This window comes from Streptomyces sp. NBC_00328 (genome assembly GCF_036139655.1).
Classification (GTDB): domain Bacteria; phylum Actinomycetota; class Actinomycetes; order Streptomycetales; family Streptomycetaceae; genus Streptomyces.
This window is the reverse complement of sequence record NZ_CP108013.1, coordinates 2,645,837-2,703,507: the sequence shown is the minus strand read 5'-3', so window position 1 is coordinate 2,703,507 and position 57,671 is coordinate 2,645,837. Positions and strand designations below refer to the sequence as shown.

48 protein-coding genes, 2 rRNA genes and 2 pseudogenes (2 of these 52 running past the window's edge) are annotated in these 57,671 nt (G+C 72.0%); 36 read left to right on the top strand and 16 right to left on the bottom strand.

The genetic code is table 11. From position 1 onward, the window contains the following. From OG485_RS11825 to OG485_RS11810, 4 genes and pseudogenes are all read left to right on the top strand, one after another. Window positions 1-1,228, top strand: a 23S ribosomal RNA gene (locus tag OG485_RS11825) (it extends 1,895 nt beyond the left edge of the window). Window positions 1,229-1,365: 137 nt separating this feature from the next. Beyond that, window positions 1,366-1,482 (top strand): 5S ribosomal RNA (gene rrf, locus OG485_RS11820). A 125-nt stretch (window positions 1,483-1,607) separates the two neighbouring features. Then, window positions 1,608-2,870 (top strand): annotated as a pseudogene (locus OG485_RS11815) (hypothetical protein); the annotation flags it as partial. A 537-nt stretch (window positions 2,871-3,407) separates the two neighbouring features. Further along, entirely contained in the window at window positions 3,408-4,280 is an 873-nt protein-coding gene (locus tag OG485_RS11810) for a hypothetical protein (protein WP_328674329.1), read from the top strand. An 87-nt stretch (window positions 4,281-4,367) separates the two neighbouring features. Here the strand turns inward: OG485_RS11810 and OG485_RS11805 are convergent, their stop codons facing one another. Next, window positions 4,368-5,660: a DUF1015 domain-containing protein gene (locus OG485_RS11805; RefSeq protein ID WP_328668061.1), complete on the bottom strand. Its 1,293-nt coding sequence runs from the start codon at window positions 5,658-5,660 to the stop codon at window positions 4,368-4,370. A gap of 72 nt (window positions 5,661-5,732) precedes the next feature. Between OG485_RS11805 and OG485_RS11800 the strand changes: the two genes are divergently transcribed. The 4 genes from OG485_RS11800 (at window position 5,733) to OG485_RS11785 (ending at window position 10,104) form a co-directional block, all read left to right on the top strand. Continuing rightward, a complete protein-coding gene (locus OG485_RS11800) occupies window positions 5,733-6,761 on the top strand; it encodes an HAD hydrolase-like protein (protein ID WP_328668060.1) in 1,029 nt (342 codons plus the stop codon). Between the two features lie 255 nt (window positions 6,762-7,016). Continuing rightward, window positions 7,017-8,060, top strand: coding sequence for a FecCD family ABC transporter permease (locus OG485_RS11795; RefSeq protein ID WP_328668059.1), 1,044 nt, complete (start codon window positions 7,017-7,019; stop codon window positions 8,058-8,060). Between the two features lie 14 nt (window positions 8,061-8,074). Further along, window positions 8,075-9,151 carry a FecCD family ABC transporter permease gene (locus tag OG485_RS11790; protein WP_328674327.1) on the top strand — a complete coding sequence of 359 codons (1,077 nt, stop codon included), beginning with the start codon at window positions 8,075-8,077 and terminating at the stop codon, window positions 9,149-9,151. Next, window positions 9,148-10,104: an ABC transporter ATP-binding protein gene (locus OG485_RS11785; protein WP_328668058.1), complete on the top strand. Its 957-nt coding sequence runs from the start codon at window positions 9,148-9,150 to the stop codon at window positions 10,102-10,104. The genes OG485_RS11790 and OG485_RS11785 overlap by 4 nt, the downstream gene beginning before the upstream one ends. Here OG485_RS11785 and OG485_RS11780 read toward each other — a convergent pair. Continuing rightward, on the bottom strand, window positions 10,088-10,435 hold the full coding sequence (locus OG485_RS11780; protein ID WP_328668057.1) for an SCP2 sterol-binding domain-containing protein: 348 nt from the start codon (window positions 10,433-10,435) through the stop codon (window positions 10,088-10,090). The genes OG485_RS11785 and OG485_RS11780 overlap by 17 nt on opposite strands. 42 nt (window positions 10,436-10,477) lie before the next feature. Between OG485_RS11780 and OG485_RS11775 the strand changes: the two genes are divergently transcribed. From OG485_RS11775 to OG485_RS11755, 5 genes are all read left to right on the top strand, one after another. Further along, window positions 10,478-10,795: a hypothetical protein gene (locus OG485_RS11775; RefSeq protein ID WP_328668056.1), complete on the top strand. Its 318-nt coding sequence runs from the start codon at window positions 10,478-10,480 to the stop codon at window positions 10,793-10,795. 75 nt (window positions 10,796-10,870) lie between these two features. Beyond that, window positions 10,871-11,686: a TlyA family RNA methyltransferase gene (locus tag OG485_RS11770; protein ID WP_328668055.1), complete on the top strand. Its 816-nt coding sequence runs from the start codon at window positions 10,871-10,873 to the stop codon at window positions 11,684-11,686. Further along, on the top strand, window positions 11,683-12,588 hold the full coding sequence (locus OG485_RS11765; protein WP_326788629.1) for an NAD kinase: 906 nt from the start codon (window positions 11,683-11,685) through the stop codon (window positions 12,586-12,588). The genes OG485_RS11770 and OG485_RS11765 overlap by 4 nt, the downstream gene beginning before the upstream one ends. Window positions 12,589-12,731: 143 nt before the next feature. After that, window positions 12,732-14,474 carry a DNA repair protein RecN gene (recN, locus tag OG485_RS11760; RefSeq protein ID WP_328668054.1) on the top strand — a complete coding sequence of 581 codons (1,743 nt, stop codon included), beginning with the start codon at window positions 12,732-12,734 and terminating at the stop codon, window positions 14,472-14,474. Window positions 14,475-15,104: 630 nt separating this feature from the next. Beyond that, window positions 15,105-16,241 (top strand): glycosyltransferase family 4 protein, encoded by a 1,137-nt coding sequence (locus OG485_RS11755; protein WP_328668053.1) that lies wholly within the window; start codon window positions 15,105-15,107, stop codon window positions 16,239-16,241. A gap of 34 nt (window positions 16,242-16,275) precedes the next feature. On the opposite strand, the gene OG485_RS11750 is transcribed toward OG485_RS11755, so the two are convergent. The 3 genes from OG485_RS11750 to OG485_RS11740 all read right to left on the bottom strand — a co-directional run bounded on the left by OG485_RS11750 (window position 16,276) and on the right by OG485_RS11740 (window position 21,307). Then, a complete protein-coding gene (locus tag OG485_RS11750) occupies window positions 16,276-17,904 on the bottom strand; it encodes a PucR family transcriptional regulator (RefSeq protein WP_328668052.1) in 1,629 nt (542 codons plus the stop codon). A 99-nt stretch (window positions 17,905-18,003) separates the two neighbouring features. Next, window positions 18,004-19,398, bottom strand: coding sequence for an FAD-binding oxidoreductase (locus tag OG485_RS11745; RefSeq protein WP_328668051.1), 1,395 nt, complete (start codon window positions 19,396-19,398; stop codon window positions 18,004-18,006). 106 nt (window positions 19,399-19,504) lie between these two features. Next, entirely contained in the window at window positions 19,505-21,307 is a 1,803-nt protein-coding gene (locus OG485_RS11740; RefSeq protein ID WP_328674326.1) for a glycoside hydrolase family 15 protein, read from the bottom strand. 548 nt (window positions 21,308-21,855) lie between these two features. On the opposite strand from OG485_RS11740, the gene OG485_RS11735 reads away from it, so the two are divergent. The 12 genes from OG485_RS11735 to OG485_RS11680 all read left to right on the top strand — a co-directional run bounded on the left by OG485_RS11735 (window position 21,856) and on the right by OG485_RS11680 (window position 36,294). After that, window positions 21,856-23,523: a CTP synthase gene (locus OG485_RS11735; protein WP_328556349.1), complete on the top strand. Its 1,668-nt coding sequence runs from the start codon at window positions 21,856-21,858 to the stop codon at window positions 23,521-23,523. 117 nt (window positions 23,524-23,640) lie between these two features. Next, window positions 23,641-24,267 carry an NUDIX hydrolase gene (locus OG485_RS11730; protein ID WP_328668048.1) on the top strand — a complete coding sequence of 209 codons (627 nt, stop codon included), beginning with the start codon at window positions 23,641-23,643 and terminating at the stop codon, window positions 24,265-24,267. Window positions 24,268-24,485: 218 nt separating this feature from the next. Then, window positions 24,486-26,567, top strand: a complete 2,082-nt coding sequence (locus OG485_RS11725; RefSeq protein WP_328668046.1) for a tetratricopeptide repeat protein — start codon at window positions 24,486-24,488, stop codon at window positions 26,565-26,567. Between the two features lie 162 nt (window positions 26,568-26,729). Further along, window positions 26,730-27,854, top strand: coding sequence for an alanine dehydrogenase (gene ald, locus OG485_RS11720; RefSeq protein ID WP_328668044.1), 1,125 nt, complete (start codon window positions 26,730-26,732; stop codon window positions 27,852-27,854). Window positions 27,855-28,291: 437 nt separating this feature from the next. Continuing rightward, window positions 28,292-29,419: a ParA family protein gene (locus tag OG485_RS11715; protein ID WP_328668042.1), complete on the top strand. Its 1,128-nt coding sequence runs from the start codon at window positions 28,292-28,294 to the stop codon at window positions 29,417-29,419. After that, window positions 29,404-29,982, top strand: coding sequence for a hypothetical protein (locus OG485_RS11710; RefSeq protein ID WP_328556354.1), 579 nt, complete (start codon window positions 29,404-29,406; stop codon window positions 29,980-29,982). Before OG485_RS11715 ends, OG485_RS11710 begins: the two co-directional genes overlap by 16 nt. An 18-nt stretch (window positions 29,983-30,000) precedes the next feature. After that, window positions 30,001-31,281 carry a segregation and condensation protein A gene (locus OG485_RS11705; RefSeq protein WP_328668036.1) on the top strand — a complete coding sequence of 427 codons (1,281 nt, stop codon included), beginning with the start codon at window positions 30,001-30,003 and terminating at the stop codon, window positions 31,279-31,281. After that, window positions 31,278-31,934 carry an SMC-Scp complex subunit ScpB gene (gene scpB, locus OG485_RS11700; RefSeq protein WP_326788640.1) on the top strand — a complete coding sequence of 219 codons (657 nt, stop codon included), beginning with the start codon at window positions 31,278-31,280 and terminating at the stop codon, window positions 31,932-31,934. Before OG485_RS11705 ends, scpB begins: the two co-directional genes overlap by 4 nt. After that, complete coding sequence (locus tag OG485_RS11695; RefSeq protein ID WP_328668034.1) at window positions 31,934-33,172, top strand: pseudouridine synthase; 1,239 nt, start codon at window positions 31,934-31,936, stop codon at window positions 33,170-33,172. The genes scpB and OG485_RS11695 overlap by 1 nt, the downstream gene beginning before the upstream one ends. Window positions 33,173-33,694: 522 nt before the next feature. Further along, window positions 33,695-34,438 (top strand): NUDIX hydrolase, encoded by a 744-nt coding sequence (locus OG485_RS11690; protein WP_328668032.1) that lies wholly within the window; start codon window positions 33,695-33,697, stop codon window positions 34,436-34,438. Between the two features lie 11 nt (window positions 34,439-34,449). Continuing rightward, window positions 34,450-35,472, top strand: coding sequence for an ADP-ribosylglycohydrolase family protein (locus tag OG485_RS11685; RefSeq protein WP_328668030.1), 1,023 nt, complete (start codon window positions 34,450-34,452; stop codon window positions 35,470-35,472). A 3-nt stretch (window positions 35,473-35,475) separates the two neighbouring features. Then, entirely contained in the window at window positions 35,476-36,294 is an 819-nt protein-coding gene (locus OG485_RS11680) for a nucleotidyltransferase domain-containing protein (protein ID WP_328668029.1), read from the top strand. Here the strand turns inward: OG485_RS11680 and OG485_RS11675 are convergent. From OG485_RS11675 to OG485_RS11660, 4 genes are all read right to left on the bottom strand, one after another. Next, window positions 36,262-36,915: a nucleotidyltransferase domain-containing protein gene (locus OG485_RS11675; RefSeq protein ID WP_443048910.1), complete on the bottom strand. Its 654-nt coding sequence runs from the start codon at window positions 36,913-36,915 to the stop codon at window positions 36,262-36,264. The genes OG485_RS11680 and OG485_RS11675 overlap by 33 nt on opposite strands. Before the next feature lie 183 nt (window positions 36,916-37,098). Beyond that, window positions 37,099-37,509, bottom strand: a complete 411-nt coding sequence (locus OG485_RS11670; protein WP_328668027.1) for a Rieske (2Fe-2S) protein — start codon at window positions 37,507-37,509, stop codon at window positions 37,099-37,101. After that, window positions 37,506-38,090 carry a DUF6529 family protein gene (locus tag OG485_RS11665; RefSeq protein ID WP_326788647.1) on the bottom strand — a complete coding sequence of 195 codons (585 nt, stop codon included), beginning with the start codon at window positions 38,088-38,090 and terminating at the stop codon, window positions 37,506-37,508. The genes OG485_RS11670 and OG485_RS11665 overlap by 4 nt, the downstream gene beginning before the upstream one ends. 26 nt (window positions 38,091-38,116) lie before the next feature. After that, on the bottom strand, window positions 38,117-38,794 hold the full coding sequence (locus OG485_RS11660) for a hypothetical protein (protein ID WP_328668025.1): 678 nt from the start codon (window positions 38,792-38,794) through the stop codon (window positions 38,117-38,119). A gap of 252 nt (window positions 38,795-39,046) precedes the next feature. Here OG485_RS11660 and aroH point away from each other — a divergent pair, with 252 nt between their 5' ends. From aroH to der, 5 genes are all read left to right on the top strand, one after another. Beyond that, window positions 39,047-39,409, top strand: coding sequence for a chorismate mutase (gene aroH, locus OG485_RS11655; protein WP_328454065.1), 363 nt, complete (start codon window positions 39,047-39,049; stop codon window positions 39,407-39,409). Then, entirely contained in the window at window positions 39,406-40,491 is a 1,086-nt protein-coding gene (locus tag OG485_RS11650) for a prephenate dehydrogenase (protein WP_328668022.1), read from the top strand. The genes aroH and OG485_RS11650 overlap by 4 nt, the downstream gene beginning before the upstream one ends. 138 nt (window positions 40,492-40,629) lie before the next feature. After that, window positions 40,630-41,325, top strand: a complete 696-nt coding sequence (gene cmk / locus OG485_RS11645) for a (d)CMP kinase (RefSeq protein ID WP_328668020.1) — start codon at window positions 40,630-40,632, stop codon at window positions 41,323-41,325. A gap of 53 nt (window positions 41,326-41,378) precedes the next feature. Continuing rightward, a complete protein-coding gene (locus OG485_RS11640) occupies window positions 41,379-41,996 on the top strand; it encodes a lysophospholipid acyltransferase family protein (RefSeq protein ID WP_328674324.1) in 618 nt (205 codons plus the stop codon). 77 nt (window positions 41,997-42,073) lie between these two features. Then, window positions 42,074-43,552 carry a ribosome biogenesis GTPase Der gene (der, locus tag OG485_RS11635; protein ID WP_326788652.1) on the top strand — a complete coding sequence of 493 codons (1,479 nt, stop codon included), beginning with the start codon at window positions 42,074-42,076 and terminating at the stop codon, window positions 43,550-43,552. 78 nt (window positions 43,553-43,630) lie between these two features. On the opposite strand, the gene OG485_RS11630 is transcribed toward der, so the two are convergent. Continuing rightward, the gene (locus OG485_RS11630) at window positions 43,631-43,975 is read right to left on the bottom strand and encodes a hypothetical protein (RefSeq protein WP_328668017.1); all 345 of its coding nucleotides are present in this window, start codon (window positions 43,973-43,975) and stop codon (window positions 43,631-43,633) included. A gap of 275 nt (window positions 43,976-44,250) precedes the next feature. Next, the gene (locus OG485_RS11625) at window positions 44,251-45,030 is read right to left on the bottom strand and encodes a hypothetical protein (protein ID WP_328668015.1); all 780 of its coding nucleotides are present in this window, start codon (window positions 45,028-45,030) and stop codon (window positions 44,251-44,253) included. A 534-nt stretch (window positions 45,031-45,564) separates the two neighbouring features. Here OG485_RS11625 and OG485_RS11620 point away from each other — a divergent pair. Beyond that, window positions 45,565-46,269: a transglycosylase family protein gene (locus OG485_RS11620; RefSeq protein WP_328668013.1), complete on the top strand. Its 705-nt coding sequence runs from the start codon at window positions 45,565-45,567 to the stop codon at window positions 46,267-46,269. A gap of 201 nt (window positions 46,270-46,470) precedes the next feature. Next, entirely contained in the window at window positions 46,471-47,169 is a 699-nt protein-coding gene (locus tag OG485_RS11615) for a LysM peptidoglycan-binding domain-containing protein (RefSeq protein ID WP_328668011.1), read from the top strand. Here OG485_RS11615 and OG485_RS11610 read toward each other — a convergent pair. The 3 genes and pseudogenes from OG485_RS11610 to OG485_RS11600 all read right to left on the bottom strand — a co-directional run. Continuing rightward, entirely contained in the window at window positions 47,057-47,785 is a 729-nt protein-coding gene (locus OG485_RS11610) for an ATP-binding cassette domain-containing protein (protein ID WP_328668009.1), read from the bottom strand. The two genes, OG485_RS11615 and OG485_RS11610, sit on opposite strands and share 113 nt — an antisense overlap. Then, on the bottom strand, window positions 47,782-50,751 hold the full coding sequence (locus tag OG485_RS11605; RefSeq protein ID WP_328668006.1) for an ABC transporter permease subunit: 2,970 nt from the start codon (window positions 50,749-50,751) through the stop codon (window positions 47,782-47,784). The genes OG485_RS11610 and OG485_RS11605 overlap by 4 nt, the downstream gene beginning before the upstream one ends. A gap of 146 nt (window positions 50,752-50,897) precedes the next feature. Beyond that, window positions 50,898-51,371 (bottom strand): annotated as a pseudogene (locus tag OG485_RS11600) (hypothetical protein); the annotation flags it as partial. Window positions 51,372-51,493: 122 nt separating this feature from the next. Here OG485_RS11600 and OG485_RS11595 point away from each other — a divergent pair. The 4 genes from OG485_RS11595 to OG485_RS11580 all read left to right on the top strand — a co-directional run bounded on the left by OG485_RS11595 (window position 51,494) and on the right by OG485_RS11580 (window position 55,072). Then, complete coding sequence (locus tag OG485_RS11595) at window positions 51,494-52,033, top strand: hypothetical protein (RefSeq protein WP_328668005.1); 540 nt, start codon at window positions 51,494-51,496, stop codon at window positions 52,031-52,033. A gap of 6 nt (window positions 52,034-52,039) precedes the next feature. Then, entirely contained in the window at window positions 52,040-53,320 is a 1,281-nt protein-coding gene (locus OG485_RS11590) for an ABC transporter substrate-binding protein (protein WP_328668004.1), read from the top strand. A gap of 75 nt (window positions 53,321-53,395) precedes the next feature. Further along, window positions 53,396-54,412, top strand: coding sequence for a helix-turn-helix transcriptional regulator (locus OG485_RS11585; RefSeq protein ID WP_443048684.1), 1,017 nt, complete (start codon window positions 53,396-53,398; stop codon window positions 54,410-54,412). Window positions 54,413-54,856: 444 nt separating this feature from the next. Then, window positions 54,857-55,072: a proteinase inhibitor I78 gene (locus tag OG485_RS11580; RefSeq protein WP_328454085.1), complete on the top strand. Its 216-nt coding sequence runs from the start codon at window positions 54,857-54,859 to the stop codon at window positions 55,070-55,072. Window positions 55,073-55,246: 174 nt separating this feature from the next. On the opposite strand, the gene OG485_RS11575 is transcribed toward OG485_RS11580, so the two are convergent. Further along, window positions 55,247-56,293: a phosphatase PAP2 family protein gene (locus tag OG485_RS11575; RefSeq protein ID WP_328668001.1), complete on the bottom strand. Its 1,047-nt coding sequence runs from the start codon at window positions 56,291-56,293 to the stop codon at window positions 55,247-55,249. Window positions 56,294-56,544: 251 nt separating this feature from the next. Beyond that, a protein-coding gene (locus OG485_RS11570) for a mannosyltransferase family protein (protein ID WP_328674322.1) crosses the window boundary here: on the bottom strand, window positions 56,545-57,671 show its 3' portion. The gene runs 25 nt beyond the window's last position; the window shows 1,127 of its 1,152 coding nt (coding positions 26-1,152); its start codon lies off the right edge, out of view; the stop codon is at window positions 56,545-56,547.

Genomic DNA, 57,671 nt, shown 5'->3' with positions numbered 1-57,671 from the left:
TGCCCCCGTAACTTCGGGAGAAGGGGGGCCATCACTGGTGATCCGATTTACTCGGTGAGCTGGGGGTGGCCGCAGAGACCAGCGAGAAGCGACTGTTTACTAAAAACACAGGTCCGTGCGAAGCCGTAAGGCGATGTATACGGACTGACGCCTGCCCGGTGCTGGAACGTTAAGGGGACCGGTTAGTCACTCTTCGGGGTGGCGAAGCTGAGAACTTAAGCGCCAGTAAACGGCGGTGGTAACTATAACCATCCTAAGGTAGCGAAATTCCTTGTCGGGTAAGTTCCGACCTGCACGAATGGCGTAACGACTTCTCGACTGTCTCAACCATAGGCCCGGTGAAATTGCACTACGAGTAAAGATGCTCGTTTCGCGCAGCAGGACGGAAAGACCCCGGGACCTTTACTACAGTTTGATATTGGTGTTCGGTTCGGCTTGTGTAGGATAGCTGGGAGACTGTGAAGCTTGGACGCCAGTTCAGGTGGAGTCGTCGTTGAAATACCAGTCTGGTCGTGCTGGATGTCTAACCTGGGTCCGTGATCCGGATCAGGGACAGTGTCTGATGGGTAGTTTAACTGGGGCGGTTGCCTCCTAAAGAGTAACGGAGGCGCCCAAAGGTTCCCTCAGCCTGGTTGGCAATCAGGTGTTGAGTGTAAGTGCACAAGGGAGCTTGACTGTGAGACCGACGGGTCGAGCAGGGACGAAAGTCGGGACTAGTGATCCGGCGGTGGCTTGTGGAAGCGCCGTCGCTCAACGGATAAAAGGTACCCCGGGGATAACAGGCTGATCTTCCCCAAGAGTCCATATCGACGGGATGGTTTGGCACCTCGATGTCGGCTCGTCGCATCCTGGGGCTGGAGTCGGTCCCAAGGGTTGGGCTGTTCGCCCATTAAAGCGGTACGCGAGCTGGGTTTAGAACGTCGTGAGACAGTTCGGTCCCTATCCGCTGTGCGCGTAGGAATATTGAGAAGGGCTGTCCCTAGTACGAGAGGACCGGGACGGACGAACCTCTGGTGTGCCAGTTGTCCTGCCAAGGGCATGGCTGGTTGGCTACGTTCGGGAGGGATAACCGCTGAAAGCATCTAAGCGGGAAGCCTGCTTCGAGATGAGTATTCCCACCCCCTTGAGGGGTTAAGGCTCCCAGTAGACGACTGGGTTGATAGGCCAGATCTGGAAGCCCGGCAACGGGTGGAGGTGACTGGTACTAATAGGCCGAGGGCTTGTCCTCAGTTGCTCGCGTCCACTGTGTAGTTCCCAGACAACGAACGGTTGTGCTGGCTGAACAGTTCCACTTAATCAATTTAAAAGTGTGCTTGTTCGCTGCCCGTTCGAGGCCTCGTTTCATCACGAGGCGTCTGACAGGGTTTCGGTGGTCATAGCGTGAGGGAAACGCCCGGTTACATTCCGAACCCGGAAGCTAAGCCTCACAGCGCCGATGGTACTGCAGGGGGGACCCTGTGGGAGAGTAGGACGCCGCCGAACTAAAATTAGAGGACCCTTGGTCCCAGCGACTCGCTGGGACCAAGGGTCTTTTTTTGTTTTGCCGAAGCGCGCCGGGTACCTGGCTGCGCGAGAATGACTTGCGGTACCGATGACAGGAGTCACCCATGTCCACCAACTCTCCCGACGAGCGACCGGAGCGCGACCAGCGCCGTCGTGACAGTGGTGACCGCGGTGACTACCGCGGCGGCCCGCGCCGAGACAACGACCGTGGCGGCTCCGGCCGGCGTGACGACAACCGCAGTGGCGGGGACCGTGGCGGCTTCCGTCGCGACGACAGCCGTGGCGGCAGCACCAGCGGCGGCAGTGGCAGCGGTGGCGGCGCCCCCCGTGGCCGTGACGACCGCCGTGAGGGCGATCGGGGCGGCCGGCCGCCGTTCCGTCGTGACGACCGCGGTGGCAGCGGCGGCGGTTTCCGTCGGGACGACAGCCGTCCGGCCTTCAACCGCGACGATCGGCCCAGCAGCCCGCGCCGTGACGACGACCGCGGCGGTTTCCGTCGCGACGACCGTGGCGGCAGTGGTGGCGGTGACCGTGGCGGCTTCCGCCGTGACGACAACCGCGGTGGCGGCGGGGACCGTGGAGGTTTCCGTCGTGACGATCGTGGCGGCAGTGCCGGCGGTGACCGTCCTCCCTTCCGTCGTGACGACAACCGTGGCGGCGGCAGTGGTGGCGGTTTCCGCCGTGACGACCGTGGCGGCAGTGGTGGTGGTGACCGTCTGCCCTTCCGTCGTGACGACAACCGCGGTGGCAGCAGTGGTGGTGGCTTCCGTCGCGACGACCGTGGTGGCAGCGGCGGTGACCGTGGTGGCTTCCGTCGTGACGAGCGCCCCAGTAGCCCGCGTCGTGATGACGACCGCGGTGGCTTCCGCCGTGACGACAACCGCGGTGGCAGCAGTGGTGGCGGCTTCCGCCGTGACGACCGCGGCGGCAGTGCCGGCGGCGACCGTCCTCCCTTCCGTCGTGACGACAACCGCGGTGGCAGCAGTGGTGGCGGTTTCCGTCGCGACGACCGTGGCGGCAGTGCCGGCGGCGACCGTCCTCCCTTCCGTCGTGACGACAACCGCGGTGGCAGCAGTGGTGGCGGTTTCCGTCGCGACGACCGCGGCGGCAGTGCCGGCGGCGACCGTCCTCCCTTCCGTCGTGACGACAACCGCGGTGGCAGCAGTGGTGGCGGCTTCCGTCGCGACGACCGCGGCGGCAGTGCCGGCGGTGACCGTGGTGGCTTCCGTCGTGACGACAACCGCGGTGGCGGCAGTGCCGGCGGCGACCGTCCTCCCTTCCGTCGCGACGACAACCGCGGTGGCAGCGGCGGTGACCGTGGTGGCTTCCGTCGTGACGAGCGCTCCAGTAGCCCGCGTCGTGATGACGACCGCGGTGGCTTCCGTCGTGACGACAACCGCGGTGGCGGCAGTAGTGGCGGCTTCCGCCGTGACGACCGTGGCGGCAGCGGTGGCGGCGACCGTCCTCCCTTCCGCCGCGACGACAACCGCGGTGGCGGCAGCGGTGGCGGCGACCGTCCGCCCTTCCGCCGTGACGACCGGGATGCTCGTGGAGACTTCCGTCGTGACGAGCGCCCCAGTAGCCCGCGCCGTGACGACGACCGCGGTGGCTTCCGCCGCGACGAGCGCCCCAGCAGCCCGCGTCGTGATGACGACCGTGGTGGCTTCCGCCGTGACGACAACCGCGGCGGTGGCTTCCGTGACCGTGACGACCGGGGCCGTGGCGGACCCCGCCAGGACGACCGGGGCGGGCGCCCCGGTGGCTTCCGCGGCCGCGACGACCGCGGCGGCGGCGACGACCGGCGCGGTGGCGGCCGTTACCGCGACGAGCGGGAGCGGGACCGTGAGCCGATCAAGCGGCTGCCCATCCCGGACGACGTCACGGGCGAGGAGATCGACAAGGACGTGCGTCAAGAGCTCCTGAGCCTGCCCAAGGGGCTCGCCGAGGACGTCGCCCGCAACCTGGTGATGGTCGCCCGGCTCATCGACGAGGACCCCGAGAGCGCCTACGAATACTCGAGGATCGCCCTGCGGCTGGCCTCGCGTGTGGCCGCCGTGCGCGAGGCGGCCGGTTTCGCCGCGTACGCGAACCAGAAGTTCAGCGAGGCGCTCGCGGAGTTCCGCGCCGCGCGCCGGATGACCGGCAGCGTGGAGCTGTGGCCCGTCATGGCGGACTGCGAGCGTGGCCTCGGCCGGCCCGAGAAGGCGCTGGAGATGGCCGGGGCGCCCGAGGTGCAGAAGCTGGACAAGGCTAGCCAGGTCGAGATGCGGCTCGTGGCCGCCGGTGCCCGGCGTGACATGGGTCAGCTCGACGCGGCCATCGTCACCCTGCAGAGTCCGGAGCTCGCCTCGAACTCCGTCCAGCCCTGGACCGCGCGACTGCGGTACGCCTACGCCGACGCGCTGCTCGCCGCCGGACGTGAGGGCGAGGCGCGCGAGTGGTTCGCCAAGACCGTCGAGTCCGACAAGGACGGCAGCACGGACGCCTCCGACCGCCTCGCCGAGCTGGACGGCGTGGAGTTCGTCGACGTCCTCGTCGAGGACGACGAGGAAGCCGGGAACGGTGACACCACCGAGACCGCGACGGAGAGCCGCGTCGAGGCCGAGGCCGAGCACCAGGACACGGACGACGAAGGCGAAGACGACGAGGACGAAGACGAGGACGAGGACGACGAGATCGAGTCCGTGACCACGGACGAGATCACGGACGACGTCGACGACCTCGACGAGGACGAGGACGCCGACGAGGACGACGCTCCTCACCGTCCGCAGAGCTGACGCCGGACACCACGGCGCAAACACGTGGGCGGCGGGACACCGGAAGGTGTGCCGCCGCCCACGTGGCGTTTTGGGGACCGCGCCCTTTCAGGGAGCGAGCGCCCGCAGGACCAGCCCGGACGCCGGCTTCGGCCCGAACGAGGTCGACTTGCGCGGCATCGTGACCCCCTGGCGCGCCAGATCGCGTACGACGTCCTCGCGGACCGGGTGCATCAGGACGGCCGTGCCTCCGTCGCGTTCCGCCTTCTCGACCGTGGCGGTCGTGTCGTGGATGTACGCGATGTGTGCGGGAGAGTCCTCCGGGATGCCCCACACATGGTCCAGGAGCGTGGCGTGCAGGACCGTGGCGTCCAGTGAGCGCCAGGCCTCCGGGTGCTCGGCCGGGATGGTACGGGCCAGGAGGTCCGGCGACGGGCGGTCGACGAGGTGGAAGGAGCCGTCGCCGGCGAGGAGGAACGCGTTCCCCGCGGAGGCGGCCGAGGAGAGGGCCTCCAGCGCCTCGGCGAGGGGCACGTCGAGGTGGCGTACGCGGAAGGAGTCACCGAGGGCGGCCAGCGCCTCGGTGACCGGCAGGCCGTGCAGCAGGCGGTGGATGGCCCGGACGCGCAGCGGGTAGCGGGCGGTGTCCACCAGGAGCACCAGACCGTAGTCCCAGGGGCTCGGGGAAGGATGCTCCGCGCGTAGACGCAGATACGTAGCCCAGCGGTGATGCCCGTCGGCGATCAGGGCCTGGTGGCGGCCGAGGTCCGTGCGGATCTCCGAGAGTTCCGCCGGGTCCGTGACCGCCCACAGACGATGGCTGATGCCGTCCTCCGTGGTGGTGGACAGCAGCGGGGGCAGGGCCGCGGTGCGTTCGATGACGGCGGCGGTGCCGTACCCGGAACCGTTGCCGCGATAGGTCAGCAGCAGGGGTTCGAGGTTGGCGGACGTGGCGCGCATCAGGGCCGCGCGGTCCGCGATGACGTGGGGCATCACGTCCTCGTGCGGGAGCACGACACCGTCGGCCGGATCGGACAGGCGCAGATTGCCGATCACGCCCCGTTGCAGCAGGTCCCCGTCGCGCTGCTCGTACACGTACAGGCCCGGCTCGGGATCGGCGGCCAGGACGCCCTCCGACAGCCAGCGGCGCAGCGTTTCGGCGGCCTGCCGGTTGCGGGCGGCGGGGGTGCCGTCCTGCGGCAGGATCAGCCGGACGATGTTGTACGGGTCGGCCGACTCGAGTTCGAGCAGTCCGTCGGGCCGGACGATCACGTCGTACGGCGGGGACGTCACGGCGGCCAGGCTGCCGACCCGGTCGGGGTCGTAGCGCACGCCTCGGAACGGGGTGAGTTCGAGGCCGCTCCCTGCCGGTGTTTCCTCCTCGGGACCTGCATAGTTCATTGGGGCATCGTAAGTGTGTCAGTGGCATGCGCGATGATCGGGGCAACGGGATCGAACGAGGAGCGATGCGCAATGAGCCAGACCGTCAGGACGCGGCCCGAGGGCAGTGGGCAGGCCCTGAGCGAGGTGTACGACACGGCGCTGCTGGACCTGGACGGGGTGGTGTACGCGGGCGGTGACGCCATCGCCCACGCCGTCGATTCGCTGGCGACGGCGCGCGCGGGCGGTATGCACCTCGCGTACGTCACCAACAACGCGCTGCGCACCCCCGACGCGGTCGCCGGGCATCTCACGGAGCTGGGCATACCGACGGTGGCCTCGGACGTCATCACCTCGGCGCAGGCCGTGGCCCGGCTCATCAGCGAGCAGGTGCCGGCGGGGGCGCGGGTGCTCGTCATCGGCGGAGAGGGACTGCGGGTCGCCCTTCGCGAGCGCGGGCTGGAGCCGGTCGACTCGGCGGAGGATGAGCCCGTGGCGGTCGTCCAGGGGTACGGCGGTCCCGATCTGACCTGGTCCCGCTTCGCGGAGGCGTGCTACGCCATCGCGCGCGGGGTTCCGTGGTTCGCCTCCAACACGGATCTGACGATTCCGGGCGCGCGCGGGATCGCGCCCGGGAACGGCGCGGCGGTGGAGGTCGTCCGCATCGCCACGGGTGCCGAGCCGCAGGTGGCGGGCAAGCCGCTGCCCCCGATGCACCGCGAGACGATTCTGCGGACCGGGGCCGAGCGGCCGCTGGTGGTCGGGGACCGGCTGGACACGGACATCGAGGGCGCGTTCAACGGAGAGGTGGACTCGCTGCTCGTCCTCACCGGTGTGACGGACGGGGCACAGCTCCTCGCCGCGCCTCCGCAGCACCGGCCGACGTACGTCGACGCCGATCTGCGCGGGATGCTCACCGGGCAGCCCGAGGTCGTCGAGGCGGGCGACGGGTTCCGCTGCGGCGGCTGGACGGCGACGGCGGGCGGCCAGGAACTCGAGCTGACGGGCGAGGGCGAGGCCCTCGACGGACTGCGGGCCCTGTGCGCGGCGGCGTGGACGGCCGCGGGTGAGAGCGCGTGCGAGCTGGACGGGGGGAAGGCGCTGGCCCGGCTGGGCCTCTAGGGCTAGTCCGACCGGTCCGGTCCGGTCCGGGATCGGACCTGGAGTGCGCTGGGACCGGACCTGGAGTGCACAGGGGCCGGTCCCTGTCCCGGTCTCTGTGCACTCCAGGCGCCGGGGAAGCGCATGGGGGCCGGTGCTGCCGGTGCTCGCTCGTGGGCGGGGCGGGGTCGGTGGGGTGGCTGACCTGGGCCTCGGTGCGAGGCCGGGTGTGCGGGCGCCCCCAAGCGCGACGCGAGGGTAGGCTAACCTAACCTCGTGTTGGTCGAGAGTCCTCCTGAACAGCGCGCGGAAACCGCCCCCGCGCCCCCAACCCGCCGGGCGATACGGGCTTTCGGGCTCCTCGTCTCCGTGGGCGTCCTGCTGCTGGTCGCGCTGGCGAGTATCGCGATCGGCGCGAAAGCGCTACCGCTGGACCAGGTGTGGCACGGCCTGTTCCACGACTCGGGGACGTACGCCGATGTCGTGGTCGGCGACCGGATCTCGCGCACCGTGCTCGGGCTGCTGGCCGGCGCCGCGCTCGGGCTGTCCGGTGCCGTCCTCCAGGCGCTCACCCGCAATCCGCTGGCCGACCCCGGCCTGCTCGGGATCAACGCGGGCGCGTCCGCCGCCGTCGTCACCGCGATCACCTATTTCGGCGTCACCTCGCTGAGCGGCTACGTCTGGTTCGCCTTCCTCGGCGCGGCCGCGGTCGGAGCGCTGGTCTGGTTCCTGGGCGGAAGCCGGGGCGCGACCCCGGTACGGCTCGCGCTCGCCGGAACCGCGATCAGCGCCGCGCTGTACGGCTATCTCCAGGCCGTGATGATCATGGACGACGCGGCGCTCGGCAAGATGCGCTTCTGGACCGTCGGCTCGCTCGCCTCGGCGACCGACTCGACGATCGAGCAGGTAGCCCCCTTCCTCGCCGTCGGCACGCTCATCGCGCTGGCTCTGGCCCGGCCGTTGAACGCGGTGGCCATGGGCGACGACACGGCCCGGGCGCTCGGCGCCAACCTGAACCGCACCCGCGCGCTGTCGATGGCTGCCGCGACCGTGCTCTGCGGCGCCGCCACCGCCGCCTGCGGACCGATCGTGTTCGTCGGGCTCATGGTCCCGCACGCCGTCCGCTCCTTCACCGGGCCCGACCTGCGCTGGATCCTGCCGTACGCCACCGTCCTGTCGCCCGCGCTGCTGCTCGGCGCCGATGTCCTGGGGCGGATGGTCGCCCGGCCGGCGGAGCTCCAGGTCGGCATCGTCACCGCGGTGCTGGGCGGTCCGGTCTTCATCTTTCTCGTACGGCGACGGAGGACGGCGCAGCTGTGACGACCCCACGAAGCATCCGAACCGCACGCGACCGGCGTGTCCCGGCACTCCCCGGGCGCCGTGTCCGGGCCGTCCGCACCGGCGGCGGACTGTCCGTCCGCCTCGACGTCCGCACGTTCCTCGTGGTCGTCCTGCTGCTGGTGGCAGCGGCCGCGGCGAGCGTGGTCCTCATCGGCACCGGCGACTTCCCGATCCCGGCCGGCGACGTCCTCAAGACCCTGGCCGGCGACGGCAGCCCCAGCCAGGAGTTCATCGTCAACGACCTGCGGCTGCCGCGCGTTCTCGTCGGGCTGCTGGTGGGGGCCTCGCTCGGGCTGGCCGGAGCGCTGTTCCAGTCCGTCTCCCGCAATCCGCTGGGCAGCCCCGACGTGCTCGGGCTCGGACAGGGTTCCACCGCCGGCGCGCTCATCATGATCGTGCTGTACTCGGGCAGCGCGACCGAGGTCGCCCTCGGGGCGCTCGTCGGCGGACTCCTGACCGGATTCGCCATCTACCTGCTCGCGTGGAAGCGGGGCGTGCACGGCTACCGCCTGGTCCTCGTCGGCATCGGCGTCTCCGCGATCGTCACGGCGGTCAACGGCTACCTCCTCACCAAGGCCGACCTCGTCGACGCGGCCCGCGCCGTCGTCTGGATGACCGGCTCCCTCAACGGCCGGGACTGGGCCCAGGTCTGGCCGCTGCTCATCCTGTGCGCCGTCCTCGTCCCCCTCGTCCTCGGCAACGCGCGCGGGCTGCGGATGATGGAGATGGGCGACGACGTGTCGTACGCCCTCGGAGTGAGCGTCGAGCGGACGCGGCTGCTGCTGATGGTGGCCGCCGTGCTGCTCACCGCGGGTGCCACCGCCGCCGCGGGCCCCGTCGGTTTCGTGGCGCTCACCGCGCCGCAGCTCGCCCGGCGGCTCACCCGGTCACCCGGACCGAACCTCATGCCGTCGATGTGCATGGGCGCGACCCTGCTCGTCGTCGCGGACTGGGCCTCGCAGCGCGCCTTCGGCGCCGATCAGCTGCCGGTCGGCGTCGTGACCGGCGTCCTCGGCGGCGTCTACCTGCTATGGCTGCTGGTCACCGAGCGCAAGGCGGGCCGGATATGAGCGGCCCGGCGGACCCGGCCGTGAGCCCGGCGGACACGGCTGTGAGCGGCCCGGCGGACCCGGCCGTGCGGGAACCGAAGAACGCGGCGCGGGCGAACGACCAGGCGCACGAGAACACCCCAAGGAGCACTGTGAACCGCCTGTCCGCCGACAACGTCACCCTCGGCTACGACCAGCGCGTCATCGCGGAGAAGCTGTCGGTGGAGATTCCCGACAACTCCTTCACCGTGATCGTCGGCCCGAACGCCTGCGGCAAGTCCACGCTGCTGCGTGCCCTCTCGCGCATGCTGAAGCCCTCGGCCGGGCGGGTGCTGCTCGACGGACAGGCGATCCAGTCGATGCCCGCGAAGAAGGTGGCGCGCACCCTCGGGCTGCTGCCGCAGTCGTCGATCGCACCGGACGGGATCACGGTCGGCGACCTCGTCGGCCGGGGCCGCTACCCCCATCAGGGCCTGCTGCGCCAATGGTCCGCGGAGGACGAGCGCGTGGTGCAGGAGGCGATGGCCTCGACCGGGGTCGCCGAGCTCGCCGACCGCTACGTCGACGAATTGTCGGGCGGCCAGCGTCAGCGCGTGTGGATCGCGATGGCGCTCGCGCAGCAGACCCCGCTGCTCCTGCTGGACGAGCCGACGACCTATCTCGACATCCAGCACCAGATCGACGTCCTCGACCTGTGCGCCGAGCTCCACGAGACCCGGGGCCGCACCCTGGTCGCCGTGCTGCACGACCTCAACCACGCGGCCCGGTACGCCACCCACCTGATCGCCCTGCGCGGCGGCGAGGTCATCGCCGAGGGCGCCCCGAACGACATCGTCACGGCCGAGCTGGTCGAGGAGGTCTTCGGGCTGCGCTGCCAGATCATCGACGACCCCGAGACCGGGACACCGCTCGTGGTGCCCGCGGCTCGCAAGGCCAGGGTCCCCGCCGCCGCGTCCGCTAAAGAAGGGTCCTGAGCCGGAACAGGTCGCGCAGGCCCGCCTCCAGCTTCACCCGGCCCGAGCCCCAGGCCTTCGCGAAGTTCAGCTCGCCGTTCACCATCGACACCAGGTCGTCGCCGTTCATGGTCAGCCGGATCTGTGCCCGCTCGGGAGGCGGGCCCTGGAGCGTGTCGAGGACCTCGATCCGGCCGCCCCTGAGACGGCCGACGAAGGTGATGTCCAGGTCGGTGATACGGCAGCTCAGCGAGCGGTCCAGGGCCGCCGCGGCGCGCACGTTCCCGTCGGCGCCCGCCATGTTGTCCGAAAGCTTGTCGAGTGCGGTGCGGCACTCCTCTGTCGTCGCCATCGTGATCGACGGTACCGCAGCCCTTCGCGGTAGCGTCGGGGCATGAACGACTCAGTCCCCGAGGGCGAGCCTCCCGAGGCCATGGCCGAGCAGGAGCCCGGCCCGGCCGCGCAGGCGGAACCGGAACCCGCGTACGACCCCGCCGCACCGGCCCCGCTGAACATCCCGCGTGTCCCGACGGGCCACGCCGACGTCGACGCCCGGCTCGACCGCCTCGCCGACGCCGACCGCCTCGCCACGGACGGACACCTCGAGGTGTACGAGGATGTGCACCGGGGGCTGCGCGACGCGCTCACCGCGCTCGACGTCCGCCCGGGAGCCCCGGCTCCCGCCGGCCGCCCGGCCGCCGCCCCGCAATGAGATCCTTCGGGATACCCGGGGAACGTCCCGGGCGACCCTTTCCATCGCCGTACGACCGCAGGAGCTGAACCGAACGTGGCAGGAGTGGCACGCCGCCGCCTCGACGCCGAGCTGGTCCGCAGGAAGCTCGCCCGCTCGCGCGAGCACGCCGGACAGCTGATCGCCGCGGGCAGGGTCAGCGTGGGCAAGACCCTCGCGACCAAGCCCGCCACGCAGGTCGAGACCGCCGCGGCGATCGTGGTCAGCAAGGACGACAACGACCCCGACTACGTCTCGCGCGGCGGGCACAAGCTCGCCGGCGCGCTCGCCGTCTTCGGGCCGCAGGGCCTGAAGGTCGAGGGGCGGCGGGCACTGGACGCCGGCGCGTCCACCGGAGGCTTCACCGACGTACTGCTGCGCGCGGGCGCCGCCCGTGTCGTCGCCGTGGACGTAGGTTACGGACAACTCGCGTGGTCTCTCCAGAGCGATGAACGCGTCATCGTCAAGGACCGTACGAACGTACGCGAGTTGACGTTGGAGGCGATCGATGGGGAGCCCGTGGACCTTGTTGTCGGGGATCTGTCCTTCATCCCGCTCGGACTGGTGCTGCCCGCCCTCGCGCGGTGCACGGTGCCGGATGCCGACCTGGTGATGATGGTCAAGCCGCAGTTCGAGGTGGGGAAGGACAGGCTGGGCAGCGGCGGTGTCGTGCGCAGCCCGGAGCTGCGCGCCGAGACCGTGCGCGGTGTGGCGGGACGGGCCCAGGAGCTGGGGCTCGGAGTGAAGGGCGTGACAGCGAGCCCGTTGCCCGGACCGTCGGGCAACGTCGAGTACTTTCTGTGGCTGAGCGCCGGGGCGCCCGAACTCGACCCGGCCGACGTTGACCGTGCAGTGGCGGAGGGGCCGCGTTGACACAGACCCGAGCTCGTACTGTTTTCCTGCTGGCCCACACCGGGCGGCCGGCAGCCATCCGCAGCGCGGAGCTGGTCGTCCAGGGGCTTCTGCGTTCCGGGATCGGCGTCCGGGTCCTCGCGGCCGAGGCGGCCGATCTGCCGCTGCCGGCCGAGGTGGAGCTGGTCCAGGAGGCCACTCCGCAGTGCCTCGACGGCTGCGAGCTGCTCATCGTCCTCGGCGGTGACGGAACGCTGCTGCGCGGCGCCGAGTTCGCCCGCGCCTCCGGTGTGCCGATGCTCGGCGTCAACCTCGGGCGGGTCGGCTTCCTCGCCGAGGCCGAGCGCGACGATCTGGACAAGGTCGTCGACCGGGTCGTCACCAGGGCCTACGAGGTCGAGGAGCGCATGACCGTCGACGTGGTCGTGCACCGCAACGGCGACATCGTGCACACCGACTGGGCGCTGAACGAGGCGGCCGTGCAGAAGGTGTCCGCCGAGAAGCTCCTCGAAGTGGTGCTGGAGATCGACGGGCGGCCCGTCACCGGGTTCGGCTGCGACGGGATCGTCTGCGCGACCCCGACCGGGTCGACCGCGTACGCCTTCTCCGCGGGCGGGCCCGTGGTCTGGCCCGAGGTCGAGGCCCTGCTGATGGTGCCGATCAGCGCGCACGCCCTGTTCGCCAAGCCGCTGGTGACCTCACCGGACTCGGTGCTCGCCGTGGAGGTGCTGCCGCACGTTCCGCCGGGCGTCCTGTGGTGCGACGGACGGCGGACCGTGGAGCTGCCGCCGGGCGCGCGGGTCGAGGTGCGGCGCGGGGCCGTGCCCGTGCGGCTCGCCCGGCTGCACCACGCGTCCTTCACCGACCGGCTCGTCGCCAAGTTCGCACTGCCCGTGTCCGGGTGGCGCGGAGCACCGCACTAGCCACAGTCACACCCCGGCACCCGGTTCCGCCCGGGTGCCGGGCCGCCTCCGCGAGGGCCGTCGGCGAACGAGATCAGCCCCGGAAGGTAACGCTCGGTTCTCTTTGCGGGGGGCGGCGTCGCACGGCGCCGGGAAAACCTCGTATGGTCGGGGGCGTGTTGGAGGAGATGCGGATACGGTCGCTCGGAGTCATCGACGACGCGGTCGTCGAGTTGTCACCCGGCTTCACCGCCGTGACCGGTGAGACCGGTGCGGGCAAGACGATGGTGGTCACCAGCCTCGGGCTGCTGCTGGGCGGGCGTGCGGACCCGGCCCTCGTGCGGATCGGCGCCAAGAGCGCGGTCGTGGAGGGGCGGATCAGCGTACCCGCGGGCGGGACGGCCGTCGTACGGGCCGAGGAAGCGGGTGCCGAGCTCGACGAGGGCATGCTGCTGATCAGCCGTACCGTTTCGGCCGAGGGGCGTTCACGCGCGCATCTGGGCGGACGCTCGGTGCCGGTGGGCGTGCTCGCCGAACTCGCCGACGAACTCGTCGCGGTGCACGGCCAGACCGACCAGCAGGGGCTGCTCAAGCTGTCCCGGCAGCGGCAGGCCCTGGACCGGTACGCGGGGGACGCGGTCGCCGTTCCGCTCGCCAAGTACGCGGGCGCCTATCGCCGGCTGCGGGCCGTCTCGGCCGAGCTGGACGAGATCACGACGCGTGCGCGGGAACGGGCCCAGGAAGCCGACATGCTGCGCTTCGGCCTCGACGAGATCGCGGCCGTCGAGCCGCGCGCCGGCGAGGACGCGGAGCTGGCGGCGGAGGCGGAACGGCTCGGGCACGCGGAAGCGCTGGCATCGGCCGCCACCGCCGCGCACGCCGCGCTGGCGGGCAACCCCGAGGACCCGGAGGGAATCGACGCGGCCACGCTCGTCGCGGGCGCCCACCGGGCACTCGAGGCCGTAGGGTCGCACGACTCGGCCCTCGCCACGCTGTCCGGGCGCATCGGGGAGATCGCCATCCTGCTCGGCGACGTCGCGGGCGAACTCGCGGGTTACGCCGACGACCTCGACGCCGACCCGCTGCGACTGTCGGCCGTCGAGGAGCGCAGGGCCGCGCTCACCCAGCTGACCCGGAAGTACGGCGCGGACATCGACGCCGTGATCGCCTGGGCCGAGCGGAGCTCCGAGCGGCTCACCGAACTCGACGGCGACGACGACCGGCTCGGCGAGCTGACCGCCGAGCGGGACGCGCTGCGCGGCGAACTGGGCGGCCTGGCCCAGGCGCTGACGGACGCCCGCGCGGAGGCCGCCGAACGGTTCGCCGCCGCCGTCACCGCCGAGCTGGCCTCGCTCGCGATGCCGCACGCGCGCGTGTCCTTCGAGCTCCGGCAGACGGACGACCCGGAGGGGGTGGAGGTCGGCGGACGCCTGGTGGCCTACGGTCCGGCCGGTGCCGACGAGGTGGAACTCCTGCTCGCCCCGCATCCCGGGGCGCCGCCGCGGCCCATCGCCAAGGGGGCGTCCGGCGGTGAGCTCTCGCGGGTCATGCTCGCGGTGGAGGTCGTGTTCGCCGGGACCGACCCCGTGCCGACGTACCTCTTCGACGAGGTCGACGCGGGCGTCGGCGGCAAGGCCGCGGTCGAGATCGGGCGCCGGCTGGCACGGCTCGCCAAGAGCGCGCAGGTCGTCGTCGTGACGCACCTGCCGCAGGTGGCCGCCTTCGCCGACCGGCAGCTCCTGGTCGAGAAGACCAACGACGGGTCGGTGACCCGGTCCGGCGTGAAGGTGCTGGAGGGCGAGGAGCGGATCCGCGAGCTGTCCCGGATGCTGGCCGGCCAGGAGGACTCCGTGACGGCCCGGGCGCACGCGGAGGAACTCCTGGCTGCGGCCCGCGCGGACGCCTAGCAGGAGCGGTCCTGCCCCCTTGGCGGGGGCTGGACCGCCCGTCTGCACTGCCCGTCTGGACGGGCCCGTCCAGACTGATCCGGGCGGGCGGGTCCGCCCGGGCTCCGTGGGCCTGTCGCCTGCTCTTTTCGCCCCCTCCGCCCCTGCCCTTCCCGTACCTGGGGCTCCGCCCCGGACCCCGCTCCTCAAACGCCGGAGGGGCTGAATGCGACGAACGGGCCCGGGGAGTGCGGGCTCTTGGGTGCGCCTGTGTGAGGTTCGGCGCGCCTTTCGGTGCGCGGGTGCACCTTTGCCACCGGTGTCGCGGGCGAGGGCGTCTTCGGTACCGAGGTGACGCGTGATGCGCCGGGCGGCTTCCGGAGACCGAGATGACCTGTGGTGCCAGGGGGCCTATTCGGTCGTATGGTTCGGTCCTCCCCGGAATGGGCTATTCATCACTCGTGCGGGTGACGGTCGTCGCCGGGTTGCCTTGTCTGACGTGCCCTCGTCGTGATGGCGGTGCCGGAACGCCCGGGATGCCTGGCATCCTTGGCGTAGTACGCGGTGCACGACGTGCGGTACCCCTCCTCCGCACGACCTTCTGTACGTTTCCTCGTGACCGTCCGACGCCGAACCAGGAGCCCCGGCCGCGTGAGCCACGTGAGCAGCCACTCAGCGCACGGCCAGTCGCCGCTGCGCACCGTGCAGGTGCTCGGCGGCGGAAGCGCGGGCAGCAGCGCGCACGTACGGTCGCTGGCCGCGGGTCTGGTCGCCCGAGGGGTCCGGGTCACCGTCTGCGCTCCCGCCGAGGCGGACCGCGTGTACGGGTTCACGGAGGTCGGCGCGCACCACGTTCCCGTGCCCCGCAGCAGCGACCCCGCCTCGGTCTCCGCGCTGCGGGCGGCCTGCGCGGACGCCGATCTCGTGCACGCGCACGGGATCCACGCGGCGCTGCGGGCCGTGCTGGCGCTCAGCGGGCGACGCGTTCCCCTCGTCGTCACCTGGCACACCCGCTCGGAGGCGGACGGCGCCCGGGTCCATGTCCTGCGGCTCCTCGAACGCAGGGTCGCCAGAGCCGCCGCCGTGGTGCTCGGGACCTCGTCGGACCTGGTGGACCGGGCCCGCAGGAGGGGAGCGCGGGACGCGCGGCTCGCCGCCGTCGCGCTTCCGGCGCCGCGCCTGCCCGTCGAGCCGGTGGAACCCGACCGGTTCCGGCACAAGGCGCGGGCCGAACTCGGCGCGACCGACCGCCCGTTGCTCATCGCGGTCGGCTCACTCGACCGGTACCGCGGCTACCACACCCTCCTGGACGCCTCGCGCGCCTGGTGCCGCCTCGATCCCGTGCCGCTGCTGGTGATCGCGGGGGAGGGGCCGCTGCGCGCCGTTCTCCAGCGCCGGATCGAGGACGAGGAACTGCCGGTCCGGCTCATCGGGCGGCGCGAGGACGTCACGGAACTGCTGGCGGCCGCCGACCTCGTCCTGCTGCCCAGCCGATGGGAGTCGCGCTCGGTGCTGGCGCAGGAGGCCCTTCACGCGCGTGTTCCGCTCGTCGCGACAGCGGTCGGGGGCATCCCCGAGACGGTCGGCGACGCGGCCGAACTCGTCCCGTACGGCAACGCGAAGGCGCTCGGCGACGCCGTCCTGCGACTGCTCGCCGATCCGGCGCGCCGGGAGGTGCTGCGGGAGAAGGGCGCCCGGCAGGCCGCCACGTGGCCGACCGAGGACGAGACGGTCGCCCAAGTGCTGAGCGTCTACGACGAGTTCACCCAGTTCCGGCCGCTGGTCTGACACCCGGGACCTGGGGCGGGCAGGCGGGCAGGCCTCAGGGAACGTGTCTGCGTGCCCGCAGCGCCAGGCTCAACGCCAGTACCGTCTGCGGGTCGTCCAGGTCCATGCCCAGCAACTCACCGATCCTGGCCAGGCGGTTGTACAGGGTCTGCCGGTTGAGATGCAGTTCGCGGGCGGTCTCCGCCTTGCGGCCCGCGTGCGCCAAGTACGTCTGGAGGGTGGGAAGAAGAGGCGGTTTGGAGCGGACGTCGTGGTCGCGGAGCGGGCCGATCGCGCGCTCCACGAAGGCGGCCAGGTCGGGGTGCTCGCGCAGTCGCCACAGCAGCAGGTCGATGTCCAGACGGCGTGCGTCGTACCAGGGCCGGTCCGACAGTCCCTGCGCGGCCGTCGCCGTCTCCGCCGCGTGCCGCAGACCCGCCGACGCGGCCGCCCAGCCGCCGGCGACCCCGACCACCACCACCGGCGGCTGTGCCCCGGGCCGCTGCATGCCCGCGCGTTCCACCCCGGCGCGCAGCGCCGCCGCGACGCGGTCCGCGACGGCCCCCCGTTCCGACTCCGAGCGCAGGCCCAGCAGCAGCGGGACCCGGCCCTCGACGGGACGTACCCCCAGCAGCACCGGGACGCCCACCGAGGCCAGCTCCTCGGCGACGGCGCGGGCCAGGACCGCCCAGCCGCCGCCGGGCGCGAGGCCGTCGGCGAGTCGCATCACGACCGGCAGGAGCGGGCCGGAGCCGGGCTTGAAGCCGAGTACCCGGGCCTGTGCCGGCGCGTCCTCGGCCTCGATCCGGCCCTCGGCCAGGTCGGTCAGGAAGTCGCCGCGCCCCCGCGCCGCCAGTTCCTCCTCCTGGCGGGCCTGCATCAGCACGACGGCCAGGATGCCGGCGGCCCGCTCGGCGGCGATCCGGTGCACCGGGGCGACCGGAGCGCCGACGGGCAGCAGCACCAGGCGGGCCCGTACGGAGCCGGTGCCGGGGCCGCCGCCGGGCACGTCCACCAGGATGGTCCCCGCGGGCGGCTCCTCCTTGTGCTGGCCGCGCAGCCCCTCCCAGACCTGGAGCGGGTCGGCGCCCGTGGAGCCGGCCCCGGCCGCGTACAGGAGCTGTCCGTCGGCCGTCTCCAGGAAGACCGGGCTGCCGCTGAAGTCGGCCAGGATGCGCAGGACCTGAGGCACTCCGCCGCCGCCGAGCAGGGCCTCGGTGCAGCGCCGGTGCACTTCCTCGGCCTGCTGGAGCAGTGCGTAGTGGCCGTTGACGATCTCGGTGTGGATCTCCTCCGTGACCGTCACGAAGGGCACTTCGCGGTGCAGCTGGACCAGCGGCAGACCGGTGGAACGCGCCGTCTCCACGAGCGCGGCCGGGAGCCGGGTGAAGCGCGGGCCGAGCTCCACGACGAGGGCCGCGATCCCGCGCTCGGCCAGGGTGCGGACGAACGCGCGCTGGTCGGCCGGGCGGGTACCGAGACCGTACCCGGTGGTCAGCAGCAGTTCGCCGCCCTTGAGCAGCGAGGCGATGTTCGGCACCTCGCCCGCGTGCACCCAGCGTACGGTCCGCTGCAGCCGGTCGGCCCCCGCGATGATCTCCGGCAGCCCGCTGCGCAGTCCGGGCAGCTCAAGGGCCCGCTGCACGGTGATTCCGGCGCCCTGGGTGTCGTAACGGCTGTCCATGGAGCGGACGCTACCCGCGGACGGCTCGGGGAGGCATCCCAGGGCCTGGGCGGGCGACCGGGGGAGCCGCCGCGGGCGGTGTCCGGGTGAGTGCCGAGGTCAGGCGGCGGCCGGTACCGGGGCGATGTTGTGGTTGAAGCGGAAGACGTTGTCCGGGTCGTACTCGGCCTTCACCGCGGCCAGCCGCCTGAGGTTGTCCGCGCCGAGCCCGGCCGTGACGCGGTCCGTGCCCTCGTCCCCGATGAAGTTCAGATAGACCGCGCCGGTGCTCCACGGCCGGACGTCCTCGCGGACCTTCCTGACCCAGGCGACACACCGCTCGTCGTCGGCCGGGTCCTCCCAGATCCCGAAGGGGTGCACGGCCCAGGGCGCGTCGCGGTAGGGGACCGGGAACCGGGACGGTCCGGCGGCGATCGCGCCGCCCTGCGGGAACAGCACGTGCTGGTTGCCGGTGGGGACGGGCATGGCCTCGCCGAGGGCGCAGAAGACGTCCACGAAGTCGTCGGGCGCGCCGGTGACGTATTCCGCCGACCAGTAGTTCCGCATGCCGGGCGGGTCGTCGAGCATGGAATTGAAGTCGGGGTAGGGCAGGGCCGTGACGATCTCGACCTCGTGCGGCAGCGCCAGCAGCGGCTGCGCGACCTTGCGCATGTCCTCCTCGCCGCCCGCGTACGCCACGAGGGCGCCGCACAGCCGCTTGCCGACCAGATGCCCGGGCATGAACTCCTCGGGCGGGCCGGTCAGGTAGAGGACGCCGCCGCCCGCCTCCGGCGGCCCGTTCTCGATGATCTCGCGGTAGACGCGCACGACGTCGGGGCCGGCGTCCGGCCGGAACATCACCATGGCGATCGAGAACTCGGGCAGCGGGTGCAGCTTGAGGGTCAGCGCGGTGGCGACGCCGAAGTTCCCGCCGCCGCCGTGCAGGGCCCAGAACAGCTCCGGGTTCTCCTGGTCGGTAGCGCGTACCGGAGAACCGTCGGCGGTCACCAGCTCGACCCCGAGGAGATTGTCGACGGCGAGGCCGAAGGAGCGGTCCAGCCAGCCGCTGCCGCCGCCGAGGACGAAGCCGCCGACGCCGGTCGTGGAGACGCGGCCGCCGGTGGTCGCGAGGCCGTACGGCTGGGTGGCCCGGTCGAGATGGCTCATCAGGGCTCCGCCCTCGACCCGGACCGTCTCGGACCCGGGGTGGACGGTGACGGCCTGCATGCGGCTGAGATCGATGACGAGACCGCCGTCGTTGAGCGACATGCCGGAGACGCTGTGACCGCCTCCGCGTACGGCGATCGGCAGATCGAGGTCACGCGCGAAGCGCACCGCGCGTGTCACGTCGGCCTCGCCCTCGCACCGTGCGATCACGGCGGGCCGCCGGTCGATCATCGCGTTGAAGATCGTCCGGGCTTCGTCGTACCCCGGATCCTCGGGGGTGACCACATCGCCGGCGAGACCCGCGCGGAACGCGGCCAGTGCCGCGCCGGTCTTCGAAAGGGGAGCCATGGAAGCCGCCCCCTTCCATGAGGGGACAGGACTCCTTAAGGCTAGGCGGGTACGGCGCATCGGGCGCGTCGGGGACGGATCCCCCACGCGCCCGGCACAGGCCCGCTCAGCCGCCGTACGCCCCGCTGGCCGTCAGCCGCAGGGCCGTGTCGATGAGCGGGACGTGGCTGAAGGCCTGCGGGAAGTTCCCGACCTGGCGCTGCAGACGCGGGTCCCACTCCTCGGCCAGCAGACCGAGGTCGTTGCGCAGGGCCAGCAGACGCTCGAAGAGCTTGCGGGCCTCGTCGACCCGGCCGATCATCGCGAGGTCGTCGGCCATCCAGAACGAGCAGGCGAGGAAGGCGCCCTCGTCGCCCTCCAGACCGTCCACGCCCGCGTGTTCGCCGGAGGTCGGATAGCGCAGGATGAAGCCGTCGGAGGTGGACAGCTCGCGCTGGATCGCCTCGATGGTGCCGATCACCCGCTTGTCGTCCGGCGGCAGGAAGCCCATCTGCGGGATGAGCAGCAGGGAGGCGTCGAGCTCCTTCGAGCCGTAGGACTGCGTGAAGGTGTTCCGCTCCTGGTCGTAGCCCTTCTCGCACACGTCCCGGTGGATGTCGTCGCGCAGTTCGCGCCATTTCTCCAGCGGGCCGTGCGCGTCCCCGGACTCGACGAGCTTGATCGTGCGGTCGACGGCGACCCAGGCCATCACCTTGGAGTGCACGAAGTGCCGCCGCGGGCCCCGGACCTCCCAGATCCCCTCGTCCGGCTGGTCCCAGTGGGTCTCCAGGTAGCGGATCAGCTTCAACTGGAGGAGCGAGGCGTAGTCGTTGCGGGACAGGCCCGTCATATGGGCCAGGTGCAGGGCCTCGGTGACCTCGCCGTAGACGTCGAGCTGGAGCTGGTGCGCGGCGCCGTTGCCGACCCGGACGGGCGTCGAACCCTCGTACCCGGGAAGCCAGTCGAGCTCGGCCTCGCCCAACTCCCGTTCCCCCGCGATGCCGTACATGATCTGGAGGTTCTCCGGGTCGCCGGCGACCGCGCGCAGCAGCCACTCGCGCCAGGCGCGGGCCTCCTCGCGATAGCCGGTGCGCAGCAGCGAGGAGAGGGTGATGGCCGCGTCGCGCAGCCAGGTGTAGCGGTAGTCCCAGTTGCGTACGCCGCCGATCTCCTCCGGGAGGGAGGTGGTGGGCGCGGCGACGATGCCGCCCGTGGGCGCGTACGTCAGGGCCTTCAGCGTGATCAGGGAGCGGACGACGGCCTCGCGGTAGGGGCCGTGGTACGTGCACTGGTCGACCCAGTCGCGCCAGAACTCCTCGGTCGCCTCCAGCGACTGCTCCGGCTCGGGCAGCGGCGGCGGCTGCTTGTGCGAGGGCTCCCACGACACGGTGAAGGCGACGCGCTCGCCCGGTGCCACGGTGAAGTCGGCGTAGGTGGTCAGGTCCTTGCCGTACGTCTGACAGTTCGTGTCGAACCAGACCGAGTCGGGTCCGGCGACCGCGACCGTGCGCCCCTCGTGCCGGCGCACCCAGGGCACGACGCGGCCGTACGAGAACCGCATGCGCAGCGTGGAGCGCATCGGCACCCGGCCCGTGACGCCCTCGACGATCCTGATCAGCTGCGGCGCGCCGTCGCGCGGGGGCATGAAATCGGTCACCCGGACCGTGCCACGCGGTGTGTCCCACTCGGATTCGAGGATCAGCGAGTCGCCGCGGTACCGGCGGCGCGAGGCCGTCGGCGGCTGCGCGTCGGCGGCGTGCGCGGGACCGAGCCGCCAGAAGCCGTGATCCTCCGTGCCGAGCAGTCCCGCGAAGATGGCATGGGAGTCGAAGCGGGGCAGGCACAGCCAGTCGACTGTGCCGTCCCGGCAGACCAGCGCGGCTGTCTGCATGTCTCCGATGAGTGCGTAGTCCTCGATGCGCCCGGCCACGTGCATCTCCAGTCGAACGGCCACGGCGCCCCTTCGCGGGGCGGTCGCTCTTGCGGTCAAAGGGAACGTAGGTACTGCAAAAACAGTAGGCAATGGGAGTCGGTAACTGCGGAACGTCGATGATGGGGGACGTCCGTCGTGCGTCGCTGCGAAACGCCGGTTGTCGGTGCGATGGGCGATGCGATTGTCGTTTCGAACGAACTGACAGGCCCTCTTTGTTCCGGTTACGTACGGGATGGTGCCGTGTGCCGGAGGGGCTCGGCAGCGAGTGTCCGAGCAGGATACGACGCACGTGGAAGATCCGCGTGCCGCTCCGGACAACCCGGCTGAGCCGATCGAGTGAGCGGTGTGTGAGCTGTGTGCCGAGCCGGGTGCTCAGGTGTGCGCGGAGCGTGGCCGGAAGCGACCTCGTCCGGTCGCTGATACCCTGGTAGCCCGTGGACCGGTGGGCAAGAAACCCCCGAACCGCAGCGACGGCAACCCCCGGAAATCTCCGGGCCCCACGCCGGCACGCACCCCAGACCGACCACGGGAGCCCCCTCTTGGCCATGCCGCCCAGTGCTTTTCGAAACAGCACAGCCACGACGACCAAGCACATCTTCGTCACCGGGGGTGTCGCCTCCTCCCTCGGCAAGGGCCTGACCGCCTCCAGCCTGGGCGCGCTGCTCAAGGCGCGGGGTCTGCGCGTCACCATGCAGAAGCTCGACCCGTACCTGAACGTCGACCCGGGCACCATGAACCCGTTCCAGCACGGCGAGGTGTTCGTCACCAACGACGGCGCCGAGACGGACCTGGACATCGGGCACTACGAGCGCTTCCTCGACGTGGACCTGGACGGCTCGGCCAACGTGACCACCGGTCAGGTGTACTCCACCGTCATCGCCAAGGAGCGGCGCGGCGAGTACCTCGGTGACACCGTGCAGGTCATCCCGCACATCACCAACGAGATCAAGCACCGCATCCGCCGTATGGCGACCGACGACGTCGACGTCGTCATCACCGAGGTCGGCGGCACGGTCGGCGACATCGAGTCGCTGCCCTTCCTGGAGACGGTCCGCCAGGTCCGTCACGAGGTCGGCCGCGACAACGTGTTCGTCGTGCACATCTCGCTCCTGCCGTACATCGGCCCGTCCGGCGAGCTGAAGACCAAGCCGACGCAGCACTCGGTCGCGGCGCTGCGCAACATCGGTATCCAGCCGGACGCGATCGTGCTGCGGGCCGACCGCGAGGTCCCCACCGCCATCAAGCGCAAGATCTCGCTGATGTGCGACGTCGACGAGGCCGCCGTGGTCGCGGCGATCGACGCCAAGTCGATCTACGACATCCCGAAGGTCCTGCACACCGAGGGCCTGGACGCCTACGTCGTCCGCAAGCTGGACCTGCCGTTCCGTGACGTGGACTGGGCGACCTGGGACGACCTGCTCGACCGCGTCCACAACCCGGTCCACGAGATCACCATGGCGCTCGTCGGCAAGTACATCGACCTGCCCGACGCCTACCTCTCGGTCACCGAGGCGCTGCGCGCCGGCGGTTTCGCCAACAAGGCCCGCGTCAAGATCAAGTGGGTCACCTCGGACGACTGCAAGACCCCCGCGGGCGCGGCCAAGCAGCTCGGCGACGTCGACGCGATCTGCATCCCCGGCGGCTTCGGCGACCGCGGCGTCTCCGGCAAGGTCGGCGCGATCCAGTACGCCCGCGAGAACAAGATCCCGCTGCTCGGCCTCTGTCTCGGCCTGCAGTGCATCGTGATCGAGGCCGCGCGGAACCTGGCCGACATCCCCGACGCCAACTCCACCGAGTTCGACTCCGGCACCGGCCACCCGGTCATCTCCACGATGGCCGAGCAGCTCGACATCGTGGCGGGCGAGGGCGACATGGGCGGCACCATGCGCCTGGGCATGTACCCGGCCAAGCTCGCCGAGGGCTCGATCGTGCGCGAGGTGTACGACGGCAAGGAGTACGTCGAGGAGCGGCACCGTCACCGCTACGAGGTGAACAACGCCTACCGCGCCGAGCTGGAGAAGAAGGCCGGCCTCCAGTTCTCCGGAACCTCCCCGGACGGCAAGCTCGTCGAGTACGTCGAGTACCCGCGCGACGTCCACCCGTACCTGGTCGCGACCCAGGCGCACCCCGAGCTGCGCTCCCGTCCGACCCGGCCGCACCCGCTCTTCGCGGGCCTGGTCAAGGCCGCGGTGGCACGCAAGACGGGCAAGTAGGGCCAAGTAGCACCAGGTTGTACGGTGACCGGGGTGCGGGTCCGCGGGAGTTCCCGCGGGCGCGTGCCCCGGTTCCGTCACCGGACCGGACTCTTTCTGCGTGTGGGAGGACAGGCCATGACGATCAAGGACACCCCCGAGGAGTGGGAGGTCCGGGCGACCGAGACCCCCTTCAAGGGCAACAAGACCTCGGTGCGCACCGACGACGTGGTCATGCCCGGCGGATCCGTGGTCCGCCGCGACTACCAGGTCCACCCGGGCTCCGTGGCCGTGCTCGCCCTGGACGACGAGGACCGTGTCCTGGTCCTGCGCCAGTACCGCCACCCCGTGCGCCACAAGCTGTGGGAGATCCCGGCGGGCCTGCTCGACATCCCCGGCGAGAACCCGCTGCACGCCGCCCAGCGCGAGCTCTACGAGGAGGCGCACGTCAAGGCGGAGACCTGGCGCGTGCTGACCGACGTCTACACCACGCCCGGCGGCTGCGACGAAGCCATCCGGATCTTCCTGGCCCGTGACCTCTCCCAGGCGGAGGGCGAGCGGTTCGAGGTCGAGGACGAGGAGGCCGACATGGAGCTGGCCCGCGTCCCCCTCGGTGAACTCGTCAGCGGTGTGCTCGCCGGCGACCTGCACAACAACTGCCTGGTCGTGGGCGTCCTCTCGCTGCTCGCCGCGCGAAACGGCGCCGGACTCGACGCCCTGCGCCCGGCCGAGGCGCCCTGGCCCGCGCGCCCCTTCGAGGCCTGACGTCCGCCTCGGGGGCGGCCGCGCCGTCCCGGAGGCCGGCCTCGGACGGGCCGCGTACGCCCGTCCGGGGGCACCGGTCCTACGATCGCCTGATCCGATCGGGGGATATCGCCGCCGCGCTCCGCACGGATCGTCGCAGAGCGTGAACTAGGCTCGGGAAAACGCCCGTACCGGAGTTCCGGCGGGCTTGCGCGTGCGGTGGAACGGGAGCGTGGCCCGTGGCGGATCAGGCGGTGGACGACGGCGGCACCAAGGTGTCGTCCCAGGGGCAGCGGCCGGCTGCCGGGTCCCCTCCTACGAAGAGTCAGTTCCTGGGCCGTACAAGAGAGTTGAAGGAACTCCGGGCGGACATCGAGCGCGCCGGCCTCGACACCATCGCCGGCCGCAAGGCCCCGCGGGCCCGGGTGCTGCTGATCGCGGGCAAGCCCGGCTCCGGCCGGACCGCGCTGGCGGCCCAGCTCGCCGCGCAGGTCGCCGAGAGTTACCCCGACGGCATACTGCGCGCCCGCCTCACCGAACCCGACGGCACCCCGGTGCCCACCGAGGCCACCGCGCGGGAACTGCTCACCGCCCTCGGACTGTCCGCACCCCCCGGAGCCGACGCCGACGACCTCGGCGAGCGGCTGCGCGAGGCCCTCGCGGTCCGCCGGGCGGTGCTGCTGCTCGACGACGCCGCCGACGCCGAGCAGGTCGACGCGCTGCTGCCCGACTCCCCGGACTGCCTGGTCGTCGCCGTCTCCGGCGGGCCGCTGACCGGAATCGCGGACGTCCGTCCCTGCACGCTCGGCGGCCTGGACACCAAGTCCGCCCTCGAACTCCTCGGCCACTTCACCGGCTCGGTCCGCATCACCGTCGACCCGCTCGCCGCCGAAGGACTGGTCGAACTGTGCGCGGGCCAGCCGACCGCCCTGGTGCTGGCCGGCGGCTGGCTCGCCGCGCGCCCCACCGCCGCCGTCTCCGATCTCGCCAAGCAGCTGCGCACCGAGGGCGAGGACGGCACACCGCTGGACCGCGTCTTCCGGCTCTCGTACGCCTCCCTGCCGGGCACCGCCGCGCGGATACTGCGACTGCTCTCGCTGGCCCCCGCGGGCCTCGTCGACCCGCACACCGCCTCCGCGCTGGCCGGCTGCTCGGTCCAGACGGCGCACACCACGCTGGACGAGTTCGTCGGCCTCGGCCTGGTGCGGGCGATCCCCTCGGAGCTGCCGCAGTACGAGGTTCCCGGCTGCCTCCATCCCCTGCTCCGGACGCTCGTCGACACCCATGACCGGGCCGCCGAGGTGCAGCTGGCCCGCGCCCGGATGCTGGAGCGGACCGTACGGCTCCTGGTGTCCTGCCGTGCCATCACCGAGACCGACAGCTCGCCCGCCCGCGAGAAGCTCGCGGGGATGCCGCGCGCCCTGCGCTTCTCCGGTCCCCGGGCGGCCGAGGACTGGCTGCGTGTGCGCCGGCCCGCGCTGCTCGCCTCGGCGCGGCTGGCGGTCGCCGACGGGGAGCTGGACACCCTCGCCCGGCGGCTGATGGCCGCCCTGGTGCGGGCGATGGCGGCCCATTTCGGCACCCGGGCCGCGGCGTCCGACCTGTACGGCATCCACCGTCTCGTGCTGGACGTCGCCGAGCGCCGGAACCTGCCGCGCGAGAGGGCGGCGGCCCTGCTCAATCTCGCCGACCTCGACGCGCAGACCGGCCGCGGGACCGACGCCCTCGCCCGCTACCGGGCCGCGCTGGACGCCGGACGCGAGGCGAACGACCCGTACGCGACCGGCCGCGCGATGGAATCCGTAGGCGGCGCCCACCAGGAGCTCGGGGACCACGACCGGGCCGCCGACTGGTACGGCAGGGCGCTCGCCCAGCGGCTCGCCCGGGACGAGCGCGCCGACGCCGCCCGGCTGTACGGGCGTATCGCCACCGCGCACACCTACGCGGGCCGCTACGGAGAAGCGCAGGTCAACTGGCGCGCCGCGGTCGCCTGGCACCGCAAGAACGGTGATGTCGCCTCCCAGGCAAGGGCGTTGAGCGAGATGGCCCGGGTCCAGGAGTACGCGGGGCGTCCCGAGGAGTCGCTGCGCACCTGCCAGGAAGCCGTCGAGTGGGCGCGCCGCGCGGACGACGTACGTCTGCAGGCCGCGCTCCAGGTCAGGCTGGCCGACACCCTGGACCGGCTCGGCGACCCGGCGGCCGCCCGGCTGCACCGAGCGGCGGCCGAGCGCATGCTGGGAGATGAGCTCCCGGAGAGCGCGTCCGGAGGGGAACGCGACGCTAACGCCTACGAAATCCGTAGTTCATCCGCTGAAGATTGATGCATTGAAAGGCTAGACAGAGGGAATCCCTTCATTAGACTGGCTCCGCCGCGTTCTTCCGTGGTGTCTCCCGGTGTGCTCCCGTACGTCGGGTATGACATGCATTGCCTGGCTTGCATCGCCTCGGCACGCATAGCCCCAGAGCCCTCTGAGTCAAGGACCGTGATCGACGTGAAGGTCGGCATCCCCCGCGAGGTCAAGAACAACGAGTTCCGGGTGGCCATCACCCCCGCCGGTGTGCACGAGCTCGTGCGCCACGGCCACCAGGTCTTCGTCGAGCAGAACGCCGGTGTCGGCTCCTCGATCACGGACGAGGAGTACGTCTCCGCCGGAGCGCAGATCCTGTCCACCGCCGACGAGGTCTGGGCCACCGCCGACCTGCTGCTGAAGGTCAAGGAGCCCATCGCGGAGGAGTACCACCGCCTCCGCAAGGACCAGACGCTCTTCACCTACCTGCACCTGGCCGCTTCCAAGGAGTGCACGGACGCCCTCCTGGAGTCCGGCACCACGGCGATCGCCTACGAGACCGTCGAACTGCCGAACCGCGCCCTGCCGCTGCTCGCCCCGATGTCCGAGGTCGCGGGCCGTCTCGCCCCGCAGGTCGGCGCCTACCACCTGATGCGCGCCAACGGCGGCCGCGGCGTCCTGCCCGGCGGTGTCCCGGGCGTGCTGCCGGCCAAGGCCGTCGTCATCGGCGGCGGTGTCTCCGGCTGGAACGCCGCGCAGATCGCCATCGGCATGGGCTTCGAGGTGACGCTGCTCGACCGCGACATCAACAAGCTGCGCGAGGCCGACAAGATCTTCGGCACGAAGGTCAAGGCCGTCATGTCCAACTCCTTCGAGCTGGAGAAGGCCTGCCTCGAGGCCGACCTCGTGATCGGGGCCGTCCTGATCCCCGGCGCCAAGGCGCCGAAGCTGGTCACCAACGAGCTCGTCGCGCGGATGAAGCCCGGGAGTGTCCTTGTCGACATCGCGATCGACCAGGGCGGCTGCTTCGAGGACTCGCGTCCCACCACGCACGCCGAGCCGACCTTCCCGGTCCACAACTCGGTCTTCTACTGCGTCGCCAACATGCCCGGCGCGGTCCCCAACACCTCGACGTACGCGCTGACCAACGCCACGCTGCCGTACATCGTCGAGCTCGCCGACCGCGGCTGGACCGAGGCCCTGCGTCGCGACAACGCGCTGGCCAAGGGTCTCAACACCCATGACGGCAAGGTTGTTTACCGCGAGGTCGCCGAGGCCCACGGGCTGGAGCACGTCGCGCTGGAGAGCCTGCTCGGCTGAGTTTCCCGACGGCTCCGGGAGTGACTCCAGGAGCCGGCACCGGCTGCCGACTCGGCGCTGAGAAAAGGCGATACGTCAACACGGGTCGTCAACACCGCACACTCGGCCGGACCTTGCCCGACAAGGTCCGGCCGGGTGTGTGTCGGGTCACTTTGCGGCACTCGTTCAACTCGCCACGAACGTAACTCTTCAACCGATTCGCACACCGGTGGGACCTGCCGTGCGACGGCCTTACGCCCTTGACAGAGGGATGTTCGGTTGCCGACACATCGGGTCGGGTCCGGCGGATTGTGTTGCTGCGGAGCGGTGACACGCCATAGAGTCGCCAATCGTCGGCATGGTGCCACGCTGACCTATCGAGAAGTTCCCTGGTCACCAAGGAGGTAAGACGACTTGTGAATGAGTCGACATTTACTCCCGGGGGTGGTCAACCAGGAATGCCGGCGCGGGGCCAGAGCCCCACGGGGCTCGAGGCTGTCGGCTCCGTCGCTGTCCGCACCTTCGCAGCCCACCAGAGTCCCCGGACGACTCAGACAGCACACCCGAGCATGGATGGCCATCACGTGAACGCCATGGCCGGCAACGGAAGTGGCGAGATCCACACCCACTTCGCCGACTACGACGAACTGCCCGAGGGGCACTTCTACGACCCCGACGCCGAGTACGAGCCCGATCCGGAGTACGCGGCCACGCTCGCGCCCGACGCGGCCCGTCAGCGCCGTGAGCGCATCGGCCCGACGGGACGCCCGCTGCCCTACTTCCCGATCCCGGGTCCGCTGACCAGTCACGGCCCCGCGACGATCATCGCGATGTGCAACCAGAAGGGCGGCGTGGGCAAGACCACGTCGACCATCAACCTGGGTGCCGCGCTCGCGGAGTACGGACGCCGGGTGCTGCTCGTCGACTTCGACCCGCAGGGCGCGCTGTCCGTGGGACTCGGCGTCAACCCGATGGAGCTCGACCTCACCGTCTACAACCTGCTCATGGAGCGGGGCATGGCGGCCGACGAGGTGCTCCTGAAGACGGCGGTCCCGAACATGGACCTGCTGCCCAGCAACATCGACCTGTCCGCCGCCGAAGTGCAGCTGGTGAGCGAGGTCGCCCGCGAGTCCACGCTCCAGCGCGCCCTGAAGCCGCTGTTGGCCGACTACGACTACATCGTGATCGACTGCCAGCCCTCGCTCGGCCTGCTCACCGTGAACGCGCTGACGGCGGCCCACAAGGTGATCGTGCCGCTGGAGTGCGAGTTCTTCGCGCTGCGCGGTGTCGCGCTGCTCACCGAGACGATCGAGAAGGTCCAGGAACGGCTCAACCCCGAGCTGGAGCTCGACGGCATCCTCGCCACGATGTACGACTCCCGCACGGTGCACAGCCGTGAGGTGCTCGCGCGCGTCGTCGAGGCCTTCGACGATCACGTCTACCACACCGTGATCGGCCGGACCGTCCGCTTCCCGGAGACCACCGTCGCCGGTGAGCCGATCACCACCTACGCCTCCAACTCCGTCGGCGCCGCCGCCTATCGCCAGCTCGCCAGGGAGGTGCTCGCCCGGTGTCACGCCGAGTGAGTCTGCCGGGGGCCGACGAACTGTTCCGTACCACCGGGGGCATGGCGCTCCAGTCGTCCACCCCCAACCGCCGGACCAACGGCGAGGCCCGGGTGCCGGCTCCGGCCGGCGAGAGCGACGCGGCGGCGGGGGAGGACGCGCCCCAGTCGGTGCCCGTCCAGGGCGGTGACGGCGAAGGCGACGAGCATGTCGCCGCCGGCGCCGAGTCGTCCGGCGCGGGGGAGTCCCGCAGCCGGGGCGGCGCCCCGGACCGTTCGGGGCGGCGTCAGCCGGGGCAGGAAGGTTCTGGCGCCCCTTCCACGTCGGTGCAGTCGTCCCGCAAGCGGGCGCGTGCCGCCAACCGCCGGCCCAGCGGGCGGGAGCGGCACGACGAGAAGATCACGGTGTACGTGTCCGCCGAGGAGCTGATGGACCTCGAACACGCGCGCCTGGTGCTCCGCGGCGAACACGGTCTCGCCGTCGACCGCGGGAGGATCGTCCGCGAGGCGGTCGCCGTGGTCCTGGCGGATCTGGAGTCCCGCGGGGACGCGAGCATTCTCGTCCGGCGACTGCGCGGGCGGTAGCGGTAGCCTTCGACGGTTATGACCTCGAACGTCCCGCCCCCGTCAGCCGCCTCCGGCGGCCGTCGGCGCGCGCTGGGGCGCGGTCCCGGCAGCGTGCCGGGGCCGGTCGAGGCACCGCCTGAGCCTTCCGTCCCGGCCGGCCCGTCGGCCGAACCCCCGAAGGCCCCCGCAGAGCCGCCCGAGACGCCCCGGGAGGGCACCGGGAGGCCCGGCGGGCCCGGGACACCGGCCGAGGCCCCGGGGGCGCCTGAAGGCCCCACCGCGCCCTCCGTGGCGCCGGAAGGGCCGGCGGAGCCGCCCGCGGGCGGCTCAGAGACGACCGAGGCGCCCACGGCACCCGGCGACCGCCCGCGGCCCGGTACGGACGGTGCGGGCGCCGGAGGGGCCCCCTCGGCCGACGAGGATTCCGGCGGCGCTCCCGCCGATTCCGGGAGCGGTGTCTTCAAGGTGCGGCTCTCGAATTTCGAGGGGCCCTTCGACCTGCTGCTCCAGCTCATCTCCAAGCACAAGCTCGATGTCACCGAAGTGGCGCTGTCCAAGGTCACCGACGAGTTCATGGCGCACATCCGGGCGATGGGCCCGGACTGGGATCTCGACCAGACGACCGAGTTCCTGGTCGTCGCGGCGACCCTGCTCGACCTGAAGGCCGCCCGGCTGCTGCCCTCCGCCGAGGTCGAGGACGAGGCCGATCTGGCCCTCCTGGAGGCGCGGGACCTGCTCTTCGCACGGCTGCTGCAATACCGCGCGTACAAACAGATCGCGGACATCTTCAACGCCCGCCTCGACGAGGAGGCCCGCCGCTACCCCCGTACCGTCGGCCTGGAGGCGCAGTACGCCGAACTGCTGCCCGAGGTCGTCATCAGCATCGGGGCCGAGGGCTTCGCGAGGCTCGCCGTGAAGGCGATGCAGCCCAGGCCCAAGCCCCAGGTGTACGTCGACCACATCCACGCGCCGCTCGTCAGCGTGCAGGAACAGGCCCGGATCGTGGTCGCGCGGCTGCGGGAACTCGGCGAGGCGAGCTTCCGCTCGCTCGTGGAGGACACCGGCGACACCCTCACCGTGGTCGCCCGCTTCCTGGCCCTGCTGGAGCTCTACCGGGAGAAGGCCGTCGCCCTGGACCAGGACGAGGCTCTCGGGGACCTCGTGGTGCGCTGGACGGGCGGGGAGGACGACGAGGGTCCGCGGGTGACGGACGAGTTCGACCGGCCGGCGGAAGCGGCGAAGGAAGCGGCGAAGAACGGGGCGAAGGAAGCGGCGAAGGACGCGGCAGGGCGCGGGAGCGAGAAGGAGAAGGCGTGAGCGAGGAGAGCACCGGCACCCCCGCGGGGCCGCCCACCGTCGCCGACCTCGATCTCGGGGCCGCCCTGGAGGCCGTCCTGATGGTCGTGGACGAGCCGGCCACCGAGGAACACCTGGCCAAGATCCTGGAGCGGCCCCGGCGGCAGGTCGCGGACGCGCTGCGCGCACTGGCCGACGAGTACACCGTCCAGGGCCGCGGATTCGAGCTCAGACTGATCGCGGGCGGCTGGCGCTTCTACTCGCGTCCCGCGTACGCGAGCGCCGTCGAACGCTTCGTCCTGGACGGCCAGCAGGCCCGGCTCACCCAGGCGGCCCTTGAGACGCTCGCCGTCGTCGCGTACCGCCAGCCGGTCAGCCGATCAAGGGTTTCGGCGGTCCGCGGAGTCAACTGTGACGGCGTGATGCGCACCCTCCTCCAGAGGGGTCTGGTCGAGGAGGCGGGCACGGAACCCGAAACAGGTGCGATCCTGTACACGACGACGAACTACTTCCTGGAGCGAATGGGCCTGCGCGGTCTGGACGAGCTCCCGGAGCTCGCGCCCTTCCTCCCCGAGGCGGACGCGATCGAGGCCGAGACGCTGGAAGGGGTCCCGTCGTTCGATCCGGATGCACCGGACGCAGACGCAGACGACACGACGACGACGGAACTTTGATGCGAAGCAGTGGCAGCGGCAGTGGCGGCAGTGGCAGGAACAGCGGGCGCGGCAACCCGCGGGGAACCGGCGGGAGCGGCGGGAGCGGCGGCTCGCGCGGCAGCGGCGGTTCGCGTGGGACCGGCGGGGGCGGTGGCTCCCGTGGAACGGGCGGGAGCGGCGGCGGCTCGCGCGGCAGCGGCGGGAGCGGCTCGCGGGGAACCGGCGGGAGCGGCTTCCAGCCGAGGAGCTCGGCGCAGGGGCGCGACGACCAGCCGAAGCGTCCCAGCAAGCCCCGTCCCGAGGAGCGTCGCTACGACGTAGGCCCCGGCGGCACGCACGAAGGCCCGAAGTCCGGTCGCGGAGCCTCCGCGCGCGGTGGCGCCAAGGGCGGCCCCAAGCAGGGCCAGCAGCGCGGCGGCCGCACCGAGCCCGCGCGCTCCCGTGAGTACGAGACCCGGACCGAGGAGCGCAACCGGGACCGGTACGCGGGCAAGCCGGACATCAAGCTGCCCAAGACCTTCCCGGGCGCCGAGGAGGAGGGCGAGCGCCTCCAGAAGATCCTCGCGCGAGCGGGCTACGGCTCCCGGCGTGCCTGCGAGGAGCTGGTCGACCAGGCCAGGGTCGAGGTCAACGGCGAGATCGTCCTGGAGCAGGGTCTGCGCGTCGACACGGAGAAGGACGAGATCAAGGTCGACGGCCTGACCGTCGCGACGCAGTCGTACCAGTTCTTCTCGCTGAACAAGCCGTTCGGTGTCGTCTCCACGATGGAGGACAACGAGGGCCGCCAGTGCCTCGGCGACTACGTGACGAACCGCGAGACGCGGCTCTTCCACGTGGGCCGGCTCGACACCGAGACCGAGGGCGTCATCCTGCTCACCAACCACGGCGAGCTGGCGCACCGGCTGACCCACCCCAAGTACGGCGTGAAGAAGGTCTACCTCGCGCACGTCCAGGGCCCGATCCCGCGTGACCTGGGCAAGCGGCTCAAGGACGGCATCCAGCTGGAGGACGGGTACGCCAAGGCGGACCACTTCCGTGTCGTGGAGCAGACCGGCAAGAACTACCTGGTCGAGGTGACCCTGCACGAGGGCCGCAAGCACATCGTGCGCCGCATGCTCGCCGAGGCCGGTTTCCCGGTCGACAAGCTGGTGCGCGTCGCCTTCGGCCCGATCACCCTGGGCGACCAGAAGTCGGGCTGGCTGCGCCGCCTGTCGAACACCGAGGTCGGCATGCTCATGGCCGAGGTCGGTCTCTGACCCCGGAAGCCCCCTGAGGCCGGGAGCCCCCACGGCTCCCGCGGCCCGCGGACATCCCGCGCGTGACACGGCCGGTCCCGGAACTTCTCCGGGGCCGGCCGATTCGTTCTCGGCTCCCCGCCGGTCTTACCGCATGCTCGGCTCGGCCGAGACGCCGAGGGCCTCGTGCGGGAGACGTATCTGCGGGCCTGGCGGTCCTGCTAGGGGTACGAGGGACGGGCCTCCCCGCGCACCCGGCTCTACGGGATCGCCGCCAACGCGCGTCTGACGGCCCTGGAGGGGCGGGGGTGCCGTCCCCCGGCCCGCCGGGCCCGGCGGGCCGGGAGACGCGCCCGAGGAGCCGCTGCGGGCCCCGCAGCGGACATCCCCTGGCTCCAGCCCCTGCCCGACACGCTCGTCGCCCCGGTGGCCGGCGGCGTCGCGAGCCACAACCGCACCGGCCGAAAGCCTTGTTGACACCCCCCGCTCCCTTTATAGTCGTAATGACCATGGTCAAGGTGACCATAAAAAGGGGGCGCGAGGGTGGCGACAGGGGAAGGCCGCGCGCCCGGGGGTGAGGCACCCGAGGGCTACGACAAATACGCCTTCGAGCCCTTCGCCGTCACCGTCGACCTGGCAGTCCTGACCGTACGCGCGGGCGCACTCCAGGTCCTGCTGATCGAGCGGGGCCGGGAACCGTACGCCGGCCACTGGGCCCTGCCCGGCGGCTTCGTGCTGCCCCACGAGTCCGCCGAGACGGCCGCACGGCGTGAACTCGCCGAGGAGACCGGCCTGTCGGACCTCTCGGGACTCCACCTGGAGCAGCTGCGCACCTACAGCGAACCCGACCGCGACCCCCGTATGCGGGTCGTCTCCGTCGCGTTCGCCGCGCTGCTGCCCGACCCGCCCGAACCGCACGGCGGCGGCGACGCGGCGCAGGCCCGGTGGCTGCCGTTCGACGCGCTCGGCCCGCTCGCCTTCGACCACGACCGGATCCTGGCCGACGCCCATGAACGCGTGGGCGCCAAGCTGGAGTACTCCTGTCTCGCCACGTCCTTCTGCCCGCCCGAGTTCACCCTCGGAGAGCTTCAGCACGTCTACGAGACGGTGTGGGGCACCACGCTCGACCGGCCCAACTTCCGGCGCAAGGTCCTCGCCACGCCGGGGTTCGTCGAACAGGTCCCCGGTGCCGCACGCCTGACCGGCGGCCGCGGCAAACCCGCCGCCCTCTACCGCGCGGGCGGCGCCAAGGTTCTGCACCCACCACTGCTGCGTCCCACCTCGTAAGGACGGCCCCGATGACCAGCACGACCCTGACCAAGCGCGCAGCCACCGGTTCCCTCATCGGCCTGGCCCTCGGCGACGCGCTCGGTTTCCCCACCGAGTTCAGCACCGTGCCCGCCATCCTCGAGAAATGCGGCCCCTGGCGGCAGATGGCGCTGCCCAGGCCCGCGATCGTCACCGACGACACCCAGATGACCCTGGCGCTGGCCAGCGGACTGCGCACCGCCATGGACCGCGGACTGCTGGGCCCGCTGCGGATGGAACGGCCGGTCCGCGAGGAGTTCGTGGACTGGTACCAGTCACCCGAGAACAACCGGGCCCCCGGCCGGACCTGCCTGACCGCCTGCAACCTCCTCAAGGACGGGAACCTCCGCTGGCAGGAGGCCAGCCAGACCGGTTCCAAGGGCTGCGGCGCCAACATGCGCGTGGCGCCCGTCGGGCTCGCCCGCGGACTCAGCGACGAACAGCGCGCCGGAGCCGCCCAGCTCCAGGCCGCGCTCACCCACGGCCACCCCACCGCGCTCGCCGCCTCGGACCTCACCGCGCACACCGTCCGGCTGCTCTCCCAGGGCGCCCGGCCCGCGGAACTGATCGGCCTGCTGCTCGCGTACGCGCACGAGAACCGGCACCGCTACCACTCCCGCTGGCTCGGCGACCTGTGGACCTTCTGCCACGACGCCACACCCGAGGCGTACATCTCCCGCGGCTGGGACGAGTGCATCGCCGTCCTGGACAACCTCCGCCAGGCCGTGCGGACCGCGTCGCCCGAGGACGACCCCTGCCTGGCCACCGGTGAGGGCTGGATCGCCGAGGAGGCGTTCGCCACCGGCCTGCTGTGCTTCCTGATGTTCGTCGACGAACCCGTCACCGCGCTGCGCCGGGCCGCCTGCACCTCGGGCGACTCCGACTCCATCGCCTGCCTGACCGGGGCGTTCGCGGGCGCCCACCACGGCTCCGAGGCCTGGCCGACCGACTGGGCCGACCGCGTCGAGTACCAGAGCGACCTCATGTCGCTGGGGGCGCTCTGGGATGCTTGAGCCATGACAGACGTCCTCGGTCCCGGCGCCGACCTCGCGAGCGTGGTGGGCGAACAGCCCGACCCCGTGCTCTTCGCGACCGTCTCCGGAGCGCACCTGTACGGCTTCCCGTCCCGCGACTCCGATGTCGACCTGCGCGGTGTCCATATGCTGCCGACGGCCGCCCTCGTCGGGCTGGGCGAGCCGGAGGAGACCCGCTCGCGCATGTGGTTCCGGGACGGGACCGAGATGGACCTGGTCACCCACGACCTGCGCAAGTTCGTACGCCTCATGCTGCGGCGCAACGGCTATGTGCTGGAGCAGCTCCTGTCGCCGCTGGTCGTGCGCACGAGCGACGAACACCGTGAGCTGATCTCGCTCGCCCCCGATGTCGTCACCCGTCACCACGCCCACCACTACCGGGGGTTCGCGTCCACGCAGTGGCGGCTCTTCGAGAAGAGCGGCGAACTCAAGCCGCTGCTCTACACGTTCCGTGTGCTGCTCACCGGCATCCACCTCATGCGCAGCGGCGAGGTGCAGGCCGATCTGCCCACGCTGGCCGGGCAGATCGCCTCTCCCGCCTATCTCGCGGACCTGATCGCCGCGAAGGCGGAACGGGAGCACGGGCCCGCGGACATCCCGCGCGCTCGTGCGGAGGAGGACGTGGAGCGGCTGCACGTACTCCTCGACGAGGCGCAGGAGGCCTCCGAACTGCCGGACGCCGCCTCCGCGTACGACGCTCTGCACGCCTTCGTGGTCAGGGTCCGGCTGGACGGGTTCGGGGGAGGCCAGGACGTGGTCCCGGGAGGACTAGCGGTCCCGGGCGGTCTCCCGGAGCGCTGAGGCCCGGCGGACCCGGATCAGGAAGTCCTCGACGCGCGCGGTGTCGGGTTCGGGCGGGAGCGGGCTGCCGACGGCCGCCTCGTCGGCCTCCGTCGCCAGCCGGACCATCCAGTGCTCGACCTCGCTCCAGGGCACCTCGCCCCGCTTCACCGCGAGCAGCGGCTCGCGCTGCTCCCCGACCTCGATCGTCAGGGAGCCGGTGCGCAGCAGATCGCGCGCACTCGTGAGCAGGCGCAGCAGATGCATGGCGTGCTTCCAGCGCGGGGCGCCGTGCGTACGGACGTCGGCCTCCAGCTTCTTGCGCTGGCCCAGGGCGTAGCGGGTGAACGTCTCGTGCGCCTGACGGGAGAGGAAGGCCTGGCGCAGGTCGAGGAGTTCGCGGCCGGTGTCGTCCACGTGCTCGACGAGCGGGGAGTGCAGGCACTCCAGGATGTTCGGGTTGGCGCGCAGCGCGAGCGCGCAGAACCGCTCCAGTTCCCAGCTGAACTGCTCCGGCGCCGGGCCCTCGACATGGGTCGGAGGTTTCTCGAAGCGCCAGAACAGCGCGGTCGGGGCGAGGAAGACGCCCCGGAGGTCCGTGTCACTGCCGTCCGTGGCCAGTCCGAAGGCGCGTGACCCCATCACGCAGGAGTAGACCGTGTGGTCCCGCACCAAGGGGATCCCGGCCTCCGGTATCGCCGGGGCGGGCGGGCCGGACGGCACGGGCGACCCCGCGAGAGCGGGGGACGCCGGCTGTGCCGGACCTGTCGGGGCCGCGTGGGGCACGGGGGCTTCGGAGCGCATGTCCGGAGCCTACGGGCCCTCTCACGCCAGGCGGATCGAGTTTCCCTCCACCGTGATCTTCTCCGCGGGCAGCGGACGCGGCGCGGGACCGGCCTTCACCGCCCCGTCCTCGACACTGAACTTGCTGCCGTGGCAGGGGCAGTCGATGGTGCCGTCCGCGACCTTGTTCACCGTGCAGCCCGCGTGCGTACAGATCGCCGAGAAGGCCTTGAAGTCGCCCTTCGCCGGCTGGGTGACCACGACCTTCTGGTCCTTGAAGACCGTGCCTCCGCCGACCGGGATGTCACTCGTCGTGGCGAGCTGCTGTCCGCTGGACGCCTTCGGCGACTCGTCCGGGGAACTGCTCTTGTCGCCGTACTCGCTGCACCCCGCGAGCAGCGCGGACGTCCCCGCGGCGAGGATCACGGTGCGCCGCGTCGAGGGGTGGGTCATGTCGTCACTCCGAACGTACGGAAGAACCAGAAGGCGGATGTCAGCCAGACGGCGGTGAGCACGGCGAAGACGAGTCCGCCGACGACGGGCAGCAGCCAGCCGGGCAGGCGCTCCGAGCGGAGCAGCAGCATCTTGGCACTGAAGGCACCGAAGAAGAAGCACCCCAGGAGCGAGTGCCACATGACGCGTGTGCTGTACGTCTGATAGCCCAACGCGTACAGACAGTGGACCGCGACCGGTACCGCCACCAGGAACGCGATCCGTCCCGACCACCGGTGCAGCCTCGCCGCCCAGCCCGGGCCCGGCAGCTTCCCGTACATCATGAGCGCCGAGACGAGCTGGACGAGGGCGAAGAAGAACGCCGTCGTCGCCAGCCAGGACTTCACGGCGCCCGTGCTGCTGAAACCGGCGAGGTTGAAGGCCGTTCCCGTGGGGTCGTGGACCTTGCCGTAGACACCGAGGCCGACCGCGACGGCCGCGGCGACCAGGGCCGGGACGAGGTAGCGGGCCGCGTCGGCGCGGCCGTGGCCGGGCGGCGGGGAGGGGAAGCCCTGGGTGGCGGCGTTCGGGTCCACGGTCATGAACGGCTCCCGGTGGAAAGAGGCGGTCAGGGGGTGACAGGGCGGGCGATGATCTTCTGGCCGTCGATCGTCACGGCGCCGGTCTCCGGGTCGATCGACGGTGCCGCCGAAGGGGTGCCGTCGCGCTCGACGACGCCGACCTGCCGTCCGCCGGGCAGCACGATCCAGCCGCCGTCGACCTTCGCGCCGCGCACGGTGGCCGTCGCCCGGTACAGGCCGGAGGGCTTGACGGCCCTGTCGGCCGTGAAGGCGTACCGCTGCCCGCCGACGTCGGCGGTGCCGCGGATCAGTTTGCCGCCCTGGAGGGTTCCGTTCAGCTCGTCGCCGTGACTGCCCGTGAGCTTCATGGTCCCGTCGTCCTCGACGGCACCCTTCAGCCAGGACTCCTTGTCGTGCCCGTCGCAGAAGTACGCGATCGCCTTGCCGCCCCGCAGGGAGACCGCGACCGCCGAGGTGTCGTCGTCGGTACGGCCCGCGTAGTCGGCGTTGGGAACGGCGCTGCGGGACGGCGAGGGGCTCGGCGGGAGGCTCGGCGACGGCGAGGTCGAGCCCGGTGGCGTGGTGGCCGACACCGAGACGTCCGGCGACGCCTCCCCGTACGGGTTCGACGTGCTCTTCGTCCCCGTCGTCGCGTTGAGCGTCAGCAGGAACACGGCGAACACCAGCCCCGCGAGGAGGGTGAGAAGGGGCCCTGGTCGTTTCATCCGGTCCTCCCCTGGGCGGTCTCCTGCCATGAGAGCGGACACGCGCGCCCGCGTCCAGAGGCACACGGGCGCATTCTCGCCAGAAGCAGTGGAATGGGGCGATTCGGGTGACATCGACGCGTCCGGGCAGCCGGTCCCGGTTGGATCCCGCACCCGGCCCCGTCTCGTCAGGCGGGCGCCGCACACCGGCGCTCCGGGGCTGACTAGGCTGGTGTGACACGACGTGCACACTGATCCGTGAGGAGCATCACCGTGGCGGTACGAGCGGTCCGGGGCGCCGTCCAACTGGAACGGGACGAGGCCGGCCACATGGACGAGCAAGTCAGCGAGCTGCTCACCGCCATCCTGGAGCGCAACGCGCTCACCACGGACGACCTGATCAGCATCTGGTTCACCGCGACACCCGATCTGCACAGCGACTTCCCGGCCGCGGCGGCACGCAAGCTCGGCATCGTCGACGTCCCGCTGATCTGCGCGCAGGAGCTGGACATCGAGGGCGCGATGCCCCGGGTGGTCCGTGTTCTCGCCCACATCGAGTCCGACCGGCCGCGCGCCGAGGTCGTGCACGTCTACCTGGGCGCCGCGGGCGCGCTCCGCAAGGACATCGCCCAGTGAGGACCGCACTCGTCATCGGAACCGGGCTGATCGGCACGTCCGCGGCCCTCGCGCTCGCCTCCCGCGGCGTCGTCGTCCACCTCGCCGACCACGACCCGGAGCAGGCCCGTACGGCGGCCGCGCTCGGCGCCGGCACGGACGAGGCACCCGAGGGGCCCGTCGACCTCGCGATCGTCGCCGCACCGCCGGCGCACGTCGCCGCGACCCTCGCGGACGCCATGCGGCGCGGTCTCGCCCGCGGCTATCTCGACGTCGCCAGCGTCAAGGGCGGTCCCCGCCGCGAGCTGGAGGCGCTCGGCCTCGACCTCACCCCGTACATCGGCACACACCCCATGTCGGGCCGCGAGAAGTCCGGTCCGCTGGCCGCGAGCGGCGACCTCTTCGAGGGCCGGCCCTGGGTGCTCACCCCGACCCGGGACACGGACACCGAGGTTCTGAACCTCGCCCTGGAACTGGTGTCGCACTGCCGTGCCGTGCCCGTCGTCATGGACGCGGACGCCCACGACCGGGCTGTGGCGCTCGTCTCGCACATGCCCCACCTGGTGTCCAGCATGGTCGCCGCGCGCCTGGAGCACGCGGAGGAGACGGCGGTGCGGCTCTGCGGGCAGGGCATCCGCGATGTGACGCGGATCGCGGCCTCCGACCCCCGGATGTGGATCGACATCCTCTCCGCGAACCCGGGCCCCGTCGCCGACCTCCTCGCGGACGTCTCCGCCGACCTCGGCGAGACGGTCCAGGCCCTGCGTGCCCTCCAGTCCTCCGACGAGGTCAAGCGCCGCGAGGGCGCCACGGGCATCGAGGACGTCCTGCGCCGCGGCAACGCGGGCCAGGTCCGTGTCCCCGGCAAGCACGGCTCCGCGCCGCGTACCTACGAAGTCGTGGCCGTTCTCATCGACGACCAGCCCGGTCAGCTCGCCCGCATCTTCGCCGACGCGGGGATGGCCGGCGTCAACATCGAGGACGTGCGCATCGAGCACGCGACCGGTCAGCAGGCCGGTCTGGTGCAGCTGATGGTGGAGCCGAAGGCGGTGCCGGTGCTCGGCGCGGCACTGCGGGAGCGGGGCTGGGCGCTGCGCCAGTGAGACGGCCGCCGGGAAGGGCCGGCGATACCGCCGCCGGGAAGGGCCAGTAATACGGGGTCCGCGGGGCCGGTAACCTTGTGCGGGGCGCGATCGCGTCCCGCAGAGACCTCCACCCCGCACCAGGAAGGTGTTCCCACCGTGGACAACGGCGCCGCCCGTACCGCTCCGGCTGTGATTGTCGCCATCGACGGCCCCTCCGGCACGGGCAAGTCGAGCACCTCGAAGGCCGTGGCCGCGAAGCTCGGTCTGAGCTACCTGGACACCGGGGCGCAGTACCGCGCCATCACGTGGTGGATGGTCAGCAACGACATCGACATCACGGACCCCTCCGCGATCGCCGCCGCCGCGGGCAAGCCGGAGATCATCTCCGGTACCGACCCGGCCGAGCCGACCATCACGGTCGACGGGACCGACGTCGCCGGCCCGATCCGTACGCAGGAGGTCACCTCCAAGGTCAGCGCGGTCAGCGCCGTCCCCGAGGTGCGTGCCCGGATCACCGAGCTGCAGCGCACCCTCGCCGGGTCCGCGCCCGCCGGCATAGTGGTCGAGGGCCGCGACATCGGCACCACCGTGCTGCCCGACGCCGATCTGAAGATCTTCCTCACCGCTTCCCCGGAGGCGCGTGCCGCCCGGCGCAGCGGTGAGCTGAAGGGCGCGGACATCGACGCGACCCGTGAGGCGCTGGTCAAGCGGGACGCGGCCGACTCCAGCCGCAAGACCTCCCCCCTCGCCAAGGCGGACGACGCGGTCGAGGTGGACACCTCCGACCTCACGCTCCAGCAGGTCATCGAGTGCGTCGTCACCCTTGTCGAGGAGAAGCGGGACGCCAAGTGACCGCACCCTCCGCGAGACGTGCCGAGGTCGGGCGCCGGATCGGCGTCGGCCTGATGTACGGGCTGTGGAAGCCGCGCGTGCTCGGCGCCTGGAAGGTCCCCGCGACCGGCCCGGCGATCCTGGCCGTGAACCACTCCCACAACATCGACGGGCCGATGGTCATGGGCGTCGCGCCCAGGCCCACCCACTTCCTGATCAAGAAGGAAGCGTTCGTCGGCCCGCTCGACCCGTTCCTGCTCGGCATCGGCCAGCTGAAGGTCGACCGGGAGATCGCCGACCGCGCCGCCATCACCGACGCCCTCGGCGTCCTGGCGTCCGGCGGAGTCCTCGGGATCTTTCCCGAGGGCACCCGGGGCGAGGGCGACTTCGCCTCGCTGCGGGCCGGGCTCGCGTACTTCGCGGTGCGCAGCGGAGCCCCGATCGTCCCGGTGGCGGTGCTGGGAAGCTCCGAGCGGGCCAGCCGGCTGACCAAGGCGCTGCCCCCGCTGCGCAGCAGGGTCGACGTCGTCTTCGGCGACCCCTTCGAAGCGGGCGACGGCAGCGGCCGGCGCACGCGACAGGCGCTGGACGAGGCCACCGGCCGGATCCAGAAGCAGCTCAGCGCCCACCTGGACGAGGCCATGCGTCTGACAGGACGCCGGGAAAACGCCGGGCGCCCCGCCGGGCGTTAGGCGACACTTAGTAGTGGATCACCCGGTTTACGGGTGGTCCACCGATCACCACGAATGAACGACGAGGTACGGACTTCATGAACGACCACATCCAGCCCGACGGCTCGGCGGAACACGAGCACGGGGCGCTTGGCGATGCCGAGTACGCGGAGTTCATGGAGCTCGCCGCGGAAGAGGGCTTCGACATCCACGACGTCGAGGGCGCGATCGAGGAGGCGGGCCACGGCCCGCTGCCCGTTCTCGCCGTCGTCGGCCGCCCGAACGTCGGCAAGTCGACCCTGGTGAACCGCATCATCGGCCGCCGCGAGGCGGTCGTCGAGGACAAGCCCGGTGTCACCCGCGACCGCGTGACCTACGAGGCCGAGTGGGCGGGCCGCCGCTTCAAGCTCGTCGACACCGGCGGCTGGGAGCAGGACGTCCTCGGCATCGACGCGTCCGTCGCCGCGCAGGCGGAGTACGCGATCGAGGCCGCCGACGCGGTCGTCTTCGTCGTCGACGCCAAGGTCGGCGCGACCGACACCGACGAGGCGGTCGTACGCCTTCTCCGCAAGGCCGGCAAGCCCGTGATCCTGTGCGCCAACAAGGTCGACGGCATGAGCGGCGAGTCCGACGCCTCGTACCTCTGGGCCCTCGGTCTCGGCGAGCCGCACCCGGTCTCCGCGCTGCACGGCCGCGGCACCGGCGACATGCTCGACGCCGTCCTGGAGGCGCTGCCCGAGGCGCCGGCGCAGACCTTCGGCACCGCGGTCGGCGGACCCCGCCGCATCGCCCTCATCGGCCGCCCGAATGTCGGCAAGTCCTCGCTGCTGAACAAGGTGGCGAACGAGGACCGCGTCGTCGTCAACGAGATCGCGGGCACCACCCGTGACCCGGTCGACGAACTCATCGAACTCGGCGGCATCACCTGGAAGTTCGTCGACACGGCGGGCATCCGCAAGCGCGTCCACCTCCAGCAGGGCGCCGACTACTACGCCTCGCTGCGCACCGCCGCCGCCGTGGAGAAGGCGGAGGTCGCGGTCATCCTGATCGACGCGTCCGAGACCATCTCCGTGCAGGACCAGCGCATCGTCACCATGGCGGTCGACGCGGGCCGCGCCATCGTCCTCGCCTTCAACAAGTGGGACACCCTCGACGAGGAGCGCCGCTACTACCTGGAGCGGGAGATCGAGACCGAGCTCGCCCAGGTGGCCTGGGCGCCCCGGGTGAACGTCTCGGCCCGTACCGGCCGTCACATGGAGAAGCTCGTCCCGGCGATCGAGACGGCTCTGGACGGCTGGGAGACCCGCGTTCCGACCGGCCGTCTGAACGCCTTCCTCGGCGAGCTGGTCGCCGCCCACCCGCACCCGGTCCGCGGCGGCAAGCAGCCGCGCATCCTGTTCGGCACGCAGGCGGGCACCAAGCCGCCGCGGTTCGTGCTCTTCGCCTCCGGCTTCATCGAGCACGGCTACCGCCGCTTCATCGAGCGCCGGCTGCGTGAGGAGTTCGGCTTCGCGGGCACGCCGATCCACATCTCGGTGCGGGTGCGCGAGAAGCGCGGCGCGAACAAGAAGAAGTAACGCCCACGGGTGAAGCGTGAGGGGCGGCTCCCCCGGGGGAGCCGCCCCTCACGCTTCACCGCTCATGGATCTCGCCGCTCACAGGCCGCCCCTGCGCGGGGCGGGCGGGAGTGCGGCCGGGATGTGATGCATCCCCGTGCCGTGCTGGCGTGCGCCCGGCTGCCAGACGGCCGTCGTCGCCGTCGTGTGCCCGTGCTGTGCGGTGATCTGCCGGGCGGTCTGCGCTCCCGCGCTGTACGAGCTGTACGTGCCCGACGAGCTGAACGAGTTCGGACCGCGCCCGAGGATCCCGAAGGCCTTGAACTCCAGGTTCTCCTCACCGTGACGGTCGCCGGGCAGGGTCCTGAACGCTCTGATCCACTCGGCGTGGAGCGCGTCGTAGATCGGCGTGGCCGATGAGCCGCCCTGATGAGGGTCCTGCACCGGTCGCGACGCCGGCACCTCTCTGCTCGAACGGAGGGGGGAGCCGGAGGGAAGGACCGGCTGGAAGGGCCGGTGGCCGGGGACGTCGTAGGTGTGCACGTACGTGCCAACGACCCCACCGCCCAACGGATGCGGCCGGAGCGGTCATTTCGCGGGCCGTCCGGAGTGAGCGGCGCGCGCGGGGGCGCGGGGAAGCGCACGGGCACCCCTGAGTGGCCGGCGTCGGCCACCCGCCCGTGGTTCCCCGCCCCGCTCCGTCGGCTGTCCCGCCGTCCTCAGATACCGGCGAGCGGCATCGTCGCCGCGACCAGCTTGCCGTTGGCGGCCGCCTTGTCGAGCGCGTCGCGCAGCAGGTCCTCCCGGGGCTGACGGCCGATCGAGCCGACCGGCGCCGCGAACAGGAGCACCTGCTGGAGCTTGTTCGCGGCGGCGCGCCAGCTGTCGGTGACCTGGAGCGCCTGGTGGGCCTGCCACCAGGCGACGGGCGAGCCGCCGCCGGTGCCCGGCTGGAGCACGGCGTGCAGCTGGCCCGCCGCGAGCAGCACGGACCAGCCGTGCAGGACCGGCGGCACCGAGTTCAGTTCGATCGCGGGCATGAAGCCCTGCTCGATCAGCAGGGGCAGGAAGTCGTCGCCGATGTCGGTCGAGCCGGGTCGCACGATCGGGCCGGTCGGCTCGACGACGAGTGCCGGGTGCAGCTCGCCGTTGATCAGGACGAGTCCGCTGGTGACGCCGAGCACGGCCTGCTCGGGGGCGAAGGCGGGGTCGGTGGGCGCGCCGTCGGGGTGGATCGAGCGGACGGCGCCCTGGAGTTGTTCCTCGGTGACCTGCACGACCTGAGAGGGCAGGCAGGTGGAGTGGGCGAAGGCGAGGACGGCGGTCTCGTCGCCGATGAACAGGACGGTGCTGGTGCGCTCCTGTTCCGAGTCGCCCGGGGTGCGGCACGACGTGCAGTCGTAACTGCCGGGGGCGTTCTCTCCGGCGAGCAGCCGGTCGGCTTCTTCGTCGCCGATCTCGGCGCGTACGTCGTCGCTGACGTCGAGCATGCGCGGCACGGTGGCTCCTCGGGATGCGGTGCGTGGCGGTGCCGGGTGGCTCCCGGCCCATGAACCGGGGGTTCCCGGCTCATGAAGATGTCAACGGGTGATCTGTGGCCGGAGTCACGCCCGAGGGCGAACGGAATCGAACCATCCGACGCCCAGGGTGAAGGCGCCCCCGGAATCGGTTACTCCCAGTCAACTTCCGGAAGTACGGGGGAAGTTGACTGGGTGAAGTGGGTCACAGATCACAAGAGGCGAGGGTCGACAAATCCGGAAATCACCCAATGAAATGGGTGGCCGAAAATCGATGATACCCGCGGTAACCGCTAACTGGCCTCGAATGACAAGGAGTTGGTTGATATCGGGGCGCCGGGGTCCATAGATTCCTTCGCCGTGTGCAACGAGCACCGCTCGGGAACGTCCGCCGGCCGATCCGCTTCGGATCACAGCACGCCGCCGGTGGACGGGTCGGAGCGCGAGGGCAGCGTCCTATGCGCAGGTCACCGCGTCCCGTCCTGGGGGACCCCGGGTGTTTCGAGAGGGAAATACATGTCCGCATGTGCCGATAGCACTCACGAGAACGGTCACAAGGCTCGTACGGCGAACAGGACACGTACGACGGCGGTCCTCGCCGGGGCGGCACTGCTCGCCCCGCTCGGACTGCTCGCCGCGACCGGCGACGCCGCCGCGGCCGACAGTGGAGTGTGGGACCGCATCGCCCAGTGCGAGAGCGGCGGCAACTGGCACATCAACACCGGCAACGGCTACTACGGGGGGCTCCAGTTCTCCGCGGGCACCTGGCGCGCCTACGGCGGCACGGCGTACGCGCCGACCGCCGACAAGGCTTCCAGGAGCGCGCAGATAGCCGTCGCGACCAAGGTCCAGAGCGCACAGGGATGGGGCGCCTGGCCCACCTGCTCGGCCCGCGCCGGGGCCTACGGGGACGCGCCCGGCTCCTCGGGTTCCGGGCAGGCCGCCGGATCCGCGAGCACCGGGTCGGCCTCGAAGCCGGCGCACGAGCCGGCTCGGAAGTCCGTCCCGGCGAAGCGGGATGCGGCGAAGACGCCGGCCCGTACACCGGGCCACGTCGGCCGCGGCTCGTCCCGCGGCGACTACACCGTCCGCGAAGGCGACACCCTGAGTGCCATCGCCGCGCGGCACGGGACCACCTGGCGGAAGATCTACGCCGCCAACGAGTCCGTCATCGGCGGTGATCCCGACCTGATCGTGCCCGGCCAGCGGCTCGACATCTGAGCCACGCTCCCCCTCGTGCCGGGCACAGGGGTCTGCCGTTCGGATCAGGGGGCGCCGAGGCGCGGTGCACTGCCCCGCGTCCCGCCCCGTGATCCGGGCGACAGCCCCCGGGCCCCGCCCGGTCCTCCGACCGGGTGGGGCCCTGGGCGCGCCGGGCGCGGGCTGGGCGGGCGGGCGGGACGCGCTGCTTAGCGTGGCCCGATGTCCTTCATGCCGACCAGGCGGATTCCGCCCAGCACCCGCATCGCGTCCCGGCTTCCGAACGGACGTGCGCGGTACGCGGCCGTGGTCGCCGCCGTACTGGCCGCCCTCGTTCCCTGCGACGCGGACGCCGCGGCGCCGCCCCCGCTCCCGGGCCCCGGGTCAGCCCGGGGCGCCTCCGACTGCGCGAACGACGAGTGGCCCTGGACCTGTCTCGCCGAGTGCGAGAGCGGCGGCCGCTGGCACGCCAACACCGGGAACGGCTACTACGGCGGGCTCCAGTTCTGGCAGCCCACCTGGGTCCGGTTCGGCGGGCTCGCCTACGCTCCCCGCGCCGATCTCGCCACCCGCGCCCAGCAGATCAAGGTCGCCAAGAAGGTGCTGGCCGTCCAGGGCTGGGGTGCCTGGCCCGAATGTTCCAGGTCCTACGGACTGCAGGGCCCCTTCCACGTGGTGAAGACCGGCGAGACGCTCGCGTCGATCGCCCGCAAGTACCGGGTGACGGGCGGCTGGCAGACCCTCTACAACGTCAACAAGAAGAAGATCGGCGGCAGCCCCGACAGGCTGGCCAAGGGCGTCCAGCTCGTCATCCCGAAGGCGGCGGGCGCCTCCCGTACCGGGAGTCCCGCCCTGTTCGGCCCGCCCCTGAACCCGGCGGCCCACCGATCCGCGCCGCCGTCTCGGTGGCCTCTCCGCTGAACACGACCGCGCCACGGCGCAGTTCGTGGACGTACGTAGTCCGGCCCGCCCGCTCCCGCAGAGCCGGCGGCAGCCGCTGCTCGGCGATCACCACGCACGCGTCGAGAGCGCCCAGCAGCGCGTACGTCCGGGCCGCGACCGCCGGTGACATGCCCTGCGCGGGTTCGTCGGCGAGCACCACGCGCGCGCGGGCCGACAGGGCGCGGGAGAGGGCCAGCATGCGCTGTTCGCCGCCGGAGAGGGTGCCCGCCCGGCGGGGGAGGAGCGGCTCCAGCGGCGGGTAGGCCTCCAGCGCGGCCGCGAGGTCGGCCGCCCCGAGTTCCAGGTTCTCGCGGACGGTCAGGGAGCCGAACACCGCCCGGCGCTCCGGGACGAGGCACAGTCCGCGCCGGGCCCGCTCGAACGCGGGCAGCCGCGTCACGTCGGCGCCGTCCCAGACGACGGCGCCGGCCGCCAGCGGCACGGTCCCGGCGAGGGCGCGCAGCACGGTCGTACGGCCGGAGCCGTTGCGGCCCAGCAGCACGGTGAGGCCGGGGCCGGGGGCGACCAGACTCACGCCGTGCAGGGCCTCCAGGGGGCCGTAGCGTACGCGCGCGCCGCGCAGGGCGATGCTCATCCGCCGGTCCTCGTGTCCAGGACGCGGTCGGCGGGCCCCGAGGCGACGATCCGTCCGGCCGCCATGACGTGCACGGTGTGCGCCAGGTCGGCGACCAGATCGAGATCGTGCTCGACGACCAGGAGGGCCATGCCGTCCGCGGCCAGCGCCCGCAGCACCCGGGCCAGCGCGGCCACCTCGCCGGTGTCGAGACCGGCCGCGGGCTCGTCGAGCAGCAGCACCCGGGGGTTCCCGGCGAGCGCCCGGGCCAGTTCGACGCGCCGGAGCGTCCCGGTGGGCAGCCCCGCCGCGGGCAGTGACCGCACCGGCCCGTCGAGCCCGAGCAGCCGCAGCGCCCGCTCCGCCGCCCCCGGATCCGCGGTCCGGCCCTGCTCGGCGCCCACGCGCACGTTCTCGGCCACGGTCAGCGACGGGAAGACCGCCAGCTGCTGGAAGGTCCGTGCGATCCCCAGCCGCGTCCGCGTGTGCGCCGCGAGCCGTGTGATGTCCCGCCCTGCGAGCAGCACCTGTCCGCCCGAGGGGCGCAGCGTGCCCGCGAGACAGTGGAACAGGGTGCTCTTCCCGGCCCCGTTGGGCCCCACGACCGCGGTGACCCGGCCCGGCGGGACGTCGAGAGTCGCCCCGTCGAGCGCGGTGAACCCGCCATGGGCGACGCGGAGCCGGTGGGCGGTCAGCAACTGCCCGCCCACACTCCCGGACCGAACGCCTCCGCCGCCGGCCCGCGTCCGCACACCGACGCCTCCGGCGGACGAGGTGGACGCGGCCGACGCGGTTGCGCCCGCGCGGGGTCCGGGTTCCCGGCCGGTGCCGGTGGGTTCCGGGTGGCTCGGGTGGGGTTCGGTCTCCCGGCCGGTGCCGGCCGGCGCGGTGGGGCTCGGGCCCTGTCCGGCTTCTCGGCGCGGGTCGGTTCGGGTGGCAGGTCCCGGGCGTGGTGCGGCTTTCGGCCTGATGCCGGCCGGTGCTGCCGGACCTCGCCGGGGCCCGGGTTCCCCGCCGGTGCCGGTCACCGCGGTCGCCGCAGCCGCTGCGGCGCCCTCCGCCGCCATGGCGCCCTTCGTCGGCACGGCCCCCGGGCCCGCCGGAGGCCCGGGTGCTTCGAGGCCACCCCTGCCGGCGCTGCGCAGGTGCCGGCGGACCCTGACGCCCCTGGGCGTCAAGGTCGCCCGGGGGCGGAGCAGGAGCCGGGACGCCGCCGTGCGCAGGGCCTCGTACGGGCCCTCGGGGAAGCGGCCGACGAGGACGGCGAGGAGGCCGATCAGCGCGGCCGCCACCCCGCCCCGGGCCCCCGCGTCGAGCCCGACCAGCAGAGCCGCGGCGACGAGCGCGCCGAGGACACTGTCGGCGCCCAGCACGACGACCGCCGCGAACCAGAGCAGACTGCGGACCGGGTCGTACTGGGTGGCGTCGAAGGCACGCAGCCCCATGCCGAGCATGCCGCCGCCCAGCGCGGCCAGTGCGGCCCCCGCGACGAACGCGGTCAGTTTCAGCTCCGGGACACGGACGCCCGCCGCCGAGGCGCCCGCCTCGTGGTCCCGCATCGCGGCCAGGGCCCGGCCCGTCCGGCCCCGGCGCAGCGTGTGCGCGGCGAGCAGGGCGGCGGCCAGCAGGACGAGTTCGAGGACGTAGTACGCGCGGTCGCCGCCGAATCCGGCCGGGCGGTCCAGGGACAGACCGGACACCGCGTACGGCTGCGCGAAGACGAACCGGCTGACGCCCACGCCCACCGCGAAGGTGGCCACGGCGAGCGCCAGGCCGTGCCGTCCGATGGCCGGCCAGCCGGTCAGCACGCCGAGCGGGGCGACCAGCAGCACGGCCACCGCCAGCGCGGCCAGCTCGGGCAGCCGGGGCAGCCCCGGGAACCGGCCCGCGGCCAGCAGCGCCGTGAACAGGGCGCCCAGACCGGCGTACGCGGCCTGCCCCAGCGAGATCTGGCCGCCGCGGCCGGTGACCACGACCAGCGACAGCAGGACGACACCGAGCGCGGGCACCTGCACCGACGTGCGCAGGTCCGAGCCCGCGAACCCCAGGGGCAGCAGGAACAGCACGACGGCAACGGCCCAGGCCCCGGGCGGTGTCGGCACGCGGACCGCCGCCGGGCGCGGGAGCGCGTCACGGGTACCGATGCCGGGCAGTACGAGCGCGGCGACGAGCAGCGCGACCACGAAGAGGTTGGCGCCGACCGCCTGGAGCAGCGGCTCCGCCCAGCCCGTGGGATGCAGCCGGGTCAGCTGGCTCTGCGCCACCCCGATACCGAGCGCGACCACGATCGCCACCGGGAGGCTGCGCATCCGGGCCGCCACCGCGACCGCCATCACCTCGATGACGAGCAGCGGCAGGCCGTACGGGTCCAGCCGCACGTACGGCGCGAGGAGCACGCCCGTCAGGCCCGCCGTGAACGAGCCGAAGGCCCAGCCCGCCGCGGCCACCCGGTCCGCGTCGATACCGCCGAGCACCGCGAGCGGGCGGTCGTCGACGACCGCCCGCAGCTCCGTGCCGAAACGGGTCCAGCGTGTCACCGCGCCCACACCCGCGGCCAGTGCGACGGCCACCGCGAGCTGCCCCCACGGATCCGCCGACACCAGCGTCGGCGCGTCCGCCCGCGCGCCCGTGCCCCACACGAGCGCCGCCCCGCCGACCAGCAGCACGAAGACCCCGATGCTCGCGACCAGGGTCTGCGCCGGATCGCCGCCGAGAAGGGCCAGCGGCCGGAACACGCAGCGCTCCAGGGCCATCCCGATCGCCGGGGCCACCAGGAGCAGGGTCACCGACGCGCCGAGCGCGAGCGGCCAGCCCCACTCGACCGTGAACTGGCGCAGCAGATACGCGCACACCATCGCGATCGCGCCGTGCGCGAAGTTGAGCACACCGGTGGCGCGGTAGGTGACGATCAGCCCGATCCCGGTGAGCGCCGCGGCACCGCCGATCGACAGACCGGCCAGGGTGAGGTCGTACGTCAGCGAGGACATCGGGGAGGACCTCAGTCGTCGGGACCGGCGGAGGGACGCTCGGGGGCGGCCGGGCGATCGGGCGCGGACGGGCGATCGGGCGCGGACGGCCGTTCGGCGAGGGGCGGGCCCGCGGCGGCGGGGGAGGGCGGCTCGGCGGTGGAGGGGTCGTCCTCGGCGTCGGGCTCGCAGATCGGGCACGGTCCCAGGTCCCCGCTCGCGAGGACGCGCGAGTCGGCCGGCAGGGCCTCCGGCTTCCCGGCGACCAGCGGGCAGTCCGCGCGGTGGTACAGGGTGCCGCCGGGCACCATGAGGAGGTCGCCGCTGACGGCCACGGGCCCGGCCGCCGCCGGTCCCGGCTCCTCGGCGTCGGCGGCCCCGGCCGCCACCAGCAGCCCGTACAGCTCCTCGACGCGCGCCGCCGCCGAGGCGTTCCGGCCCTGGGCGAGGAGCACCGCGCCGGCGATGATCAGCGCGGCACCGGGCACCGTGCAGGAGGCGAGGTAGGGCAGCTGACGTTCCGCGTACCGCTCACCCGAGATGCCGTACCAGCCGATGACGCACAGCACCGCACCGGCGGCCAGCGCGGCCCAGCCGGCCCACTGGACGGGGTGCACGCTCCGCAGCCGAGCTGTCCGCATCCGGACTCCCACACGTCGGGTATCTGTCCATGTCAGCCGATGGCTTGCACTATGCCTTCTGGAAGCTGACCCTGAAAGCACCGGGCGCTTTCGGCCCGGACCGACACCCGGTGGTGAGCCAGATGGTTCTCGGGAGCGACCTCAGGCGGGGGAACGCCGGGGGAGTGGCGGTGGCGGCGGTACTCGCCCTCGCAGCGGCCCTCACGGCGTGCAGCGACGACAGCGGCAGCGGAGGTTCCGCCTCGCCCACACCCCCGGCGGAACAGTCCACCGGCGTGCCGTCCGCCACGGCTCCGGCCGACCCGGCGGCGGCCCAGCAGGAGATCAGGCAGAACTGGGAGAAGTTCTTCGACCCGGCCGTCTCCGCGAAGGAGAAGCAGGCCGTCCTGCAGAACGGCGACCAGATGGCCCCGCTGCTTCAGGGCTTCAACGGCGACCAGCGCGGTCAGCAGGTGAAGGCCGATGTGGAGAAGATCGAGTTCACCTCGCCGACCGAGGCGGACGTGACCTACACGCTGACCCTGAACGGCGCCACCGCCCTGCCGAACGCCTCCGGGACGGCCGTCGAGCAGAACGGCACCTGGAAGGTCTCCGTCAAGACGCTCTGCGCGCTGGTGCAGCTGAGCGGCAACGGGTCGTCGAGTCCCGTCCCGGGCTGCTGATCAGCGGTGCGGCGCACAGCGACGGGCGCCGCCGTCGCGGGCCTGCTGCTCCTGCTCGGCACGGCCTGCGGCAGCCGGCTCCCCGAGAGCGACTTCGAGAACCGCGCCACGCCCACGCCCCGGGAATCCGCCGAGCCGATCCGCGTCGGCATCATCAGCAGCGCCACCAGCCCCGTCGGCGCCTCCGCGTTCACCGGACCGCGTGACGGGGCGAAGGCCTGGTTCGACCGGCTCGACGCCCGGGGCGGCATCGGCGGACGGCCCATCGAGGTGCGGCTGTGCGACGACGGCGGCAGCGGCGTCGGCAACAGCGCCTGCGTGCGCCGGCTGATCGACCAGGACAAGGTCGTCGCCCTCGTCGCCACGACCGCCTTCGACTACGCGGGCGCCTCCCAGGTGTCCCGCGCGGGCGTGCCCGACATCGGCGGCCAGCCCATCGGCGCCGCGTACGACACCTATCCGCACCTGTACGGGATCTACGGCAGCCTCGCGCCGCGCGACGGCACGCCCGGCTGGAACGGCGAGCTCTACGGCGGCACAGAGGTCTACCGCTACTTCAAGCGCGTCCACGGCGCCCGTACGGCCGCCGTCGTCTCCTACAACCAGTCCGCCTCCGCCGCCTACGCCCGGCTGGTCACCCAGGGACTCAGGGCCGAGGGCTACCGGGTCGTCACCGAACAGGTCGACTTCGCGCTGCCCGACTTCCGGGCCGCCGCGGCCGACCTGAAGGCGCAGGGCGCCGACCTCGTCTTCGACGCCGTCGACACCCACGGCAACGCCCAGCTGTGCAAGGCCATGGACGATGTCGGCGCCCACGTCACCGCCAAGGTGACCAACGTCCAGAACTGGACGTCCACCGTGCCCGAGGACTACAAGGACGCTCCGCGCTGCCGCAACGCGCTGTGGGCCACGGGGTCGAGCCGGAACTACGAGGACGCGGGCGACGCCGCCGTACGGGCGTTCCGCGACGCGACCAAGGCCCTGCCGACCCGTTCCCAGTGGCAGCTCGAGGGCTGGGCGGCGGCACGGTGGTTCACGGACGCGGCGAAGTCCTGCGTCCGGACGGGCATCACCCGGGCGTGCGTCGACGCGTTCATGAACCGGGGCACGCCCTACACCGCGGGCGGGCTGCTGCTCCCCGTCACCTACGAGCGCCTGGCCGAGCCGCCCGGAACGCGTCGGACCTGCCTCTCGGTGGCCCGCTGGCGCGACGGCAGGGGCTGGGTCACCCAGGGCGACATGAACACGAACTGCTTCGACGTACCGCAGATCGCCTACCGGCCCTGAAGAACGTCCCAGTGCCAAGAACCTCCCAGCGCTTGCGGACAGTATCTGTCCGCAAGCGCTGGGAGACTCGGCGGCATGTTGGAGACATCCGCACGACTGCTGCGCCTGCTCTCACTGCTCCAGGCCCACCGCGAGTGGTCGGGCGCGGATCTCGCCGGGCGGCTGGGCGTCACCGCGCGCACCGTCCGCCGTGACGTGGAGCGGCTGCGCGAGCTGGGCTATCCCGTCAACGCCAGCCCGGGTACGGGCGGCGGTTACCAGCTCGGCGCCGGGGCCGAGCTGCCGCCGCTGCTCCTGGACGACGACGAGGCCGTCGCGGTGGCCGTAGGGCTGCGTACGGCGGCCGGGCAGGGCATCGAGGGCATCGGCGAGTCCTCCGTCCGAGCGCTCGCCAAGCTGGAACAGGTCCTGCCGAGCCGGCTGCGGCGCAGGGTCGGCGCGCTGAACGCCTTCACCGTGCCGATGCTGCGCGCTCCGGGGACCTCCGCCGTCGACCCCGCCGTCCTCACCGAACTGGCCAACGCCTGCCGTGACAGCGAGCGGCTGCGCTTCGAGTACCGCGATCACGGGGGCTCCTCGACGCGCCGTACCGTCGAGCCGTACCGGCTGGTGTGCACCGAGCACCGCTGGTACCTGGTCGCCTGGGACGTCGACCGAGACGACTGGCGTACGTTCCGGGCCGACCGCATCACGCCCCGGCCGCCGCACGGACCGCGCTTCACGCCCCGGACGCCACCGGCCGAGAATCTGGCCGAGTACGTCTCCAAGGGCGTCTCCACCGGCGCCTACGCCACGAACGCCGTCGTCCGGCTGCTGGTGCCGCTGGAGCAGGCCGCCGCGCGGATCTCACCCTCGGCCGGGACCCTGGAGGCCTCGGGGAAGGACAGCTGCCTCCTGCGCACCGGGGCGCCGAGCCTCGATGTCATGGTCATCCACGTGATGCTGATGGGCTTCGAGTTCGAGATCCTGGAGCCCGCCGAACTCGGCGACGCGATCAGGACGGCCCGGGACCGGTTGTCCCGGGCACTGGAGAGGCCCGGACCGGTGGTCCCGGGCGCTGGAGAGACAGGGCCCCGGGAAGCCGGTGCCTGAGCGGCCGGTGCCTGAGCGGCCAGGGCCTGAGAAGCCGGGTCCCGAGGGGGTGCCGGTCACGGTCCGGGTGCCGTGGCGGAAGTCCCGGGTGCCGGCCGGGGAACGTGCGGGGGTTCTGTGATCGAAGCGTGTATTTCCTATGCGGCGTCAGCTTCCGCGGCGCGTGCCGCAATCGGAGCGGACCGGATAGGGAAATCCGCCGCCGAGCACGCGCCGACCCCCCCGCTCCGCCCATTTCGCCGGGCTATTCGGGACGCCCGGACGACGACTCCGAATTACGTTCGAAGGCGTGCGGAACACCGAAGGAACCCCACATACGGGGGATCGAGTTCGGCGAAACACGTGTCGTGATCCTGTGACAGAAGTGTGACCGGCGGGGGACAGGTGACGCTTCGTCGCCGATCGGGCTTCCACCACCGGGGCGTGCCGCCTAACGTGGCGGTCATGGCACCCATTCCCCCCTCTCACGCAGAGCCGCAGGACAGTCCGGAGAGCTATGTCGGGATGGAGGTGAGCAGTGCGCGGGAGCGTGCGCAGGAGCACGGCTGGCCGACGGTCCGCACGTTGCCCCACGGCGCGATCATCACCATGGAGTACCTGGTGGGGCGGCTCAACTTCGAGGTCACGGACGGCACGGTGACGCGCTGCTGGAAGGGGTGAGCGCCCCGCCCCGGCGGACCGCGGCCCCTTCGGCCGGCGGCGTGCCGAGCGCGGCTGAGCGCCGCGCCACGACGTGCGAAGGCCCCCGGCTCGACGAGCCGGGGGCCTTCGCCGTGCGGGGAGAGGCTTGTGCGTACCGGGCCCCGCAGTTCTCAGCCGCCCGTCAACGGGTGCTCAGCCGCCCGTCAGCGGGCGGGCCGTCGCGGCGGCCGCGCGCGCCGGACGGTCCGGGTGGGGCGGGCGGTCCGGGTGCGCCGGACGGCGACTGCCCGCCGGTGTCACCGGGGTGCGTTCCGAGCGGGCGGTGTGCGGGCCCGGCGCCAGGTGAGCGGGGGATCTGGGCGGACGGGAGGCGACGGCCCCACGGGCCGGCATCTCGCTGTCCACCGCGACGGCCTGCGGGGACAGGACCGGTGCGGGGACCGGAGAGGGGGCCGGCGCGGGCACGGTACGGCCGCGACGGGTGCGGGTGCGCCACAGATCGCGAAGCGCGAAGATCCCGGCCTCGGAGCGCGCGATGAGCGGCTCGCACCAGGGCAGCGCCAGCAGGATCAGCAGACCCGCGGCCCAGCCCAGCAGGACATCGCTCAGCCAGTGCGTACCCAGGTAGACGGTGGTGAGGCCGACGCCCAGCGAGGTCACGGCGGACAGCGCCGAGAGCCAGCGTCTGGCTCTCGGGGTCGACGCCAGATAGGCCAGGATTCCCCAGGTCACGACGGCGTTGGCGGTGTGGCCCGACGGAAATATATCGCCGCCCAGACCCATCTCGTTCGAGCCGATGGTGATGGCGTAGTGCGGGCCGAGACGGCCCATGCCGAGCTTCGCCGCGCCGACCGTGATGTTGAGCAGCAGCAGGGAGGCGCCCAGGGTGAGCAGCGGGCGCAGTGTGTGCTGGCGCCAGGAGCGCCAGCCCAGCCACGCGGCGACCATCACCGCGGTGGGGCCGCGCTGGCCGAGCACCACGTAGTAGTCGAGGAACGCGTGGATCTCAGGCCACTGCTGGTAGGGCCGGAAGAACATGACCTGCCAGTCGAACCGGACCAGCCACGACGTGATCGCAACGGCCCACACGATCGCCAGGTAGAAGGCCAGGGTCGCCGCGAAGAGGACAACCCTGTGCCGACTCATCTTCGGCACATCGATGTGGGCCGGTCGTTCCGGCTCACGGTCCAGCCGGGCGAAGACCCGGTCCAGACGGGTGAGGTTTCGTTCGGTACGCACTCAATCGACGTTACAGCGAGTGAGCTGCGTTCCAGGCCGATTCACTCGGTTTGTGATGACGATGTGATGTGGGATTCCTCTCAGGATCATGTTTATTTCCAATGAATCGCTAATCCCGTGACCATGGAGCCTTCAATTCCATTGGTCTCCGAGGGTCTTCGATTTTATGGCACTTTTATATTCGTTCACCGGGTGATGGTGTGGAATTCGCCGCCCGCTCACCGGTCCCGGGCGGGGTGCCGCCGGGCGGGTCAGGGAGGTCCTGAGCCGTTCAGCCAGAAGGCCCCGTACGCCGCCGAGGCCACCGCGACGCCCCCGACGACCAGTGCCGACCTGGAGGTACGCAGCCTCGCCAGGGCCATGGCGAGAGGGAACAGGAGCGGGAAGGCGGGGAGCAGCAGGCGCGGCTTCGAGCCGAAGTAGCTCGACGCGCACAGGGCGAGCGCGACGACGATCCCCGTGTAGACCAGGAGGGCCGGCGGCTGCCCCTGGCGTACGCATGTCACGTAGAGCCACAGGACGAGCACGACTCCGGCGATCAGGGCGGCACCGGCCAGGGCGGACGGGAACGAGGTGAACTTCTCGGCCACGAAGCGCCCGAAGGCGTAACCGCCGTCGAAGCCGTTGCGCCACCCCGCCTGGACGTCGAGATAGCCGAGCGGGCCCCTGCCCGTGCGCCGCCCCACCCACAGCACGTAGCCGGCGGCGCCGAGCGGCGCGATGATCATGGCGAGGGCGCGCCGCCACGGACGCGCGCCGTCCGTCCGCGACATGCTTCCGCCGCGCCGGTGCTCTCCCACGAACGAGCTAATCGCCGCCACCCACAGGGCCGCGACCACCGCGACCCCCACCGGCCGGGTCAGGCCGGCGAACGCGGCGAGCAGTCCCGCGGTCGCCCAGCGGCCGGTCAGCACCGCGTACAGCGACCACGCGGCGAGCGCGGTGAACAGTGACTCGCTGTACGCCATCGACTGCACGATGCCGACGGGCAGGACCGCCCACACCAGCGCAGCGCACACCCCGGCCCGCCGGCCGTGGACGTGGTCGGCGACCGCGAAGATCCCCCAGGCCGCGGCGAGCGAGGCCACCGCGGCGACCAGCAGCCCGGCGTCCGCGTACGACAGCGGGGCCACCGCGTGGACGATCCGCTCCAGCCAGGGCAGCAGCGGGAAGAACGCGAGATTCGCGTGCACGTCACCGTTCGGGAGGCGGACCTCGTAGCCGTAGCCGAGCTCGGCGACCCTCGTGTACCAGAGCGAGTCCCAGCGCTCCGACAGCAGCCGGTGGGCGCTCCCGCCGCTCGCCGCGCTCCACACGGCGAGCGTGACGAGGCCCAGGGCGCGCACCGCCGCGTAACCGAGGAGCGCGGGTGCGGCTC

Coding starts and splice junctions, on each gene's coding strand:
- OG485_RS11805 (WP_328668061.1), bottom strand. CDS start 5,660: ATGAACTATGCAGGTCCCGAGGAGGAAACACCGGCAGGGAGCGGCCTC.
- OG485_RS11800 (WP_328668060.1), top strand. CDS start 5,733: ATGAGCCAGACCGTCAGGACGCGGCCCGAGGGCAGTGGGCAGGCCCTG.
- OG485_RS11785 (WP_328668058.1), top strand. CDS start 9,148: ATGAGCGGCCCGGCGGACCCGGCCGTGAGCCCGGCGGACACGGCTGTG.
- OG485_RS11780 (WP_328668057.1), bottom strand. CDS start 10,435: ATGGCGACGACAGAGGAGTGCCGCACCGCACTCGACAAGCTTTCGGAC.
- OG485_RS11775 (WP_328668056.1), top strand. CDS start 10,478: ATGAACGACTCAGTCCCCGAGGGCGAGCCTCCCGAGGCCATGGCCGAG.
- recN (WP_328668054.1), top strand. CDS start 12,732: ATGGTCGGGGGCGTGTTGGAGGAGATGCGGATACGGTCGCTCGGAGTC.
- OG485_RS11750 (WP_328668052.1), bottom strand. CDS start 17,904: ATGGACAGCCGTTACGACACCCAGGGCGCCGGAATCACCGTGCAGCGG.
- OG485_RS11745 (WP_328668051.1), bottom strand. CDS start 19,398: ATGGCTCCCCTTTCGAAGACCGGCGCGGCACTGGCCGCGTTCCGCGCG.
- OG485_RS11735 (WP_328556349.1), top strand. CDS start 21,856: ATGCCGCCCAGTGCTTTTCGAAACAGCACAGCCACGACGACCAAGCAC.
- OG485_RS11730 (WP_328668048.1), top strand. CDS start 23,641: ATGACGATCAAGGACACCCCCGAGGAGTGGGAGGTCCGGGCGACCGAG.
- OG485_RS11715 (WP_328668042.1), top strand. CDS start 28,292: ATGCCGGCGCGGGGCCAGAGCCCCACGGGGCTCGAGGCTGTCGGCTCC.
- OG485_RS11705 (WP_328668036.1), top strand. CDS start 30,001: ATGACCTCGAACGTCCCGCCCCCGTCAGCCGCCTCCGGCGGCCGTCGG.
- OG485_RS11695 (WP_328668034.1), top strand. CDS start 31,934: ATGCGAAGCAGTGGCAGCGGCAGTGGCGGCAGTGGCAGGAACAGCGGG.
- OG485_RS11685 (WP_328668030.1), top strand. CDS start 34,450: ATGACCAGCACGACCCTGACCAAGCGCGCAGCCACCGGTTCCCTCATC.
- OG485_RS11680 (WP_328668029.1), top strand. CDS start 35,476: ATGACAGACGTCCTCGGTCCCGGCGCCGACCTCGCGAGCGTGGTGGGC.
- OG485_RS11675 (WP_443048910.1), bottom strand. CDS start 36,915: ATGGGGTCACGCGCCTTCGGACTGGCCACGGACGGCAGTGACACGGAC.
- OG485_RS11670 (WP_328668027.1), bottom strand. CDS start 37,509: ATGACCCACCCCTCGACGCGGCGCACCGTGATCCTCGCCGCGGGGACG.
- OG485_RS11665 (WP_326788647.1), bottom strand. CDS start 38,090: ATGACCGTGGACCCGAACGCCGCCACCCAGGGCTTCCCCTCCCCGCCG.
- OG485_RS11660 (WP_328668025.1), bottom strand. CDS start 38,794: ATGAAACGACCAGGGCCCCTTCTCACCCTCCTCGCGGGGCTGGTGTTC.
- OG485_RS11640 (WP_328674324.1), top strand. CDS start 41,379: ATGTACGGGCTGTGGAAGCCGCGCGTGCTCGGCGCCTGGAAGGTCCCC.
- der (WP_326788652.1), top strand. CDS start 42,074: ATGAACGACCACATCCAGCCCGACGGCTCGGCGGAACACGAGCACGGG.
- OG485_RS11620 (WP_328668013.1), top strand. CDS start 45,565: ATGTCCGCATGTGCCGATAGCACTCACGAGAACGGTCACAAGGCTCGT.
- OG485_RS11615 (WP_328668011.1), top strand. CDS start 46,471: ATGTCCTTCATGCCGACCAGGCGGATTCCGCCCAGCACCCGCATCGCG.
- OG485_RS11610 (WP_328668009.1), bottom strand. CDS start 47,785: ATGAGCATCGCCCTGCGCGGCGCGCGCGTACGCTACGGCCCCCTGGAG.
- OG485_RS11605 (WP_328668006.1), bottom strand. CDS start 50,751: ATGTCCTCGCTGACGTACGACCTCACCCTGGCCGGTCTGTCGATCGGC.
- OG485_RS11595 (WP_328668005.1), top strand. CDS start 51,494: ATGGTTCTCGGGAGCGACCTCAGGCGGGGGAACGCCGGGGGAGTGGCG.
- OG485_RS11585 (WP_443048684.1), top strand. CDS start 53,396: ATGTTGGAGACATCCGCACGACTGCTGCGCCTGCTCTCACTGCTCCAG.
- OG485_RS11580 (WP_328454085.1), top strand. CDS start 54,857: ATGGCACCCATTCCCCCCTCTCACGCAGAGCCGCAGGACAGTCCGGAG.